Source organism: Myxococcus virescens (assembly GCF_900101905.1).
Taxonomy (GTDB): domain Bacteria; phylum Myxococcota; class Myxococcia; order Myxococcales; family Myxococcaceae; genus Myxococcus; species Myxococcus virescens.
Map to the genome: position 1 here is coordinate 228,091 of NZ_FNAJ01000007.1, position 56,361 is coordinate 284,451.

Below are 56,361 nucleotides of genomic sequence, written 5' to 3' on the forward strand. Positions count from 1 at the left end.
TGGTGGTGTGGCTGTCGCTGGGCTATCACGGGCTGCTGCACGGCCTGTTCGGTGGCACGGGCCTCCGCGTGGATCGGTTCTTCGAACCGGTCCGTTGAGGCGTTCGCTGCAAGCAGGCAGGCCGCCGCGCCGCGCACGACGCTTGACGTGCCGCACGCCCCGGGGTACGCGGCGCCCCCGGCCATGAGACACCTGCTTGGAATCGAAGGCTGGCGCCGGGACGAGCTGGAGTCACTGCTCGACCGAGCGAAGGCACACCTCCCTGGCGGTCCCGACACCACCCACCTGCTTCGCGGCAAGGTGGTGGCGAATCTCTTCTTCGAGGACTCCACCCGGACGCGAACGTCGTTCCACATGGCGGCGAAGGGGCTGGGGGCCAGTGTGCTCAACTGGACTCACACCGGCTCCTCGGTGTCCAAGGGTGAGACGCTGCTCGACACCGCCCGCAACATCGAAGCGACGGGGCCGGTGGCCATCGTCATGCGTCACCGCTCCTCCGGAGCGCCGCACCTGGTGGCGAAGCACGTGAAGTGCGCCGTCATCAACGCGGGTGATGGCACCCACGAGCACCCCTCGCAGGCGCTGCTGGACGCCTTCACGCTGCGCCAGCGCTGGGGCTCACTGGACGGGCGCACGGTGCTCATCGTGGGCGACGTGCTGCACAGCCGCGTGGCTCGCTCCAACCTGCACTGCCTCAAGGCGCTGGGCGCCCAGGTGGTGATGTGCGGCCCGCCCACGCTGATGCCGCCGGGGCTGGAGGCGCTGGGCGCGGAGGTGACGCACAACCTGGACGCTGTGCTCCCTCGCGCGGACGCGGTGATGTGCCTGCGCGTCCAACTGGAGCGGCAGGAGCAGGCGTTCCTGCCGTCCACGCGTGAATATGCACGGCTGTTCGGCCTCAACGCGGCCCGCGAGGAGCGGATGAAGGCGGGCGCGGTGGTGATGCATCCAGGCCCCGTCAACCGGGGCGTGGAGCTGGCACCGGCGGTGGCGGATGGCGCCCGCAGCGTCATCCTGGAGCAGGTGTCCAACGGCGTCGCCGTGCGGCGGGCCATCCTGGAGGTGTGTACGGCATGAGCTCCACGGTGCTCTTCAGACGGGGGCGTGTCATCGACCCTCGCAACGGCGTGGACGGCGTCCGCGATGTGCTGGTCCGTGACGGCAAGGTGGTGGAGGTGTCGGAGTCCCTGCTGCCAGTGCCCTCCAGCGCCGAGGTGGTGGATGCCACCGGCAAGTGGGTGCTGCCGGGCTTCATCGACCTGCACGTCCACCTGCGCGAGCCAGGCGAGGAGGGCAAGGAGACGGTCCTCACCGGCTGCCGCGCCGCCGTGGCGGGTGGCTTCACCGCCGTGGTGGCCATGCCCAACACCAAGGTGGTCAACGACAACGCCATGGTGACGGAGCTGGTGCTGAACCGCGCCCGCGCCGCGGGCCTGTGCCATGTCTATCCCGCCGGGGCCATCACCAAGGGCCTCAAGGGCGAGGAGCTGGCGGAGATGGGCGAGCTGGTGTTCGCCGGCTGCGTGGCCATCACCGACGACGGCCGCCCGGTGATGAACGCGTCGCTGATGCGGCGCACGCTCCAATACGCCACCCAGTTCGACGTGCCCGTCATGGTCCACGAGGAGGACCTGACGCTGTCCGCGGGCGGGGCCATGCATGAAGGCACCACGTCCACGCGGCTGGGCCTGCGCGGCATCCCCGCTTCCGCGGAGGTGGCCATGGTGGCGCGAGACCTGGTGCTGCTGGAGGAGACGAAGGGCCGGCTGCACGTGGCGCACGTGTCCTGCGAGGGCAGCGTGCGGCTCATCCGCGAGGCCAAGCGCAGCGGGCTGCGCGTCACCTGCGAGGTGGCGCCACACCACTTCATCCTGGATGACCGCGCGGTGGGGGACTATGACACCCACGCGAAGATGGCCCCGCCGCTGCGCGCGGACACCGACGTGCAGGCCCTGCGCGAGGCGCTGGTGGACGGGACGGTGGACGCCATCGCCACGGACCATGCGCCGCACGGGGTGTTGGACAAGCAGGTGGAGTTCGAGAAGGGCATCAACGGCATCGTGGGGCTGGAGACGGCCCTGGGGCTGACGCTGGAGCTGGTGCATGCGGGCGTGCTCACCGCGAACCGCGCGGTGGAGCTGCTGACGCACGGGCCCGCGAAGGCGTTCGGCCTGCCGGGCGGTCACCTGGCGCCTGGTGCGCCAGCGGACGTCACGGTGGTGGACCCGGACGCGGAGTGGACGGTGGACGCCCACCAGTTCCATTCCCGCAGCCGGAATACACCGTTCCACGGTCGGAAGCAGAAGGGGCGCGTTATCCAGACGTGGGTCGCGGGCCACAAGGTATTCGACAAGGGCCAGGTCGGCCAGAGCAAGGAGTCGCGGTGATGACGAAGCGGGCAGTGCTCGCCCTGGCGGATGGCACCACGTTCGAAGGCCGTGCGTTTGGCGCGGTGGGCGAAACGGTGGGTGAAGTGGTGTTCAACACGACCATGTACGGTTATCAGGAGGTCCTCACGGACCCCTCGTACGTGGGCCAGATTGTCACCATGTCGTACCCGGAGATTGGCAACGTCGGCGCCAACCCGGAGGACGAGGAGGGCGCCCGGGTGCACGCGGTGGGCATGGTGGTGCGCGCCCTCAGCGCGCAGCCGTCCAACTGGCGCGCGAAGGAGTCGCTGGACGCGTACCTGAAGCGCAACGGCGTCGCCGGCATCGAGGGCATCGACACCCGCCGCCTGGTGCGCCACCTGCGCACGCACGGCGCGCAGATGGGCGTCATCTCCAGCGAGGGCCTGTCCCCCGAGGCCCTGGTGGAGCGTGCCCGCTCCGCGCGCGGCATGGAGGGCCTGGACCTGGCCACGGGCGTGTCCACGAAGGAGGCCTACACCTTCACCCAGCCCTCGCCGGACGTCTTCACCGGCCTGGGAGAGGTGCGGGTGCCGGCCGAGCCCCGCTTCGACGTGGTGGCCTACGACTACGGCCTGAAGAAGTCGATGCTGCACTTCCTGGTGGACGTGGGCTGCCGCGTGACGGTGGTGCCGGCCACCACCACGGCGGAAGAGGTGCTGGCGCGCAAGCCGAACGGCGTCTTCCTGGCCAACGGCCCTGGAGATCCGGCGGCGGTGAAGGGCGCGGACCGCACCGTGGCGGCGCTGCTGGGCAAGGTGCCGGTGTTCGGCATCTGCCTGGGGCATCAAATCATGGCGCTGGCCCTGGGCGGCCGGACGTACAAGATGAAGTTTGGCCACCGGGGCGGAAACCAGCCGGTGAAGGACCTCACGACGGGCAAGGTGGAAATCACCGCGCAGAACCACGGCTTCGCCGTGGATGACGCCAGCCTCAAGGGCCTGGCCGTCGTGACGCACATCAACCTCAACGACGGCACGGTGGAGGGCCTGGCCGTCCCGGACGCGCGGGCCTTCAGCGTGCAGTACCATCCCGAGGCCTCGCCGGGCCCCCATGACGCGCGCTATCTCTTCGACAGGTTCGCGAAGCTGATGGCGGGGTAGGATGGCACCACCGAATATGACCTCGTCGCTGTCACCGCTCTCCTATCAGCCGTATCTGGATCAGCTCATCGCCTTTGGCAGTGCCGAGTCGCGCAAGGAGGACCTGCTCCAGGCCAAGGCGGAGTACTTCCGTCTGACGGGCGAGGTCTTCGAGGACGACAAGCTCTTCGAACTGCGGATGGCGTCCTTCCTGGACTTCTACCTCTATGACCGCGTCTCGCCGCTGACGAACAAGACGCCGGCCACGGAGTTCTACGAGCAGCGCCTGGCCGGTTCCGCGCCCGAAGAGGCCAACGCCTTCCGGAGCTTCACGGAGACGGTCCATGGCCTCTTCGAGGTCCGCAAGCTGGGCAAGGGCGAGGTCCGTCTGCGCGAGCTGTACTCGGGCAAGGACTTCGACGTGACGGAGCGCCGCCACGTCGCGGGCCTGGAGACGGGGGACATCATCGAGGCGCGCCTCATCCCCTTCGGTGGGCACCTGCTGTTCTCCTCCGCGTTCTGCTACCACCCCCGCATGGCCGTGAAGGCCATCAAGGCGGAGGTGAAGCGCCGAAAGAAGAAGGAGCCGGACCGCACGCCCAACGAGCTGGTGTGGGAGTGTGCCCGCCGTGCGCTCAACATGGAGCGCTACCGGCAGCTCGCCGTCGAGAAGATCTACGACTTCGAGCAGAAGGTCCTCTGAGCCCGCTGGCCGCGGCGCCCCGGTGACGGCATGTCCCGGGGCCCCCGCTGGCCCGCTCAGATGCGGTGGATGCTCATCAGGTTGGTGTTGCCCGGGACGTTGAGCGGGACACCGGCCACCACCACGACGGGCGTGCCGGGCGCGCAGAGCTTCTCCTTCCGGCACAGCTGACGCACCTGGGTGAGCATGGCGTCCGTGGTGGAGACGCGCGCCACCTGCATGCCCGTCACGCCCCAGTAGAGCGCCATGCGATTCACCGCCATCTCGCTCGGTGTGAGGGCGATGATGCGCGCGTGGGGCCGGAACTCGGAGATGAGGCGCGCGGTGTGGCCGCTCTCCGTGTAGGCGACGATCGTGCCAATGCCCAGCTGCGTCGCCGCCGCCACGGCCGCCGCGGCCACGCCGGTGCCCAGGTCCTCGGAGCGCTCGAAGGGGGAGTGGTGCTGGTGCTTCACCACACCGCGCTCCGTCTCCTCCACGATGCACGCCATGGTGGACGCCGCTTCGATGGGGTACTTGCCCGCGGCCGTCTCGCCCGACAGCATGACGGCGTCCGCGCCGTCGAGGATGGCGTTGGCCACGTCGGACACCTCGGCGCGGGTGGGGCGCGCGTTGGCCACCATGCTCTCCAGCATCTCCGTGGCGACGATGACGAGCCCGCCCATGCGGTTCACCGCGCTCACCATGTGCTTCTGGATGGCCGGCAGGCGCTCCAGGGGCATCTCCACGCCCAGGTCGCCACGCGCCACCATGATGCCGTCCGCCACGGCGGCAATCTCTTCCACGCGCTCCACCGCCTGGGGCTTTTCAATCTTCGCGATGAGCGGCGTCTTCAGCTTCGCCACGTGCGCGCGCGCCTTCTTGATGTCCTCGGGCGTGCGGACGAAGGACAGCGCCACGTAGTCCACGCCCACCTCCTGGCCGAAGGCCAGGTCCACCGCGTCCTTGCGGGTAATCGTGGGCACCGACATGGGCGAGCCGGGCAGGTTGAGGCCCTTGTGATTCTTCAGCACGCCGCCCACCTCCACGCGGCACTGCACGTCCTGCCCTTGGACGCGCAGCACCCGCAGCCGCACGCGCCCGTCATCCAGGAGGATTTCGTGGCCCTTGGCCACGTCCTTCACCAGCGTCTTGATGGGGGTGGGGATGACGCCGTCCTGGCCCAGGACGTTGCGCGTCGTCACCGTGACGGACTGGCCCGGCTTCACCAGCAGTTGTCCCCCCTCGAAGCGGCCCAGGCGGATCTTCGGTCCCTGGATGTCCTGGAGGATGGCCACCGGCGTGCCCAGTCGCTTCGCGACCTTGCGGATGGTTTCCACCCGGCGGCGGTGCTCCTCGTGCGTGCCGTGCGAGAAGTTCAGCCGCGCCATGTTCATGCCCGCGCGGATGAGCCCTTCGATGACCTCGGGCGAGTCCGAAGCGGGGCCCAGGGTGCAGATGATTTTCGCCTTGCGCATAGGGCTGCGCATCCTAGGCGCCTGGGGGCCCGGCTTGACAGCCTTGCGCCCGCGGGACTAACTCTTCTGCCGACGCGGGCCTCTCACCAGGCGCCGCGGAGCCTTTGCGCTCTCGATGGCAGAGAGAGAAAGCCCGGCATCCCTGGGAGGGGGGGCCGGGCTTTCTTGCAAGGGCCTCTCATCAGGCCCTAGAGCTCGATTTCCTTGCCCGTGCCCAGCGGTGCCTTGGGCATCGAGTGGCCCGGCGGCAGGCCTTCCATGTCCATGTCGATGGGCGGCTCGCTCGGGGCGCCCGGGGCAGGGAAGCCGGGCGCGTCCAGCGGCCCGCTGCCGCCCACGCCGGGGCCTTCCTGCTGGAGGCCCTCGATCTCCTCACGGGTGATGCCGGCCAGCGTCAGCACCTTGCGGGTGACGCGGATGCGGGCATGGCTGGTGAGCGCCATGGCGATGGAGTCCGACGGCCGGGCATCCAGCGTCATCTTCTTCTTGCCCTGCTCCAGGAAGACACGGCCCGAGTAGACGTTGTCACGCAGGTCGTCGATGCGGACCTCCGTCACCTTGGCGCCCAGCTCCGTCACCACGTCGTCCAGGAGGTCCTGTGCGAGCGGCTGGGGTGGCTGGCGCTCCGCCAGCCGGAAGGCGATGGAGATGGCCGAGGCCTCGTCCACGAACACCGGGAGGACGATGCCCTTGTCCTTGGTGGCCAGGACCACGGCGTGGGCCTGGGCCTCCTCCAGCGGGACGACATCCTGCACCTCGAGCTCGACGAGCTCGGAGCAGGCCTTGGGGTCGTCTTCACCTTCGGTGATGCAGGGCTGACCCTGAGCCTTACCCAGGGCCGCCAGCGCTACGGGTGGAGTGAAGGCGGGAAACATCAGCAGCCCTCCGAGCGCCAGAAGCACGGCCGAGAGAGGTGCGACGAACAAAGTGGCGCGGTTGGGCGTTTTCACGCCTTTAAGCTACGCACCCGGCCATCTGTCGGGAGGGTTGCGCTCCAGGCCCGGTTACCCCCTGCTGCGTGGGGTGCTCCCCGGGCTGGAGGGCAGGCGGACAGGCTCAACGACGGTCGTCGTCGTCCTCGTCCTCGTCGTAGTCCTCTTCGTCGTCGACGTCCTCGTCCTCGTCCTCATCGAGGTCGTCGTCCTCCGAATCGTCCTCGTCGTCTTCCTCGTCGTCGTCGTCGAGCATGTCCTCCAGGTCCTCGGACTCCAACGTCATGGACACGGCGAACCGCTTGTCGAGCGCGGCGATCTGCGCGCGCATCTCCGTGAGCGCTGCGACGAAGTCCTCCGTGAGGTTGGCGGGCGCCTTGGCGTCGCAATGCGGGCAGACGATTTTTTCAGTCCCTTCGATGAGGTCCTGAGCGTCCAGCTCGAAGCTCGCCTCGCACTTCTGGCAGGTGAAGTCGATGCTCATGGTCGGGCGCGGCATACAAAGCACTCCAACCAGCTGTCAACGTCCGAGACGGGGGGACATTGGTAGGGGGCCTTGCTTCCGCTAGCGTTCGGGGCATGGACCTTCCCAAGTCGGTGGTGCATGCGCTCCATGACCGGGCCGCACAGCAGGAGCAGCGCCCAGCCCTGTGGACGCGCCGTGGGGGCGCCTATGCGCCCACCTCGTGGTTTGAATATGCGCAACGGGTGCGGCGCTTCGCCCTGGGGTTGCACGCGCTGGGGGTGGGTGCGGGCCAGCCGGTGGGCATCCTGAGCTTCAACCGCGAGGAGTGGCACGTCGCCGATCTGGCGGCCATCGCCATGGGGGGCGTCCCTGTCGGTCTCTACACCACCAGCGCCCCGGAGCAGCTGGAGTACATCCTGGGGCACTGCGAGGCCACGCTCCTGGTCGTGGAGAACGAGAAGCACCTGCGTACCGCCCTGGCCCTGCGCGAGCGGCTGCCCAAGCTGCGCCACGTGGTCGTCATCGAGGCGCCCACGGTGCTCCCGGAGGGCGTGCTGCGCTACGCGGACGTCATGGCCCTGGGCACCGGCGCGGACGAGAAGCCCTACTGGGACAGCATCCACGCCTTGAAACCGGAGGCCATGGGCACGCTCATCTACACCTCCGGCACCACCGGACACCCCAAGGGGGTGATGCTCAGCCACCACAACCTGGTGTGGACGGCGAATCAGCTCACGGACTCGGTGACGTTCGGCCAGCCCGCCGCGTCCTCGCTCGTGTCGTATCTGCCGCTGTCGCACATCGCCGAGCAGATCATCTCCCTCTACAGCCCCTTGCTGAACGGGGTGCAGGTGTACTTCGCGGCATCGGTGGACACGATGCCGCAGAGCCTGCGGGAGGTGCGTCCCTCGTTCTTCTTCGGCGTGCCGCGCGTGTGGGAGAAGTTCAAGGCGAAGGCGGAGGAAGGGCTGGCCTCGCAGCCGCCCTCGAAGCGCCGGGTGGTGGCCTGGGCGCGCCGGGTGGCCTCGGAGCGGCATGAGCGGGTGATGCGCCACCAGAGCGTCCCGATGGCGCTGGAGGCCCAGTATCAGCTCGCCAGGCGGCTCGTGTTCGCCCCGCTGAAGGAGCGCATCGGCATGGAGCGGGTGTCCTTCTTCGCCACGGCGGCGGCGCCCGTCGGCCGGGAGGTGCTGGACTTCTTCGCCTCCATCGACATGGTCATCCACGAGGTGTGGGGCATGACGGAGGTGACGGGCCCTGGCACGGTGAACACCGAGTCCCACACGCGGCTGGGCTCGGTGGGCCGGGCGATGATGGGGGTGGAGCTGCGCATCGCGGACGACGGCGAGCTGCTGGTGCGCGGCGGCAACGTCTGCATGGGGTACTACAAGAACCCGGAGGCCACCGCCGAGCTGCTGGCGGACGGGTGGCTGCACTCCGGTGACGTGGGCCAGCTGGACGCGGACGGCTACGTCCAGATCACCGGCCGCAAGAAGGACATCATCGTCACCTCGGGCGGGAAGAAGACGTCTCCCTCCAACATCGAGGAGCTGCTGAAGGCCCTGCCCGGTGTGGGGCATGCGGTGGTGCTGGGCGATCGCCGCAACTTCCTGGTGGCCTTGCTGACGTTGGACGCGGAGAAGGCGCGGGCCCTGGCCAGGACTCAGGGGTGGCCGGAGGACGCGGCTCGGCTCGCGGAGGATGCCCGCCTGCGCCAGCTCCTCCAGGAGCGCGTGGAGCGCGATGTGAACCCGAAGCTGTCCCGCTTCGAGACCATCAAGCGCTTCGTGGTGCTGCCGAAGGACTTCTCCGTGGAGGGCGGTGAGCTGACGCCGAAGCTGAGCGTGCGCCGCAACGTGGTGGCGGAGAAGTACGCCAGCCTCGTGGAGTCGCTCTACGACGAGTCCCCGCACGGCGGTTCCCAGACGGGCTGAGCGCGCCGGCGCCGCGGGAAAGCGAAAGGGGCGGGGAACCTCGCGGTTCCTCGCCCCTTCGTGCTTCTGGCCCACGCGAGAAGCGCGGGCCGTGTGTCACAGCCTACTTGGCGGCGCGCTTGTTCATGGGGACGTAGTCGCGGCGCGGGGCGCCCGTGAACACCTGGCGCGGACGGGCGATCTTCTGCTCGTTGTCCGTCACCATCTCCTCCCACTGCGCGCACCAGCCCACCGTGCGGGGGATGGCGAAGAGCACCGGGAACATCTCGACCTGGAAGCCCATCGCCTCGTAGATGAGGCCCGAGTAGAAGTCGACGTTCGGGTACAGCTTCCGCTTCACGAAGTACTCGTCCTCGAGCGCGATGCGCTCCAGCTCGACGGCGATCTCCAGCAGCGGGTTCTTGCCCGTCACCTCGAAGACCTCGTCGGCCACGCGCTTGATGACCTTGGCGCGCGGATCGTAGGACTTGTAGACGCGGTGACCGAAGCCCATCAGCTTCTTCTCACCCTCGCCGCTCTTCACCGACTTGATGAACTCCGGGATCTTGGAGACGTGGCCGATGTCGCGGAGCATGCGGAGCACCGCCTCGTTGGCGCCGCCGTGCAGCGGGCCGTAGAGGGCGCCGATGCCCGCGCTGACCGCCGAGTACGGATCCACCTCGGACGAGCCCACCGTGCGCACGGACGTGGTGGAGCAGTTCTGCTCGTGGTCCGCGTGCAGGATGAAGAGGATGTCGAGCGCGCGCTCGAGCACCGGGTGGACCTTGTAGGTCGACGTGCCGATGCGCTTGATCATCGCCAGGAAGTTGGCGACGTAGGACAGGTCGTTGTCCGGGTAGATGTACGGCAGGCCCATCGTGTGCCGGTAGGAGAACGCGGCGATGGTGGGCATCTTCGCGATGAGCCGCGTGATCTGGATGCGGCGGCTCAGCGGGTCCTTGATGTTCTTCGCGTCGGGGTAGAAGCTGGACAGCGCCGCCACCGTGGAGCTCACCATGGACATGGGGTGCGCGTCGTAGCGGAACCCGTCCATGAAGCTCTTCACGTTCTCGTGCACGTAGGTGTGGTGCGTGACGAGGTGGTTGAACTGCTGCAGCTCCTTCTCCGAGGGCAGCTCACCGTTCAGCAGGAGGTAGGCGACCTCGAGGAAGCTCGACTTCTCCGCGAGCTGCTCGATGGGGTAGCCCCGGTACTCGAGGATGCCCTTGTCGCCGTCGATGAAGGTGATGGCGCTCTTGCAGTTGGCGGTATTGAGGAACGCCGGATCGTAGCCCATCAACCCAAAGTCATCGTCGCCCGTTTTGATCTGGCGGAGAGCATTGGTGCGAATACAGCCGTTCTCGATCGGGACCTCGTAGGTCTTCCCGGTCCGATTGTCGGTGATCGTCAGCGTGTCCTTGGCCATGGGGCGGAGATTTCACAGGGGGGAGAGTGCTTTCAACAAAAAAGAACGATAAGTCTGCTGGACGGACACTGAGGGTCTCATCCTGCATCAGTTATCCGAACACCCACCCTGGACAACTGGCGCCAGAACCCAGGAAAGCTCTTTTCCACGCACTCTGGACCGGTGAGTGTCAGCGGCGTGCCGGACAGGACACACAGTGTCGCAGCGGTCATCGCGAGACGATGGTCTCCCTCGCTGCTCATCTCGAAGCCCGAAGGTGGCGTGCGGGGTGGCTGGATCAGCAGCCTTTCTCCTTGGAGCTCCGTGTTTCCGCCGAACGCCTTCACGAGCGTCCGGATGCCTTCGAGACGGTCGCTCTCCTTGACGCGGAGGATGCCCACCTCCGTGAGCGTGGAGGGCGCCGGAAGCACGCAGGCGAGCGCGGCCAGCGTGGGGAGCAGGTCCGGACATTCCTCGCCGGAGGCGCGAAGGCCCCCTGAAAGCTGGCCTTCCACCTTGAGCGTGAAGGGAGCGTCCGCGGGCACCGCGCGCAGGCCCACCTGCTCAATCAACCGGACAATGGCGTCGTCCGGGTGGGCACTGCCCGTGTCCGCGCGCACCACGGTGCCGCCCGTCTTCCACGCCACCAGCAGCAGGTAGCCCAGGGACGACCAATCCCCCGGGAGCGTGGGGACGGCCGGGGGCGCCGCATACCCGGCCACCGTGTAGCTCGACGGGGAGCGCTGGACGTCGAAGCCGAAGCGGCTCAGCCACGTGAGGGTCAGCTCCAGGTAGCCCGCACTGGTGAGGGGCCCGTCAATCTCCACGCGCCAGGGGCGGCGCTCGCGCAGGTACAGCGCCGCGCAGCCCAGCAGCAGGCTGGAGGCGTACTGGCTGCTCTGGGCGCCCGGCACGCGGAACACGGGAGAGACGTTCGACGTGTCACGGGGCGCGCGCAGCTCCACCGGCCAGGGCGTGCCCTCAGTGAGCGTGAGGCCCGCGGGACCCAGGGCCTCGCGCAGGGACGTGAAGAGCGGGCCGTGGGGCCGCTCGCCCAGGCGGGGCGTGCCAGTGAAACGCGCCTGTGCGCCGGGCGTCACCGCCGCCTGGGTGGCCAGGATGCGGAAGGGCGCGCCGCCGTCCGCGCAGTCGATGTCGCGCACGGCATCCGGAGGCAGACGCAGGGCCTCGACGCCCTGGCGCAGCACGCGCACGTCGGCGGGGAGGTCCTCGTCCGCCTCGGCCTGCACCGAGGGCAGCGGCCACGAGCCCGTGAGGTGCCCTAGCACCAGCGTCCGCTGCGCGTCCGACTTGGACACCGGCGGGGTGAGGGGCGCGGCGTGCAGCGCGGAGGGGTCCACCACGATACGGGAAGCCTTCGCCGTGCTCATGGTCGCACCCCCTTCGTCCACGCGGGCCACAAGGCACGCCAGCCGGGTTCGTCCACGTCGCGTACCTCGGTGGCGCCAATGGCCGTCAGCAGCACCATGCGCAGCTCGCCCTTGGCGCCGGCCTTCTTGTCGGCGGTGAGCAGCGCCAGCACGTCCTTCATCGGCGCGCGGCGGAGCAGGGCGGCGGCGCGCTCGCGGCCCTGCACGCCGGGGCCATTGGCCAGGGCGGCTTCGACCTCGGCGGCCACGGGCTCCGGGGTCACGCCCAGGTGACGGCCCACGTCCAGGGCCAGCAGCATGCCCAGACCCACGCCGTCACCGTGGGACAGCTTGAAGCGGGACACGCTCTCCAGCACGTGGCCGAAGGTGTGGCCGAAGTTGAGCACCCGGCGCAGCCCCGTGTGCTCGTACGGGTCCTGCGCGCAGATGCGCTCCTTGAGGGCGCGGGCGTCCTTCACGAGCTTCGCGAGCGCGGGCGGCTTGCGCACGTAGCGGCGGAAGCGCGGCGCGTCGAGGCTGACCACCATCTTCCAGGCCTCCAGCGCGCCCTCGCGGCGCTGCGCATCGGAGAGCGTGTCGAAGAACTCGGGGCACACCCAGCCTTCGTCCGCGTAGTGGAAGACGCCGGCCGGGTTCTTCACCACGCGCCCGCGCACCGTCATGTCGACAGCGCCCTTGCCGCCGACGCTGCTGTCTACCGCCGCCAGCAGCGTGGTGGGGACCTGCACCAGGCGCACGCCGCGCTTGAGGACATGCGCGGCCACGGTGGAGACGTCACCGATGGTGCCGCCGCCCACGGCCACGAGCGTGCCGGAGCGCGGAAGGGCCAGGCCGTTGGCCAGGACCTTCTCCAGCGCGGTGAACGTCTTGGCGCTCTCGCCGCCGGTGAGCTGGATGATGGCGCGGGGGCTGCGCGCCTCCAGGGTGGGGATGAGGGTGGGGTGGAGCTTCGCGACGGTCCGGTCCACCACCGCCACGCTGCCCTCGGGCAGGTTCCTGGCGAGGCGGGCGAAGGTGCCCCAGCGGTCGGACGGCGGACGGTAGGCCCCGGGGGGAAGAGCACTCATGGCGCGTGGGGCCTCGCGTTGAGGTGGAGGACGAGGTCGGCGATGACGAGCGACACCATGGCCTCCAGCACCGGGACGGCCCGGGGCATGATGCACGGGTCGTGACGGCCACCCTTCGCGTGCTCCTGCAGTGTCGCGGGCGGCTTGAAGAAGGTGCGGATCTGCATCGGCTCACCGTTGGCGAGCCCGCCCTGGATGCCGCCGTACGCGTCCTTCACGGCGTGGAACTGGATGCCGGGCTGGCCAATGCGCTCGAGCAGGTCCGGCGGACCCCAGACGACGCCCGTGACGGCGCCGATGCTGCCCAGGGCCTGCGCGATGCGCGCCTTGAGCTTGCCGAAGATGGGCTCGCCCAGACCCACGGGCAGGCCCTCCACGCGTACGTCAATGGCGCCGCCCAGGCTGTCGCCCGCCTCCTTCGCGGTGAGGATGCGCTGGGACATCTCGTCGCGGATGGCGGCGTCCGGGCAGCGCGTGGCGTGGGCGTCCACCTGCGCGCGGGTGAGTCCCGGCGCGGGCACCGCGGCCACCAGATTGCCCACCTGGGACACGTAGGCGACGGTGCGGATGGAAGGCACGTCCCGGGCGAGGTACGCCTCGGCGATGGCGCCGCCGATGACGCGGCAGAGCGTCTCGCGCCCGCTGGTGCGCCCGCCTCCGCGGTGGTCACGGTGCTTGAAGCGCTCGCGCCACACTGCGTCCGCGTGGCCGGGCCGGTCCTCGGCCTTCAGCTTCTCGTAGTCCACCGAGCGCTGGTTGGTGTTGCGCACGATGGCGGCGATGGGCGTCCCCAGCGTCTTGTCCTCGAAGACGCCGGACAGGATTTCCACCTGGTCCGGTTCGCTGCGCGCGGTGGTGATGGTGGACTGGCCGGGACGCCGACGGTCCAGCGCGACTTGAATCTGCTCGCGCGTCAGGGGCACGCCGGCGGGGCAGCCATCCAGGATGGCGCCGAGCGCGGGCCCGTGGCTCTCTCCAAACGTCGTCAGGCGAAACAGTTCGCCGAAGGTATTCATGTCGCGGACTCCCAGAGTTGGCGCTGACGCCGGGCTTGCGCGATGAACCACGCCGCACCCAGCAGGACCGGAGTACCGCCGCGTCGGACAATCTCCGCGGCGATGCGCCGACCCGGGGCTCCGTAGGCGATGACCGCCACACGGGCCCCGTCGAAGCGCAGGTCGTCAGGAGCGGGCACCCTATCGGGCCAGGTCCAGACGCCCGCCCCTGTGAGAGGCGCCTGGATGTCGGCGCGTCGCAAGACGCGCAAGTCGCAGCTCAGCTCCGCCGCCACGGACCGGAGCGCCGAGGTGGCGCCACCGTCCCCCAGGACGAAGACTTCGCGAGCCCCGAGCCGCTCGAGCACCGTGCGGGCCCCGAACGTGTCGGTATTGAAGGCTTCCCACCGGCCGCCCCGGCGGACCAGTGTGTTGATGGCGTCCAGCGAGGACCCCGTGTGCTTCGCCAGCCGCAGCTTGAAGGGGCTGGTGACGGCGAAGCCTCCGTAGTGAGGCAGGAGCGCGTCCACTACGGCCTCCACCGGCCCGTCCTCCGGAAGGTCGATGCGGTCGAAGGGCTGACGGTGGATGCGGGGCGAGCGCGAGTGGACGATGGACGTCCCCAGGATTCCCAGCCGCAGCGGCGGCGCCACCGTGGACCGGTCCGCGCCGCGCAGCGCTCGCACGGCGTCGTCCAGCAGCCGCTGGCCGGGCGCCGCGACCCAGGCGCCTCCCGCCGCGACGTAGTCCAACACGTTGTTCTGGGCGAGCAGCGCCCGCGTGGGCAACGCCACCGCGCCCATGCCCAGCACCGTGACACGCGTGGCACCGAAGCGCTCCACCATCCGCCGCTGCGTCTCCAGCAGTGTGACGAGGTGGGCCGGGTCCGTCATCGGCTCCACGTGCTTCACCAGGGCGTCGGCGGGCAGCTCACGCTCCCACAACTGGAGCGCCTCCTCCGTGGAGAGCTGCCGGCTCGCGTGGTGCGACGCGAGCAGCTTTCCCGGAGGTGCCGCCAGCGAGGCCTGCTGCCCCGACGCGTCCATCAAATCCCTGTCCACGCGCCAGGCCGCGGCCACCCAGGTCGCGGGCAGCGGCTTGCCCCGCTCGGAGACGAGCAGCGGCAGCACCGCCGCCAGCGCCTCGGGCGAGATGGCGTCAGGGGCGTGCAGGTCCGTGCGGATTTCCAGGACGTCCGCCCCACGGCGCTGGCCGTCACGCGCGAAGCGGACAGCGTCTTCGCCGAGCAGGGTGGGGGGCAGGGTGACGACGCGCCGGGCGGGCGTCACAGGGGCACCTCGGGGGCAAGGCAGCCGCGGAGGAAGTCCTCCAGGGCCACGGTGGGGACGCGGGCGTGCAGCACCTCGCGCTCATGGAACACCGCGGACAATTCTTCTTCGAGCGACACGTCGGCGCGCAGCCGCGGGCGCGTCCGGTCCGTGAGCAGCCGTGCACGGTAGGTGTCGAAACAGATGGGGACGACCAGGGTGAAGTGCCCGGTCAGCGCGTCGGGGTGGTGCGACAGGAAACCGCCTCCCACGGCCACCAGCCCTCCGGCCGGCAGTTCTTGCAGGGCGCGGCGTTCAGCGGCCCGGAACTCCTGCGGCGCTTCCGCCACCCATCTGCGCAGCGGGCGCCCGTGCAGGCGTTCCAGGTGCGCGTCCAGGTCCAGACCGGGGCGCGCGAGCATGCGGGCCACGATGGGCAAGAGGCGCGACTTGCCCGCGCTCCGGTGGCCGGCGAGCACCACCGTCTGTCCGGAGCCGGGGAGCGGGGAGGGGCCCGGGCGGGCTACCGCCTCCCTCAGGCCCGGCGCGAGCCGGGGATCCACCGAGGCGAGAATCTGTTCAACGAGGTGTCGCCGCTCCTCAGCGGACGGTGCCGACATAGACGTAGGCGGTGCCGAACGTGAGCGCATGCGCGGACTTTGCCGCGTAGGCCCCGGACTGGTCCATCAACTCCAGGAACTTGTCACCGGCTGGGAAGGCGGCGGACGTCTTGGGCAGGTACTGGTACGCGGCGCGGTTGCCCGTCAGCAGCCCTCCAATCGTGGGCATCACCGTCTTGCTGTAGAAGCGGAACAAGGCCCCGAAGGCACCCGTGGGCTGGCCGAACTCCAGCACCACGACGTGGCCACCGGGCCGGACCACCCGAGCCATCTCCTTCAGGCACTTCACCGGGTCATCCACGTTGCGGATGCCGAACGAGATGGAGGCCACGTCGAAGCTGTCGGCCGCGAAGGGCAGGTCCATCGCGTCGGCCACCTGGAAGTCCACCTGGAGGCCCTCCTTCTCCGCCTTGGCGGGGGCACTCTCCAGCATCTCCGGGCAGAAATCCGTGCCCACGACACGGCCGGACACGCCCACCTTGCGCTTGAAGGCCAGGGCCAGATCGCCAGTGCCCGAAGCGCAGTCGAGGACGCGGTCTCCTTCCTTCGCGGTGCTGAGCCGGACGGCCTTCCGGCGCCACAGCCGGTGGATGCCGAACGAGAGGACCTCATTCGTCACGTCGTACTTCGTGGCGATGGAAGAGAACATCTCACGGACTTCAGTGCTCATCGCGCCCTCACGACCTGGGCCGGGCTTTCCGGCCGCCAAAGGTGTCGGTCCACCGCGTCTAGCACGGCTGGCAGCCGTCGCATCAACGTCTCGAAGCGTTCAGGCGTCAGGGCCTGGTGCCCATCGCACATGGCCTGCTCGGGCTTCGGGTGGACTTCAATCAACAATCCGTCCGCCCCCGCGGCCGCGGCCGCCAGCGACATGGGGAGGATGAGCGCCGGGTCGCCCGTCGCATGGGACGGGTCGACGATGACGGGCAGGTGGGAGCGCTGCTTCGCCCAGGCCACCGCCGCCAGGTCCAGCGTGTTGCGCAGCTCCGTCTCGAAGGTGCGGATGCCGCGCTCGCACAGCATCACCTTTTCGTTGCCGCCGTCGAGGATGTACTCGGCGGCCAGCAGCCACTCCTGCAACGTGGCTGACAGGCCTCGTTTGAGCAGCACGGGCTTGCGCACCTTCCCCAGTGCCCGCAGCAGCGAGTAGTTCTGCATGTTGCGAGCACCCACCTGGAGGATGTCCGTGGACTCCTCCATGAGGGGAATCTGCGCCGACTCCATCACCTCACTGATGATGGGCATGCCGTGGCGGCGCCCGGCCTCCGCCAGGACGTGCAGGCCCGGCTCGCCCATGCCCTGGAATGCGTAGGGACTGGTGCGAGGCTTGAATACGCCACCGCGCAGGACATGGGCACCCGCGGCGGCCACCACCGAGGCGGCGTGCTGCACCTGCTCCGCGCCTTCCACCGCGCAGGGGCCAGCCATGACGACGAACCCGGGGCCTCCGACTTCCACGGGGCCCACTCGCACGCGAGTGCCTTCGGGCCGCTCCACGCGAAGCACCCGCAGCGCGCCCGGGGCCCGTCCGGACCCGGCTGGTTCGTCTGGCCGCTTGCCTCCCACGGACCCTCCCATTCATGGAGTTCAAGAGGTTTTGAACTCCTTGGTGCATGTATAGCCGAGATGGCTTAGAAGACAACCGAAGGTGATTGCGACGCAATTGCCGATGAGGAACGCTGATGAAGACGCACACTCCCGTTGAGAGCCAGCGCTGGGTGGCCGGAATGACGCCCCTTGCGGTGGTGGATCCGCTCGCGGGTGCGGACGTATTGGGCGTTCCGACCGTCTACTGGGAGCGTCCGCTGGCGCAGGACGCAGCGGCGGGGTGGGGTGAGGCGGCGGTGGTGGAGGCGCAGGACGCCTCCGACATTCCTGACGTGCTGGCCTCGCTGGGCCGCACGCAGGTGCGCTGGCTGGGCGAAGCCCCGGAGTCGATGCCGGGCCCCTGGTTTGGCGGCATCCGTTTCGGTGACTCGGGCACGGTGGACACGGCGTGGGCGTCGCACGGTGTGACGCGCTGGACGCTGCCCGAAGTGCTGGTGTTCCGCACGGCGCGCGGCGCGTGCGTGGTGGCGTTCGCGCAGGAAGGCCGCGGGGGTGAGGACCTGGTGCGCTCGCGGCTGGAGCGCGTCCGTGCCTGCTTCCCGGAGTCGTACCGGCATGCGCGCGGCGAGCCCGTGGAATTGGAGTTGCGCGCGTCGCGGCCGGACTTCGAGGTGCGGGTGCAGCGCGCGCTGGACGCGATTGCGTCCGGGCACCTCCAGAAGGTGGTGCTGGCGCGCCCGCTGGATGCGGAAGGACCCGTGCCCTTTGACGTGGTGGACGTGCTGGCGCGGCTGCGCGAGCAGAATCCCCGCTGCGCCACCTTCCTGTTCCGCGCGCCGGATGACACGTGCTTCCTGGGCGCGACGCCGGAGACGCTGTGCCGGGTGGACGGTCAGGTGCTGGAGACGGAGGCCCTGGCGGGCACGGCCGCGCCCGGCCAGGCGGACGGGCTGCGGGGCCATGACAAGAACGTGCGCGAGCACGCGTCCGTGGTGCGCTACCTCGTCACCGCGTTGACGCCGCTGGCGGAGCAGGTGTCGTCGGACGCGGAGCCCGCGCTGCTGGCCTTGAAGAACGTCGTGCACCTGCGGACGGGGTTTCGCGCCGAGCTGCGGCCGGGGGTGACGCCGGCGCAGGTGGTGGAGGCGCTGCATCCCACGCCGGCCGTGGGCGGTACGCCCCGTGAGCGCGCACTGTCGTTCCTGGTGGAGCACGAAGGCCTGGACCGTGGGTGGTACGCGGGGCCGGTGGGCTGGGTGGGGCCTGGGCGGGCGCACCTGATGGTGGCGCTGCGCTCGGCGCGCGTGAAGGGCGCGAAGGCCCGGCTGTTCGTCGGCGTGGGGCTGGTGGCTGGCTCCAACGCGGACTCGGAGTGGCGGGAGACGGAGATGAAGAGCCTGGCCATGTTGCGGGCCTTGGGAGGCGGGGATGTCGTCCGACGCTAACCTCAACGTGCTGTGGGCGCGCGCGTTGCTGGAAGAGCTCGTGCGCGGTGGGGTTCGTCACGCGGTGGTGTGTCCGGGGTCCCGGTCATCGCCCCTGGCCCTGGCCTGCGCCGGGACGGAGGGGCTGCGCACGTGGTCCGTCATCGACGAGCGCAGCGCGGGCTTCTTCGCCCTGGGGCTCGCGAAGCAGTCGCGCGCGCCGGCCGTGGTGGTGGCGACCAGCGGCACCGCGGGCGCGCACTTCTACCCGGCGGTCATCGAGGCCGCGCTGTCTCACGTGCCCCTGGTGGTGCTGACGGCGGACCGGCCCCTGGAGCTTCAGGGCTGGGGCGCGCCGCAGACCGTGCCACAGGCGCGCTTCTTCGGAGAGCACTCGCGCTTCTACGCGGACCTCGGTCAGCCCGAGGCGCATGACGCGGCGTTGATTCACATGCGTGCCACCGTTGCCCGCGCGGTCGTCAGCGCGTGGCGCGCGCCGCGGGGCGCCGTGCAGCTCAACGTCCCGTTCCGCGAGCCGCTGGCCCCCATCGCCGAGCCCTTTCCCGAGGCCGCCCTGAGCGCGCTCGCGAAGTCGGGCCGCGCCGGCGCGCCGCTGACGCGCATCGTCCCGCCCGAGCCGGTACCAGACGCGGCCACCTTGGACGAGGTGCGCCGCCGGATTGCCGCGACCACTCGCGGCGTCATCGTGTGTGGCCCGCGCGATGAGATGGATGGATTCGCGGCGGCCATCAGCGCGCTGTCGCAGGCCACGGGCTATCCCGTGCTGGCCGAGTCCACCTCGCAGGCCCGCTATGGCGGCGGCCCGCTCACGCTGTCCTATTACGACGCGATGTTGCGGCACGCGCCGTTCGCGAAGGCGCACCGTCCGGAGCTGGTGTTGCGCTTCGGGGGCGCGCTCACGCCGAAGGTGCCTCAGCAGTGGCTGGACGGCTCGGGCGCGGACATCGTCCTCTTCAGTGACGGCGGCGGGTTGTTCGACCCGGCGCACCGCGCGTCCACGGTCGTGGAGGGCTCGGCGGTGGCGGCCTGTGAGGCCCTGACGCGAGGACTCGCGCGCGGCGCGGGGCCGTGGGCACGAGGCTTCCTGGCCGCGGAGCAACGGGTGCGCACGGCGCTGGAGGCCGCGTTCGCGGAGCAGCCCGACGTGCTCTCCGAGCCGCGTATCGCTCGCGAGGTGGTGGCGGCGCTTCCCGCGGGCGCGCCGCTCTTCGTATCCAGCAGCATGCCCATCCGCGACCTGGATGCCTTCGCTCCGGCGGGCACGGTGCCGCTGCGGGTGCTGGCCAATCGAGGGGCCAACGGAATCGACGGCATTGTCTCCAGCGCGCTCGGCATGGCGGCCGCGGCGGGCCGGCCCGCGGTGCTGCTCACGGGGGACCTGGCGTTGCTGCATGACGTGGGAGCCTTCGTCACCGCGTCGCGCACGCGAGTGCCGCTCACGGTGGTGGCGGTGAACAACGATGGGGGCGGCATCTTCTCGTTCCTCCCCATCGCCCAGGTCGCGCCGCGGGACACGTTCGAGACGCTCTTCGGTACGCCGCACGGGGTGGACCTGTCCCACGCGGCGGCGCTGGGCGGCGCCCGGCTCCACCGACCGGAGACGCCCGTTGCGCTCAGGTCGGCCGTGCGCGAGGGCCTGGAGGGCGGGCTCCACCTGGTGGAAGTGCGCGTGGACCGCAACGCGAATGTGGATGAGCACCGGCGGCTGTTCGCTCGAATGGCGGCCTCACTGGGAGAAGGACCATGGGCGTGAAGCTGGCTTACGAGACGTGGGGTGAGGGCTCCCGTCCGCTCGTGTTGCTGCACGGCTTCACCGGCAGCCGCAGGGCCTTCGACGGGCTGCGTCCGCTCCTGGGCCGCGATGTGCGCGCGGTGGCGGTGGACCTCCCCGGTCATGGGGCCACGCCGCTGCCGGACCAGCGGGGGCGTGAGGCCTTCGTGGAAACGGTGGACGCGCTCGTCGCGCTGGTGGACTCGCTGGGACAGGGACCCGTGGACCTGCTGGGCTATTCGCAGGGGGCACGCGTGGCGCTGGCGGCGGCCGTGCGCGCGCCGGACCGCTTTGGTCGGCTCATCATGGAGAGCGGCTCGCCAGGGCTGCATCGGCGCCAGGAGCGCGCGGCCCGGCGTGAGGCGGACGGACAGCTGGCGGCCTTCATCCGTTCGCGAGGCGTGGACGCCTTCGTGGACCGCTGGGAGCAATTGCCGCTGTTCGACGGCCTGCGCCAGCTCCCGCAGGAGCGCAAGGACGCGCTGCGCTCACAGCGCCGCGCCTGCACGGCGGAGGGGCTCGCGGGCGCGCTGGAGTGTCTGGGGCTGGGCGTCCAGCCGGATTTCTGGCCGGAGCTGCATGCCCAGCGGCTGCCCACGCTGCTGCTGACGGGCGCTTTGGATTCGAAGTTCACCCAGATTGCCCGCCGCATGGCCACGGAGCTGCCGGTGGTCTGGCGCCACGCCTTCGAAGGCTGTGGCCACGCGCCGCACCTGGAGGCGCCGGAGGCCTATGCCCGTGAAGTCCTCGGGTTCCTCCAGACGCCCTGGTACGAGGCCCCGCAGTTCGACAGTCCCATGACCGCGCGCGAGGGAAGGGTGACGTCGTGAGCACGTCGATTCCGGCGCATGGCCCGCTGTCGGTGAAGCCCCGTCCCGGGGTGAAGCACTGGGTGATGGCGGCGCGTCCCAAGACGCTGACGGCGGCGTTGGTGCCGGTGTTGGTGGGCACGGGGCTCGCGTTCGGCTCGGGCGTGGGGCGCCTGCTGCCCGCGTTGGCGGCGCTGCTGGGCGCGGTGCTCATCCAGATTGGCACCAACTTCATCAACGACTACTACGACTTCAAGAAGGGCGCCGACACGCACGAACGGCTGGGCCCTCAGCGCGTGACGCAGAGTGGCCTCATCGCGCCGGGCACCGTGCTGGCAGGCGCGGGCGTGTGCTTCGCGCTGGCCACGGCCGTGGGCCTGTACCTGGTGGTGGTGGGCGGCTGGCCCATCATCGCCATCGGCCTGGCGTCGCTGCTGTGCGGCTACGCATACACGGGCGGCCCCTTTCCCCTGGGCTACAATGGCCTGGGTGACGTGTTCGTCTTCATCTTCTTCGGCCTGGTGGCGGTGACGGGGACCTACTACGTGCAGGCGGGGACGGTAGACCCCGCGGCGTGGTGGGCGGCGGTGCCCGTGGGCGCAAGCGGCACCATGCTCATCGTCGTCAACAACCTGCGCGACGTGACGACGGACGTGAAGGCTGGCAAGCGCACCCTGGCGGTCCGCTTCGGCACGGGCGTGGGGAAGGCGGAGTACCTCCTCCTGCTGGTGATGTCGTACGCCACGCCCTTCGCGATGTACGCGCTGAAGCTGGCCAGCCCCTGGGTGTTCCTGTCCCTGCTGAGCCTGCCCCTGGCGGTTCCCCCGTTGCGGCAGGTGTTGAAGCAGGAGGGGGCCGCGCTGAACCCGGCGCTGGGGTCCACGGCCAGACTGCAGCTCGTGTTTGGAGTGCTGTTCGCGTTGGGCCTCTACCTGCGATGATGTGAGGCCATGCGGATTGCCCAGGTTTCGCTCATTCCCCTCCGGTTGGAGCTGCGCCAGCCCCTGAAGACGTCTCACGGGGTGCACGCGGTGCGAGAAGGCTTCCTCGTCCGCGTCGTCGACGAGGAGGGGCGCGAAGGTCTGGGCGAGGCGATGCCGCTGCCCGCGTTCGGCACCGAGTCGCTCGAAGACTGTGGCGTGACGCTGAACGCCTGGCTGTCCGAGCTGAAAGGCCAGTTCCTGGGCGACTCGGTACGGGCCATCGAGGACACGTTGTCGCCGTTCCCCCCTGCCGTGGCGCGAGGCGACGGCGTGCGCATCCGTGCACGTCAGGTGACGCCAGCGGGCGCCATGCCGGCCGCGGAACACGCGCTGGAGCTGGCGCTGCTGGACCTGCTCGCGCAACGCCAGGGTGTACCGCTGTGCTGGCTGCTGGCGGAGGAGGCGCGGACGGAAGTGGCGGTGAACGCGCTGCTGGGCGCCGACACCCCAGAGGCCCTGGCGGAAGAGGCCCGGCAGGCCGTGGCCGAGGGCTTCGGCACGTTGAAGCTGAAAGTCGCCGGCCGGCCGCTGGACGCCGACGAGGCGCGAGTGAAGGCCGTGCGCGACGCGGTAGGGCCGGACGTGAAGCTCCGGCTGGATGCGAACGGCGGCTGGTCCGAGCCCGACGCGAAGCGCGCCCTGGACCGGCTGGGCTGGTACGGCCTGGAGTTGGTGGAGCAGCCCACGCCGCCGGAGGACCTCGCGGCGCTCTGGCGCGTTCAGCGCCGCGCACCCTGCACGGTGGCGGCGGACGAGTCCCTGGCTTCTCCCGATGCGCTCCGGGCGCTGCTGACGGTGGACCCGTTGCTGGGCGGTGGCCCGGCGGTGGGCGCGGTGGTGCTGAAGCCCATGGTGCTGGGCGGACTGTTGCCGTGCCTCGTGGTCGCGATGCGCGCGGCTCGGCTCGGAATGCAGGCCTATGTCACCAGCTCCATGGATGGCGTGGTAGCGCGGGCTGGCGCGGCACACCTCGCGGCGGCACTGCCATCCGGAGCGCTGGCCTCCGGGCTCGCGGTGGGGCGCTTGCTGGCGAAGGAGCCGGAAGGTCATCCGTACCATCCGCAGCGAGGCATCATTCGCCTGTCGAGCACCCCGGGGCTCGGACTGAGCTCCCAGTCACTGGTGTGACGGCTCGACGCATGGGAGCCCACGGATTGGCCTCCGTTAATGAAGCCTCAAGGTGACGGAATGTCGGTCCTGCTGTGTCCCATTCGAGTAGGCGCTCGTCATCAGCCCCAGGCGGAGGCCCTGACGTTCGCGGGCCGCTCCTGGTCCTACGAAGCCCTGGATGCGGAAGTCTCCCGATGGGTTGCCGCACTCGAGGCGGAGGGCGTCGGCGCTTCGGACAGGGTGGCGTCGCTCGCGACGAACCACGTCGCCTCCGTGTGCCTCTTCTGGGCGCTGGGCCGGCTGGGCGCGGTGTTGGCGCCGCTCAATGCCCGGCTCACGTCCGCGGAGCTGGCGCCCATGGTGGAGGACATCCAGCCCCGTTTGAGCCTGGCGCTGGGCTCCCTGGTGGAGCGGCTCCCTGGAGCCCGGCCACTCGAGTCCTTCGCGGAGGCCGTCTCCACGGGGGCTTCCACGTGCCAGCCCCTGGAGGCGTCATCGCCCCGGGTCGTGCTCTTCACCAGCGGGACAACGGGCCGGCCCAAGGGCGCGGTCCTCACCGAAGGCAACTTCCGGGCGTCTTCACGAGCGTCGGCGGCCAACCTGGGGGCGCATCCAGCCCCGCGTTGGCTGGGCACATTGCCGCTCTTCCACGTGGGGGGCATCGCGATGCTCACTCGCACTGCCTACGAGGGAGGTTGCCTCGTCCTGCACGAACGCTTCGACGCCGATGCGGCCAACCGGGCCATCGACGGGGAGGGCGTGTCCCACGCGAGCCTCGTGGCGACGACGCTGGAGCGAATGCTGGACGCTCGAGGTGACCGGCGCATGCCGGACTCCTTCGCATGGGCGCTGATAGGCGGAGGTCCGGTGCCCGTGCCCCTCCTCGCACGAGCGAGGGCCGCGGGCCTGCGAGCCCTTCAGACGTACGGCCTGACGGAGGCCTGCTCACAAGTCACGACTGAGCGCCCGGACAATGCGGACGGCCGCACCGCTGGCGTCCCGTTGCCGGGAGTCGAGGTGCGCATCGTCGGCGTAGGCGGTGAAGTCCTCGGCGCAGGGGCGGAGGGCGACATCGAGGTGCGCGCGCCCACGGTGATGGCCGGGTACTGGCAGCGTCCAGAGGCCACCCATGAGGCGGTTCGTGACGGCTGGCTGCGCACGAAGGACGTCGGCGTGCTGGATGGTGGGGGGCGGCTCACAGTGCTGTCACGCCGCACGGACCTCATCGTCCGAGGTGGGGAGAACATCTACCCGGCGGAGGTGGAAGCGGTGCTCCTCAATCACCCCGCGGTGCAGGAAGCCGCCGTGGTGGGCTTCCCGGACGACCGCTGGGGCGAACGGCCCGTGGCCTTCGTCGCGCCGCGCCCGGGGCAGGCGCACCCCGGGGAAGAGGCACTGGCGGCGTGGTGCCGTCAGTCCCTGGCGGGCTTCAAGACGCCCGCGCGTTTCGTGTGGGTGGACGCGCTGCCTCGCAACGCCATGGGGAAGGTCGAGCGCACCGTCCTGAGACGGCACGCCCTCCGCTGACCCACGGGGGTGGGGCGGGCGCCCTGTCTCAGCACTCCGAGATCGGGTGGCCCCAGGGATTGGTCCGCGGGAACTGCCGCAGGACGGTGCTCAGCCGGCAGGTGGCCGACACGGTGGTGGCAGCCGCGGACCGACGGGAGGCCTGCGGGCCCCGGTGCTCGAAGGTGCCCAGTCGGGCCGCCTGCATCGCCAGCTGCTTTTCGACCTCCGGGGACCAACGGGAGAACTCAAGCCATTCCATGTGCGTGCTCCTTCGCGCCGCAGTGTTCGGGCACATCCGACCTCTTCAAGTCGTGAAAATCACGACGCCACGCGTTGAAGCTGGCAGTCAGTGGCGATTTCCCGACAAGGGTCGCCGTCTCAACCCGCGGACGTGGTCGCCATCTTTCAAAAGCCACTCCGGGATGTCGTGTTCCCGCGCGGCCGCCTGCCCTCCGAGGAGGGGCCTGCATTTCCTGCGCGGACCTGGGACACGTGGACATTCTTGCGTCGCCCGCGCCGTGCCCCCGGCGTGATTGCTGATACGGCTGCAACCTTTCACTCCCAAGGTCAAAACTCAAACATGCAAGGATTTCCACACCCGACGTTGAAGAGTTGAAGAGACAACGCAGGGGGAGGGTAGGGAATGACGCCGGCTTCCGAGTGAAAACAGGACATTCCAGGTCGTGGCTGATTTTGATATCGAAATGACTCAAAGGCAGCTCAGCACGCGTACTCGCAACGGGAGGGAGAGATGGCTCCGGAGTCCGTTGATGTCATCATCGTGGGCAGTGGTCCGGTGGGAGCGATGGCGGCGAACCTCCTGGGGCAGCAGGGGATTCGGACGCTGGTGGTGGAGCGTGAAGTCACGCCTCATGGCCAGTCCCGCGCCATCAGCGTGGATGACGAGGGCCAGCGCATCTTCCAGTCCGCGGGGCTGGTGGGCGACCTGGGCGCGGGCTTCTATCCGTGCAAGCGGCTGCAGTACCTGAATGACTCGCTGCGCTCGCTGGCGGAGGTGGACTTCACCCGGTTGGACCGGCCGTTCGGCTACGTGCCCGCGGCCTTCTTCCAGCAGCCGCGCATGGAGGCGGTGCTTCGGCAGGGCCTGAAGCGCTTCCCGCACGTGGACCTGTGGCTGGGCCACGAGGTGGAGTCCTTCGTCCAGGACGAAGACGGCGTCACCGCCCGCGTGAAGGAGGTCGCGGGGGAGCGTGCGGTCAACGTGCGCGCGCGCTTCCTGCTCGCGTGCGACGGCTCGCACAGCTCCATCCGCCGGCGGCTGGGCCTGAAGCTCGTGGGGACGACGGCGCTGGAGCACTCGCTGGCCATCACCGTGAAGACGTCCTCACCCGAGCCCGACTTCACCAGCTACCTGTGCGGCCCCGTGCGCCGGGGATTCATCGCGCGCACCGCGCCGAACGAGATTCGCTTCGACATCATCCTGGAGCCAGACGCGGACCTGAAGGCGGCGCGCTCGCCCGAGAACGTGCGGCGGCTGATCGGCTACTACCTGGACCCGGATTCGGTGGAGCTCGACTCCGTCAAGATCTTCTCGTACCACAGCCGCATGTCCGAGCAGTGGCGGGTGGGCCGCGTGTTCCTCCTGGGCGACGCGGCGCACCTGATGCCGCCCTTCCTGGGGCAGGGGCTCTGCGCGGGCCTCCGGGACGCGGCGAACCTGACCTGGAAGCTGGGGCTGGTGCTCGCGGGCGCGGCGGATGCGTCGCTGCTCGACACCTACGAGGAGGAGCGGCGTGGCCACGTGTCGGAGGTGATTCGCGGCTCGGACGCCATGGGCCGGGTGATGATGTCGGGCGGGCGGGTGATGGCTCGCGTCCGCAACGCGCTCATCCAGGTGATGTACCGGCTGCCGGTGACGGGCGACTTCATCCGCGACTACAAGGTGAAGCCGCAGATGCCGCTGCGCCGGGGCTTCATGCACGGCGCCCAACGCGCGAAGGGGGACGTGCCGGAAGGCTCCTACTTCCCGCAGCCGCGCGTGGAGCGGCCCGACGGAGAGACGGCGCTGCTGGATGACTGCCTGGGTGAGGGTTTCGTGGTGCTGACGCGTCCAGGCGCCTCCCAGGAGGCCCAGCGCGAGGCACGGGCCCTGGCGGACGAACTCGGAGCACGCTGGTGGCAGCTGGCCGCGGCGGACCGCGCGGGAAATGGCGGGCCGGACACGCTGGTGGACCTGGACGGCCGGCTGGGCGCCTGGTTCGTGCAGTACGCGGCCGACCTCGTGGTGCTCCGGCCGGACCGCTACGTGTTCGGCATCGCAGGGGGTGGCAAGCGGGGCCACCTCCTGGGCTCGCTCAAGGGCCGCGTCCGCCCTCACTCGCGTCCGAATGGCGCGGAGGTCCGGCGGGCGGGCTGAAAGGCGGGGAACGGAAAAACAACAGGCGCCCGGGCCGGGGCGCCCTACGACCGCGAAGTGGGGCTGCGGGGAGGCTCAGGCCGCGGCGGCGGACTGGACCAGCTTCCCGGCGCGCTCCACGCAGTCGCCCATGAAGCGCAGGTAGATGTCGAGCGCGCTGGCACCCGTCTTGGCGATGATGGGCGCCTTGTCCGGCACCTGCGACAGGAGCTTGTTGAGCATCACCTCGTTGAGCGCGGTGTGACCCACGTCAATCTCCGTGTGCTCCTTGAGGAAGGACATGCCCTGGAGGATGTCCTCGCCACAGACGCGCTTGGCCTGCTCGAGAATCACGGGGCCGAGCACCGTCGACAGGCCCTCGATTTCGTACTCGATGGCCACCTGCGCGGCGGGCATCTCACCGGTGATGGTGTTCTCGTGAATCTCCCGGTACTCCTTCATCGCCTGCGTGGGCGGCTGGGCGATGAGCTCCTCGGCGTTCAGCTTGGGGTTGCGGCGCTCGTTCCACCGGGCCACCAGGTGCTTGGTGTCCTCGACCATCATCAGATGGTGGCCGGCCTCGTGCTTGGCGTGGGCGATGAGCTTCTGGCCCACGTCGTCCAGGCCCACCTTCACGGTGGCCTCACCGGCGCGGCGAATCCACCCGTCCACCGGCTCCGTCATGTAGACGCCCAGCGAGTTCCAGGTGATGAGGAAGGCCTCGAAGAGCGCGGGGTCCGCCTTGTCGTCCAGCAGCACCTTCAGCCGGGGATCCGTCTTGATGCGCTCACGGGTGGCAGTCAGGTTCGGTGTGTACAGCTCCTCCACGAGTTGCTTGCTCATGTTCATTACCCCTGGCGAGAGTTGGGAGCGCTTCGGCGCCCGATGGAGACTTCACTGATGTGTTCGAGATAGTCGGGGATCAACTTCGCGGAGATGATCCACATGTACGGGTCCGGACCTGCGTGAATCCCGGCTTCCTGTACGTACTGCCCACCGTCGTCCTCACAGAGATAGTGGAACGAACGGCGGTGGCGGGCGGCGTACCAACGGCGTGCCGCGTCCACCAGGGCGACGTAGGTGGAAGGCCCCGCGTCGCTCAGGGGGAACAGCCGTGCCATGTCGAGCAGGCTGTAGAGGTTGGTGCCCTGCTGGCCCAGCTCCAGGACGGCGGCGGCCACGGCCACGCCGTTGCGGCGCGCGATGAGGACCTCGCGCTCGCGCTCCAGGCCAAAGGTGTTCCACTGTCCCTGCACCGCGCGCATGTCGATGCGGTCGCGCGTGAAGTCGAGCGCCTCCACGTAGCAGGAGGGACGCGAGTGGGCGATGTGGTCCGTCAGCAGCGTCAGCTCGGCGGACGTGGCGGGGCTGATGGTGATGCCCTCGTGCAGCCGGCCCGTCATCTCGGCCGTGTAGACGTCCATCATGTGGACCTTGCGCGTGAAGGCCAGCTCCGGGTTCGCCGCCATGTGGCGCTCGCCGTAGCGGACGTGCGCGCGCGCGATCCACGGGTTGAGGCCCTCCACGTAGGCCACGGCCCAGCGGAAGTCGGCGTCGCTCTGCGGGTGCTCGAAGCAGCGCACGTACAGGTCGTGCATGATGCGGCCCGGCTCCAGCCCCTTGATGGCGGGCTTGCCCGGGCGCTTCGCCACCTGGTGTCCCATCCAGGTGTGCCGGTACGACTTCATGATGGACAGCGTCGCCTCGGGGCCGCGCTCGGACGGCCAGACGGCCTGGCAGAAGAGCTGCGGAACTTCCGCGGCGCGCTTGGCCATGTGGCTGAAGGCTTGCTTCAGCGCGTCAAATTCCTGAGAGGACTTGTTCGCCAGGCTGAAGAAGCCAGACAGCGTGAAGACATCCCAGAGCCCCTCTTCCTGCACGTCACTGGTGCAAGTGTTGGGATTGGTCGTCTGGGAGACGAAGCGCACCCAGCGCGCCTCGTCGGAAGAGTAGGGCGACACGTTCAGGCCACACAGCACGGTGCCGTCAGCGCGCGCGCTGGTGACGTAGCGGATTTCACCGCGCAGGCTGATGGACTGGCCGTCCGGCGTGTGGAGCTCGAGCAGGGGCGGCAGCAGGCCCGGGAACAGCAGGTCCTCCGGGCGGCAGCGGATGCACATGCCGGAGAAGGACAGGTCCACCACCGCGCGCTCCATCTCCCCCTGCTCGCGCCACAGCGGGTGGTGGAAGGTGACGCGCACGCCCTCGGGCGCGGGCGAGCGGCGGTGCCAGCGGTGACGGATGCGGAAGAGGACGTCGGGCAGCGGCGACGTGAAGCGCTGGCCGTCCGGCGTTCCCGCCTCCAGGCGCATGCGGTACGCGCTGTTGTGGCCGATGACGTCGATGTCGTAGGGCGCCTCGCCCCAGTCGGTCACCGGGTCCTCGGCGTGCCACTCCAGTTGCTCCGTCTCCGCGTTGTAGCGCTCCAACACCAGGCGGACGGTGCGGCCCATGCGGCGCAGCACACCCTTGTTGCCCGCGGTGCTGATGGCCAGGAGGATGGCGCGGATGCGCTCGGCCTCGTCGATGGTGTCCTGCACCGGAAGGGCAGACGCGGCCGGCTCCGCGACGCCACGCTTCAGCGCGTCCGCCAGCAGTGCCAGGATTTGACGGCCCTGCTCCAGGGAGACGTTCGCCAGCTGCAGCCCCACCGGGGATCCGGCCGTCTCCGCGTCCGTGCGGATGAAGGCGCCCCGGATGGGGCCCAGCGTCACGCCACAGCCGGACAGATAGACGGGCAGGCCGCGCGCGTCGGAGGTGTCCACCTCACCCTTGGGCATCACCCACACCACGGTGGGGCTCAGCCGCGTCACCACGCCAATGGCGCCATCCAGCGTTCCCACGGAGCAGGTGATGGCATCCGCGCCCGTCCCGTGCAGGGAGTAGCCCGAATCATCCAGCGCGGCCTCGGCGGGCGGCAGCGGAATCACGTTGAACAGCGCGTCACGGCTGCGGAACTCGACCGACCGACGGTCGGAGAGCGGGTTTCCCCCTTCCATAATCAGGCGCCCCCTTCTCCGGTGCTGAGGAACCCCTGATGCAGTCGTCGAAATTGCAAGCACGGTTGTTCCTCCCTGCTCCAGCGGTGCTGCGTTAGGCGGCGAATCGCTATAGGTCCGTATCATACGGATTTCCGAGGAACAGTCAAATCGGATTTGTGCAGTCAGGCTGTTTTCTGGCTGGCGGAATGGACGTCCGTGGGTCGTAGGTGACAGCAGTCCACTTCCAAGTCTTACGAAGCGATTCGCCGCGACGGCACACTCATACGGCCAAGATGCTGCGCGGCTGTAATGTCATAAGTCTGGCAGGCTGTGCGTACTTTCTCGCAGTGAAATGGCGTTCGTCAGACCCGCTCGTTAGAGTTCCCTCAGTCCAGCGAGCGGGAGGTGTGAGGGATGAGTGCTGTCGTGAGCGCTGTGGGAGGAACGCAGGCGTTGGAGCAACTCCAAGCGCCTGTTCACGGCCGCGCCGCGGGCCTGACGCCGGTGGACTCGCCAGACGTACTCCGGGTGGATGTCGCGGAGGTCGTTGGCGGCGCGGTGGAGCTCCTCTCAGTCACGCGCCGCTTGCGAGGAGTGCGGGTTTCCCTGGAGCTTCCCGAGGATCCGGTCCCCGCTAATGTTAGTCACCGGCGGCTGCAGCAGGTGCTGCTGCTGTTGTTGGCGCACGCGGCGGATGCGTCGAACGGGCAGGGCGTTCGTGTGATGGTGGATTCCGCTGACGACTTCGGGGACGTGCCGCCCCGCTTCCAGGTCCAGGTCGCGGGGGCGTCGCTGTCCTCGCGGGAGCTCCAGGCTGTCTTCCTGTCGCCCATGTTGGTGGGGCCGCTGCACCGCAAGCTGGCCCGGGCCCGGGAGCTGACGGAGTCCATGGGTGGCACCTTGGAGGTGGCCAGCAGCGCGGCCGCCGGCATCACCGTGACGGTGGAGTTGCCCGCGCCGGGGATGTCCAGCTGGTAGTCCGGGCGGGCCGCCATGCCCGCCGCTGATCCACGACTTGAAGAGGAAGAGGAGGGCGGGCCGCCAGTGCCTGGCCCTCCTTTTTCGTTGGGTCGCCGGGGAGGCCGGCCGCATCGTTTCGTGCTCGCGCGGAGGCCGGCCGTTATTCCGCGCCCGGCCATTGGCTCCGATAAGTCGTTCCGCGTGCGCCCGTGGCCAAACTCCTTGACGTCGCGGGGCGGGTTCTCGACTATCCCCCGCCGATTCTTACACGGTCACACCTTCTCAGGAGCACATCCATGGCGCCCCCGTCATCCGGAGAAAAGATCTCCCTGCAGAGCGGCAAGCTGTCCGTCCCGGACAACCCGATCATCCCCTACATCGAGGGCGACGGCACCGGCCGCGACATCTGGCGTGCGTCCCAGGCGGTGTTCGATGCCGCGGTGGAGAAGGCCTACAAGGGCAAGAAGAAGATCGCCTGGTACGAAGTCCTGGCCGGCGAGAAGTCCTTCAAGGCGGTCAGCAACTGGCTGCCCGATGAGACGGTCGAAGCGTTCCGCACCTATCTGGTGGGCATCAAGGGCCCCCTGACGACGCCGGTGGGCGGCGGCATCCGGTCGCTGAACGTGGCCCTGCGGCAGATGCTGGACCTGTACGTCTGCCTGCGCCCCGTGCGCTACTTCAAGGGCGTGCCCAGCCCGGTGAAGACGCCGGACAAGGTCGACATGACCATCTTCCGTGAGAACACGGAAGACATCTACGCGGGCATCGAGTTCGAGGCCGGCACGGCCGCCGCGGAGAAGTTCCTGGGCCTGCTGAAGCAGGAGTTCCCGAAGGAGTTCGGGAAGATCCGCTTCCCGTCCGACGTGGGCCTGGGCATCAAGCCGGTGTCCCACGAGGGCAGCGACCGGCTGATCCGCGCCGCCATCCAGTACGCCGTGGACCACAAGCGCAAGAGCGTCACGCTGGTCCACAAGGGCAACATCATGAAGTTCACCGAGGGCGCCTTCCGCAAGTGGGGCTACGAGCTGGCCGCCCGGGAGTTCGGTGACAAGGTCTACACCTGGGACCAGTGGGAGGCCACCAAGGCCGCCAAGGGCGAGGAGGCCGCCAACGCGGAGCAGAAGGCCGCGCTGGCCGCCGGGAAGATCCTGATCAAGGACTCCATCGCGGACATCACCCTGCAGCAGGTCCTCACCCGTCCGGATGAGTTCGACGTCATCGCCACGCTGAACCTCAACGGTGACTACCTGTCGGACGCGCTGGCGGCGCAGGTGGGCGGCATCGGCATCGCGCCGGGCGGCAACATCAACTACGTCACGGGCCACGCGGTGTTCGAGGCCACGCACGGCACGGCGCCCAAGTACGCCGACCAGGACAAGGTGAACCCGGGCTCGGTCATCCTCTCCGGTGAGATGATGTTCCGGCACCTGGGCTGGCACGAGGCGGCCGACCTGATGATCCAAGGCATGGACCGCGCCATCGCCAGCAAGACGGTGACCTACGACTTCGCCCGCCTGATGAAGCAGGAAGGGCAGAGCGGCGTTTCCGAGGTCAAGTGCTCCGAGTTCGGGCAGGCCATCATCAAGAACATGTAGTCCCCGGTCGGGGATCTGGAAGAGGCGAATCCATGGCTCAGAATGGCAAGAAGAAGATCGGCCTCATCGGCGGCGGTCAGATCGGCGGCAACCTGGCGCTGCTCGCCGTGCAGAAGTCGCTCGGTGACGTGGTGCTGTACGACATCCCGGCCGCCGAGGGTCTGGTCAAGGGCAAGGCGCTGGACATCAACCAGCTGGCCGCGGTCGACGGCTACGACTGCCGCGTGAAGGGCACCACGGACTGGAAGGACGTGGCCGGCTCGGACGTGATCATCATCACGGCCGGCATGCCCCGCAAGCCGGGCATGTCCCGCGAGGACCTGCTCGAGATCAACCTGAAGATCATGACGGACGTGGCGGGCAACATCAAGCAGCACGCCCCCAACGCCTTCGTCATCAACGTGGCCAACCCGCTGGACGCGATGGTGTTCGCGCTCCACAAGATCGCCGGCCTGCCCAAGCACATGGTCGCGGGCATGGCGGGCGTGCTGGACACCAGCCGCTTCAAGTGCTTCGTCGCCGAGGCGCTCGGCTGCTCCATCCGCGACGTGGAGGCCCTGGTGCTGGGCGGCCACGGCGACGACATGGTCCCGCTCGTCCGCCACAGCACGGTGGGCGGCGTGCCCCTGACGGAGCTGATCGCCAAGGACAAGCTGGACGCCATCATCAAGCGCACCCGTGAGGGTGGCGCGGAGCTGGTCGGCCTGTACAAGACGGGCAGCGCCTACTTCGGCCCCGCGGCGTCCGCCATCGCCATGGCGGAGAGCTTCCTGCTGGACCGCAAGCGCGTGCTGCCGGCCGCCGCCCTCCTGGAGGGCCAGTACGGCATCAACGGTTACTTCTTCGGCGTCCCCGTGCAGATCGGCGCGGGCGGCGTGGAGAAGATCCACACCGTCGAGCTGAACGACGGTGAGAAGGCCGAGCTGGAGAAGTCCTTCCAGTCGGTCAAGAAGACGGTCGACTCGGTCAAGCTGTAGTCGCTGGACAGTCACGTGCGGCCCGCTGGGGAAACCCGGCGGGCCCTGTGCCTGATGCTGTGGATGACGCGGGCTAATTGCCCCGGACGCCATCGTTGCAGCGCGTTTTCACCAAGTTAACTAGCCTGTAGAACTCGCACGGGACGTCCGGGCCCTGGCGCGCCACCTGGCGGGCCGGCTCAACCGAGCAGTGTCCGACGTCCGGCAGTCAAGGAGATGATGATGGCACCAGCAGCGCGGTTCACGGTGGTGGGCGGCGGCCTCGCCGGGCTGATGACGACGATCAAGCTCGCGGAGGCGGGCCACCAGGTGGATGTGCTCTCGCTCGTCCCGGTGAAGCGTTCCCACTCCGTTTGTGCCCAGGGCGGCATCAACGGCGCGGTGAACACCAAGGGCGAAGGCGACCACCCGGACATCCACGTGAAGGACACGCTGCGCGGCGGCGACTTCCTCGCGGAGCAGGTTTCGGTGAAGGGCATGTGTCATGCCGCGCCCGGCATCATCTACCTGTTGGATCGCATGGGCGTGACGTTCAACCGCACGCCGGAAGGTCTGCTGGACTTCCGCCGCTTCGGCGGCACGCTGCACCACCGCACGGCCTTCGCCGGCGCCACCACCGGCCAGCAGCTGCTCTACGCGCTGGACGAGCAGGTCCGCCGCTATGAGGCCGAGGGCAAGGTCACCAAGTACGAGTACTGGGAGTGGCTCGGCACGGTGAAGGACGACAACGGGCGCTGCATCGGCAGCGTGGCCGTCGACCTGCGCACCATGGAGATCCGCACCTTCCCGGCCGAGGCCGTCTGCCTGGCCACGGGCGGCCCGGGCATCGTCTTCGGACGCTCCACCAACTCCATCATCAACACCGGCACCGCCGCGGGCCGCGCCTACATGGAGGGCGCGCACTACGCCAACGGTGAGTTCATCCAGGTGCACCCGACGTCGATTCCGGGCGAGGACAAGCTCCGCCTGATGAGCGAGTCGGTGCGTGGCGAGGGCGGCCGGGTCTGGGTGCCCCGCAAGAAGGGCGACACGCGGGCGCCTCAGCAGATCCCCGAGGCGGAGCGCTGGTACTTCCTGGAAGAGAAGTACCCCAAGTACAAGAACCTGGTGCCGCGCGACGTGGCCACCCGCGAGATCTTCATGGTCTGCCGCGAGCTGGGCATGGGCATCAACGGCCGGGACGGCGTGTACCTGGACGTCACGCACATCCCCGCGCCGGTGCTGGACGCCAAGATCAAGGGCGTCATGGAGATCTACGAGAAGTTCGTCGGTGACGACCCGCGCAAGGTGCCCATGGTCATCTTCCCGGGTATGCACTACTCCATGGGCGGCCTGTACGTGAACTTCGAGGCCGACCCGAAGACGCAGACGCCGGCCGAGGGCAGCCCCAAGAACCAGTCCACCACCATCCCTGGCCTCTACGCCGCGGGCGAGGCGGACTACGCCTTCCACGGCGCGAACCGCCTGGGCGCCAACTCGCTGCTGTCGTGCATCTACTCCGGCATGATCGGCGGCCCGGCCATGGTGTCCTTCGCCAAGAGCCAGGGCACCAGCGCCGCGGCGATGCCGGAGAAGCACTTCCAGGCCGCCAGGCAGTACTGGCAGGACCGCTTCGCCACCATGCTCAAGATGAGCGGCCCGGAGAATCCGTACGGGCTCGCCAAGGAGCTGGGCGACACCATGACGGAGAACTGCACCGTCGTGCGCTACAACGACCGTCTGAAGAAGACGATCGAGAAGATCCGCGAGCTCAAGGAGCGCTGGAAGAACGTCAACGTGCTGGACACGGGCAACGTGGCCAACCGCGCGCTGTCGTACACCAACCAGCTGTGGAACATGTTCGAGCTGGGTGAGGTCATCGCGACCAGCGCGCTGCTCCGCGACGAGAGCCGCGGCGCCCACTACAAGCCGGACTTCTCGCTGCCCGAACCGAAGACGAAGGACCCGACGCAGGACCCGGAGTGGATGAGCCTGTGGCGTGCGCGCCACGAGAAGTGGGCGAAGACGACCATCGCGACGTACAGCGAGGCCGGCCCGAAGATCCACTACGAGGACATCCCCACGCCCGTGCTTGACCCCGAGCCGCGCTGGTACGCCTGAGACGGGAACCACTCAACCGATTTGGAAGTGAAGGGTCGAGCCACATGGACACTGCACAAGCATCCGCTGTCACCACCAAGACCATCACCTTCCGCATCTGGCGGCAGGATGATCCCGCGAAGCCAGGTCACTTCGATGAGTTCAAGGTTCCCTATGTGAAGGGCGCCAACGTCATCTCGTGCCTGATGGAGATCCAGCGCAACCCCGTCACCGTGGAGGGCAAGCGCGTGGCCCCGGTGATCTGGGACGCCGCATGTCTGGAGGAGGTCTGTGGCAGCTGCGCCATGAACATCAACGGCCGCGTGCGCATGGCCTGCTCGGCGCTGATCGACAAGCTGGAGCAGCCGATCACGCTGGAGCCCATGAGCAAGTTCCCCGTGGTGCGTGACCTCACGGTGAACCGCGACCGCATGTTCGACGCGCTCAAGCGCATCAAGGGCTGGGTGCCCATCGACGGCACGCACAACCTGGGGCCGGGTCCGCGCCAGGCGCCCGTGGACCAGTCGGTGATGTACGTGCTGTCCACGTGCATCACCTGCGGCAGCTGCCTGGAGGCGTGCCCCCAGGTGACGCAGGAGAACGACTTCGTGGGCGCGGCGGCCATCAGCCAGGCCCGCCTGTTCAACATGAACCCCACGGGCAAGATGAACTCCGAGGAGCGCGTGCGTTCGCTCATGGGGCCCGGCGGCATCCAGGACTGCGGCAAGGCGCAGAACTGCGTGAAGGTCTGCCCGAAGGAGATTCCGCTCGTCACCTCCATCGCGGTGATGAACCGCGAGGTGACCAAGCTCACCATCAAGGACATCTTCTTCCAGGACGAGGCCCCCAAGGGCCACGGCAGCGGTCCGGGGTAGGGCGCTCGCCAGCGACTTCCCGGCGTTCTCTGGCTTCAAGCGGCCCCGGGCTGGCGTCCATTCGAGACGCCGGGCGGGGCCGCCGCTGTTTGGGTGTCCGTGGAAAACCCTGCGGTGAAGGCAGGCTCATCTTCGCGGACATCCCTGATTATCTGCCGTGCACCCTGTCGGACGATGCATGTGTACCGGGGTCAAACGGTCTTGCACTCCGTCCTTTTCTGCGCAATGAGGGCCCGGCGCTGACGCCTCTGTTCAGGCTGTCTCCCTCGTCTCCACCGGAGCCTCGATGAAGATCCACGAGTACCAGGGCAAGGAAATCTTCCGGAAGTACGGCGTGCCCACGCCGAAGGGCATCCTCGCCGTTTCCGCCAACGACGCGGAGGCCGCCGCGAAGGAGCTCGGCACCTCTGTGGTCGTCGTGAAGGCCCAGATCCACGCGGGTGGCCGCGGCAAGGGCGGCGGCGTGAAGCTGGCCAAGAGCCCCGCGGAAGCCAAGGAGCTGGCCAAGCAGATGCTTGGCATGAAGCTCAAGACCATCCAGACCGGGCCGGAAGGCCAGACGGTCCACAAGGTCTACATCGAAGAAGGTCTCGCCATTGGCCAGGAGCTGTACCTGGGCGTGACGCTGGACCGCGCCACCAGCCGCATCACCTTCATGGCCTCCCGCGAGGGCGGCGTGGAGATTGAAGAGGTGGCGGAGAAGCACCCGGAGAAGATCCTCCGCGAGTCGGTGGACCCGGCCGTGGGCTTCCAGGACTTCCAGGGCCGCAAGCTGGCCTTCGGGCTGGGCCTGACGGGCCCCACGGTGAACAAGTTCACCCACTTCTGCTCGGCGCTGTACCGGATGTTCATCGACACGGACGCCTCGCTCGTGGAGATCAACCCGCTGGTCATCCTGAAGGATGGCGGCGTGGTGGCGCTCGACGCGAAGGTGACCTTCGACGAGAACGCGCTCTACCGGCACAAGGACCTGCTGGAGTACCGCGACCTGGCCGAAGAGGAGCCCCGTGAGATCCAGGCCAAGGAGTGGGACCTGGCCTACATCGCGCTGGATGGCAACATCGGCTGCATGGTGAACGGCGCCGGCCTGGCGATGGCCACCATGGACACCATCAAGCTGGTGGGCGGCAGCCCGGCCAACTTCCTGGACGTGGGCGGCGGCGCCAACAAGGAGAAGGTCACCGCGGCCTTCAAGCTCATCCTGGCGGACCCGGCCGTGAAGGCGGTGCTGGTCAACATCTTCGGCGGCATCATGAAGTGCGACGTCATCGCCGAGGGCATCATCGCCGCGGCGAAGGAGGTCCAGCTCAAGGTTCCGCTCGTGGTGCGGCTGGAAGGCACCAACGTCGAGAAGGGCAAGGAGCTGCTGAGCAACTCCGGCCTCGCCATCACCCCGGCGGACAACCTGCGTCAGGCGGCGGAGAAGGCCGTCGCTGCGGTGAAGTAATCCCGCGCACTCTTTCCTGAAAGAACGCCATGGCCATCCTCGTCAACGAAAACACGAAGGTCCTCTGCCAGGGCATCACCGGCTCGGCGGGTTCGTTCCACGCGAAGCAGATGCTCGAGTACGGCACGAAGCTCGTTGCCGGTGTGACTCCGGGCAAGGGCGGCACCACGTTCGAAGGCAAGGTCCCCGTGTTCAACACGGTGGCCGAGGCGGTGAAGGCGACGGGCGCGAACACGTCCGTGGTCTTCGTGCCGCCCCCCTTCGCCGCTGACTCCATCATGGAGGCCGCGGACGCGGGCGTCGCCCTCATCATCGTCATCACCGAGGGCATCCCGGTCAACGACATGGTGCGCGCCAAGCGCTACCTGCAGGACAAGCCGGGCATCCGGCTGGTCGGTCCCAACTGTCCGGGCGTCATCACCCCGGGCGCGCTGTGCAAGATCGGCATCATGCCGGGCCACATCCACAAGCCGGGCCGCATCGGCGTGGTGTCCCGCTCCGGCACGCTGACCTACGAGGCCGTGCACCAGCTCACCCAGTTGGGCCTGGGCCAGTCCACCGCCGTGGGCATCGGCGGTGACCCGGTCAACGGCACGGACTTCGTGGACGTGCTGAAGCTCTTCAACGCGGACCCGGACACCGACGCCGTCATCATGATTGGCGAAATCGGCGGTGACGCCGAGGAGCGCGGCGCCGAGTACGTGGCGCGCGAGTTCACCAAGCCCATCGCCGGGTTCATCGCGGGCCAGTCCGCGCCCCCGGGCAAGCGCATGGGCCACGCCGGCGCCATCATCTCCGGCGGCAAGGGCACGGCGACCGAGAAGATCAAGGCCATGGAGGCCGCGGGCATCCTGATGGCCGCCAGCCCCGCCGAGCTGGGCACCACCCTTCAGGAGGCCCTCAAGCGGGGCGCTCCGAAGAAGCGCTAAACCCCAACGGAAACACGACAAGGAGCCAGTCACATGGCTATCGAGCGTACGCTGTCCATCATCAAGCCGGACGGCCTGGAGAAGGGCGTCATCGGGAAGATCATCAGCCGCTTCGAGGAGAAGGGGCTGAAGCCGGTCGCCATCCGCCTGCAGCACCTGTCCCAGGCGCAGGCCGAGGGCTTCTACGCGGTCCACAAGGCCCGGCCCTTCTTCAAGGACCTGGTGCAGTTCATGATCTCCGGCCCGGTGGTCCTGATGGTGCTGGAAGGTGAGAACGCGGTCCTGGCCAACCGGGACATCATGGGTGCCACCAACCCCGCGCAGGCGGCCGAGGGCACCATCCGCAAGGACTTCGCCACCAGCATCGACAAGAACACGGTGCACGGCTCCGACAGCCTGGAGAACGCGAAGATCGAGATCGCGTACTTCTTCCGGGAGACGGAGATCCACTCCTACCCGTACCAGAAGTAGCCGGCCGGCCCCTTATGGGGCCGCCGTTCCAGGCCCGGTGTCCGCGCTCTCAGAAGGCGTGGGCCCGGGCCGCTGTTCTTCCAGGAGACACTACCGGGTAGTGTCCATGAGGCGGGCAGGGGAGCATGGGCTCCTTTGACTTGCCGTGCCCAGGTGTGGGAAGGGACGCCCCTGGGCCCACCGTTAAGCGCAACGACGATGTCAGAGACCTCCGCCACCTCCCTGCCAGTCACCGAGCCATTGCCGGCTCCCGCGCCCGCCAAGCTGGTGGACGTGGCCAGCCTGTCGTTGGAGGCGCTGTCGCGCTTCGTCACCGAGGAACTGGGTGAGCGCGCCTTCCGTGCCCCGCAGATCTACCGCTGGCTGCACCAGCGCGGCGCCACCTCGTTCGACGAGATGACGGACCTCTCCAAGGTCCTGCGCGAGAAGCTCAGGACGCGGGCGGAGATCGTCCCCCTGGTGAAGGACTGCGAGCTGCGCAGCATCGACGGCACCATCAAGTACCGGTGGAAGACGCGGGACGGGCGCTACATCGAATCCGTCTACATGCCCACCGAGGACCGCAGGACGTTGTGCGTGTCCACGCAGGTGGGCTGCGCCATGGCCTGCGGCTTCTGCATGACGGGCACCATGGGGCTCAAGCGCAACCTGACCCCCAGCGAGATTGTGGCCCAGGTCCACGCGGTGAACCGCGAGGTCCGCAAGAACGAGGGGCACGAGACGCTCCGCCCGCTCTCCAACCTGGTGTTCATGGGGATGGGGGAGCCGCTCCACAACTTCGAGAACCTCAAGACGGCGCTCTCCATCCTCCAGTCCGAGGACGGGCCGAACTTCAGCCACCGGCACATCACCGTCTCCACCGTGGGGCTGGTGCCGATGATTGAGCGTTTCGGCAAGGAGACGGACGTCAAGCTGGCCATCTCCCTCAACGCCAGCACGGACGAGCAGCGCAGCAAGACGATGCCCGTCAACCGCAAGTGGAACATCGCGGCCTTGCTGGACGCCTGCCGGAAGTTCCCGCTGCGTCAGGGCCGCCGAATCACCTTCGAGTACGTCCTCATCAAGGGCTTCAACGACGCGGATGAGGACGCGCACCGCCTCATCGAGCTGCTCAAGGGCATCCCGGTGAAGGTGAACCTGATCCCCTACAACGAGAATCCCGGCCTGGGGTTCCACACCACCGGCGAGGAGCGGGCGGAGGAGTTCCGCGCCATCCTCGCGGACGGCCACGTCGCCGCCTACATCCGCAGGAACCGGGGCCGGGACATCGCCGGCGCCTGCGGGCAGCTCGCCAATCGCGGCGAGACACAAGCCGGGGCCGATAGTACGACATAAGTTCCCGAACTTCCTTGACAATCCAACGGGAGCGGCGTTAAGAGCGCCACCCCTTTCCTAAGACGTTTCCTGTTTGTTGGAGAGCATTCAATGGCCGTTGTCCTCCGTCTTGCCCGCGCGGGCGTCAAGAAGAAGCCGTACTACCACGTGGTCGCCACCGATTCCCGCAACCCCCGGGACGGCAAGTTCATCGAGGCCGTGGGCGCGTACGATCCGAACCAGGAGCCGCCGAAGGTGGAGTTCAACGAGGAGCGCCTCAACTACTGGCTGAAGACGGGCGCGACGCCGTCTGAGACCGTTGCGGACCTGATCAAGGTCGCCGGTAAGGCCAAGCCCGCTCCCGCGGTCTGAGCCACGCCCGAGTGGACGTGGAGCAGCTTCTCAACTATTTGGCGCGGGCCCTGGTCGATCATCCTGACCAGGTCAGCCTGCGCATTTCCGAGGTGGAAGGGGCCCGGCTCTTCGAGCTGAAGGTCTCCGCCGAGGACGTCGGCAAGGTCATCGGCCGTGACGGGCGCACCGTGAATGCCCTCCGGACGCTGCTCAATGCCGCCGCACAGAAGTCCGGGCAGAAGGTCCGCCTGGAGATTCTCGACGACCGGCGCAATGCAGCAGGCGCTCCGGTCGCGCCGGACTCCGCGCAGTGACGGCCACCAGTCCCTATCTGGAGTTGGGATACGTCGCGCGTGCTCACGGGCTGCGTGGCGAGGTCGCCATTCGCGCATTGGATCCGGCGTCGGAGACGCTCGACACCGTCGATCGCATCTGGGTGCGGACGCGCGCCGGTGTGGAGCGGGAAATGCGGCTGGAGGCGCTCCGGCCCACGCCCAAGGAGGACATCGTGGTCCTCGAAGGCGTGGAGTCGCGGAACGACGCGGAGGCGCTCGTGGGCGCCAAGGTGTTCGTCTTCCGCGAGGATCTGGAGCCGCCCGCGGAGGGCGAGTTCTTCCAGGGTGACCTGGTGGGGCTCGAGGCCGTGGACGCCAACGGGAACGCGTTGGGCCGGGTGGAGGAGATCTGGACCACCGGCGAGGTGCCCAACCTGGTCATTCGCGCTTCCGGGCGCGAGGAGCTGGTGGTGCCCTTCGCCGACGAGTTCGTCCCCACCGTGGACCTCGAGGCGCGGCGCATCGTCATCCATCCGCCTGAGTACGTGGATGCGGGACGCAAGGGCGCCGAGTCAGGTGGAGGCCCGGAGGACGCGGAATGAGCCCACCGTATCCGGTGGAGATCCTCACGTTGTTCCCCGGCATGGTGACCGGTTACCTGGGGGCCAGCATCCTCGGGAAGGCTCAGGAGAAGGGCCTGCTGGCCACCACCATCACCGATATCCGCGAGTACGCCGAGGGCAAGCACCGCGTCACCGACGACGCGCCCTACGGCGGTGGCGCCGGCATGGTCATGAAGCCGGAGCCGCTGGTCGCCGCGATTGAGGCGGCCAAAGCGCGGCATCCGGGCGCACGGGTGCTGCTCATGAGCCCCCGAGGGCCCACCTTCACCCAGGCCACTGCGCGTGAGCTGGTCCGTCACGAGGCGGGCCTCATCCTGGTCTGCGGCCGCTACGAGGGCGTGGACGAGCGGGTGATGGCGCACCTCGACGGGGAGCTGTCCCTGGGGGACTTCGTTCTCACGGGCGGCGAGCTGGCGGCCATGACGGTGGTGGACGCGGTGGCGCGGCTGGTGCCCGGGGTGCTGGGCAACGTGGACTCGTCCGTCACGGAGAGCTTCGAGGAAGGCCTGCTGGAGCATCCCCAGTACACCCGCCCGCCTGTCTTCCGGGGCGTCGAGGTGCCGGCCGCCCTGCAGTCCGGCGACCATGCCCGGATTGCCCGCTGGCGGCGCTGGAAGTCGTTGGTGCTCACCCACGAGCGCCGCCCGGACCTGTATGCCCGCGTGGTGCTGTCGAAGGCCGACCAGAAACTTCTGGCCCGCCGGGAGGAAGAGCTGTAACCCTGAGCGTTGCTAGCGGGTTGGATCATCAGGGCTTGTCCGACACCGCTCTCTCTGTTAGTACGGCCCGCTCTTCACGCGACCATCGCGTCAGTTCAAGTTTTCCGGAGTTTGTCATGCGCAACGCCGCCATTCAGCACATCGAGGCCAAGTTCCTGCGCCAGGATGTCACCGTGTTCAATACCGGTGATTCCGTGCGCGTCCACTGGAAGGTCAAGGAGGGCGAGAAGGAGCGCGTGCAGGCGTTCGAGGGCATCGTCATCCGGAAGACCAAGGGCAACCACCGCGCTACGTTCACGGTGCGCAAGCTCTCCTTCGGCGTCGGCGTGGAGCGCGTGTTCCCGCTGCACAGCCCCCGCTACGAGAAGATCGAGGTCCTGTCGCGCGGTGCCGTGAACCGCAAGCGCCTGTTCTACCTCCGCGACCTCAAGGGCAAGGCGGCGCGCGTCGACGTCATCGAAGAGCCGAAGCCGTCCAAGAAGGCCGCCTCGGCCTCCTGAGCGCTTCCAGCGCCTGTGCAGTGAAAAGGAGCGTCCGATCCCGGACGCTCCTTTTTTCATTCGCGCTAACATGCGCGAGCCATGCAATTCGCCGAAGTCGCCGTCCAGAACGTCCGCGGTTTCTCCCCCGCGGGGCGCTTTGCCCTGAAGGCGGGATACCTCGTCCTCAAACCGCCCTCGGCGGAGTCGAGCCCCCTGGCGGGCCTCTCCCTCGCGCTGCTCTTCGCGGATGGGCGCGGCACTGACGCCAGCTTCATCGCCGCCGGTGCGAAGTCGGGCAAGGCGGCCCTGACGTTCGTCGGAGTGGATGGGGTGACGTACCGCGTCCTGCGCGACCTCGGCGGCTCCGGGACGTTGCACCGGATGAATCCCACGACGCAGCAGCCGGAGCTCGTCTCGTCGGATGCGTCGGAGATCAGCCAGTTCCTTCGCGGTCAGGCGGGACTTCCACCGAAGACCACGTTCGAGCAGGTGTACTGCCTTCAGTCCGCGCAGCTTCCCTCACGACGCCCGAGGAAGTCCGCTGCCGCCGCGGCGAAGGTGGACCCCAAGACGTCCGGCAGGTACCCATCATTGGCGTCTGCCTCCACGGTGCTGCCCGCGGAGGACATCCCCGCCGCCGAGGCGAAGCTGCGCGCGCTGGAGCAGGAACTGGCTGCCTCCACGGAGGTGGACAGCCTTCAGTTCAAGGCGGATGGCGTTGCCTCGCAGATCTTCGACGCCGAGCAGAGGCTGAAGGGGACCGAGGGGCTCAAGGTGGCCATCTCGGAGGCCGAGGCCGCCTGGCGCGCGGCGCCGACGCCCGAGTCCCTGGGGCTGCCTCAGGACATCGTGAACCGCCTGAAGCGCCACCCCAAGGTGATTGCCCGTCGTGACGAGGCCCTGGCGCGCCTCAACGCGGACCGGGAGAACGAAGCGGAGGCACGTCCCACCTCGGTGCCGCCCCTGACGCAGAACATGGGGTTCTGGGCCGGCCTGGGCGTTGGCGTGTTGTTCCTGGCGCTGGCCGTGGGCCTGGGATTTGGAGTGGACCGGACCTTCCGCTACCTGGCGCTGCTGGACATCCCGGCCTTCGGTGTCGCCGCCTTCCTGGCGCTTCGCTACGTGGATGACCTGCAGAAGGCCACGCGGCATGGCAGCAAGGAGAACCGCTTCGACATCCGGGAGAAGAAGATCCTCGAGGAGTACGAGGCGGAAGCCGCGCCGCTGCGCATGGCTCAGAAGGCGCTCGACGTGGAAGATCTGGACGGCATCGCCCCGGCCCTGGAGCGCAAGGAGCTGCTGGCCGCGCGAGTCGCCGAGCTGCGGGACCAGCTTCACACCATGGAGTCGGATCCGGACTACCTCGCGGCGGCCGCTCAGGTTCAGTCGCTGAAGGCGGAGGCGGAAGCGCTCAACGACGAGCTGACGCAGAAGGGTACGTACGTCCGCGACGTACGCGAGGTGGAGCGTGAGATGGGCCGGCTGAAGGAGTCCATTGCCCTGGCCAAGGCGCCTCCGCCGCCGGCCGCGCCGGGCCCGGATGGAGCCGTGCCTGTGGAGACGCTGGAGGATCCGTCGCCCATGCTGCTGTCCCAGGCGGCGGACGTGTTCACCACGGACATCTTGTCCGTGCAGGCGATGCTGAAGGAGCGCTGCGTCCAATACCTCACCGCGCTCACGGACCGGCGGTACCAGGGCATCGAGTGGGACCGCGAGGGCAAGGCCTTCGCCCTGGCCTCTGGCCGGCGGGTGCCGGTGGGCGAGCTCCCCGCGAAGGACTTGGACCTGTACTACCTGGCCCTGCGGATGACGGTGGTGGAGAAGGCGAGCGCCCGCGTGAAGCGTCCCTTCCTGCTGGAGGACGTCTTCACGGGGATGGAGGAGGTGAAGCTGCCCCTCATCGCTCGGATGCTGAAGCACCTGGGCACGCTGACGCAGGTGCTGCACGTCACCTCGCACCCGGGCTTCGCGCAGATGTCGGACGGCCCCGTTAACGTCTGAGGCGACGTGGCGGGTTGCCTCCAGGGGGAGGTCCGCAGGGGGAGGGGTGGATGCGACGGGCGGCGCCGGCTGAGCGGCGGGAGTACGGGAAGGCGGGGGAGGAGGCGGCGGTGCGCTTCCTGGAGGCGCAGGGGTGGCGGGTGCGGGATCGCAACTGGACCTGCCGCTTCGGGGAACTGGACGTGGTCGCCGAACGTGACGACCTGGTGTGCTTCGTGGAAGTGCGGATGCGCTCCACGGCCACCTGGGGCGACCCCTCCCACAGTGTGTCTTTCGCCAAGCAGCGCCGGGTGGTGAAGGCGGCGCTTCGGTACCTGTTCGCGCATGACTTGCGTGGACGGATGTTCCGTTTCGACGTGATTTCGGTGGTGGGACGCGGGGAGCTCGCCACCGTGGAGCACATCCCTGGCGCCTTCGACGCGGGGATGTGAGAGGACGACGCCATGGCTGGAACGCTCTATCTGGTGGCGACGCCCATCGGGAACCTGGGGGATGTCACGTCGCGCGCGTTGGAGACCCTGCGCGCGGTGCGCTTCATCGCGTGTGAGGACACGCGGCACTCGCGGGTGCTGCTCGACCACTTCGGCATTGGCGGGAAGGACCTGGTGAGCCTGCCCGCCTTCGCGGAAGGGCAGCGAGCCGGACGCATCCTGGACCGGATTGGGGAAGGAGAGGACTGTGCGCTGGTGACTGACGCGGGCAGCCCCGCCATCAGTGATCCGGGCGAGAAGCTGGTGGCCGAGGCGCTGGAGCGCGGATTGACGGTGGTGCCGGTACCAGGCCCCACGGCCCTGGTCGCGGCGCTGAGCGCCTCTGGATTACCCACGGGGCGCTTCCACTTCCTGGGCTTCCTCCCGCGCAAGGGCGCCGAGCGCCGGGCGATGCTGGAGGAGGTGGCGCAGCTGTCCGCCACCCTGGTGCTTTATGAGTCCCCACGCCGCCTGTCGGAGACGTTGCCGGACCTGCTCGACGCCTGGGGCGACCGGCGCGCGTGCGTGGCGCGGGAGCTGACGAAGCTGCACGAGGAGTTCGCCCGGGGCACCTTGTCCGAACTGGCCGCGCGCTACGCGGCGGAAGAGCCCCGCGGCGAGGTGGTGGTGTTGGTGGAGGGCCGCACCGGCGAGACACGCTGGTCCGAGGAGGAATTGCGTCGGGCCCTGGAGGAGGGGCTGTCGCGCGGCGAGAAGCTCAAGGCGCTGAGCACCGAGCTAGCCCGCCGCGCGGGCTGGGCCGGTCAGGACGTCTATCGACTGGGGCTCTCGCTGAAGCGCTGAGTCCCCAGGTGGGCGCCGTCATCGGCGCCCACCGGGCCACGCTAGAAGCTGAACGTGGCGCTCAGGTCGAAGCGGAACGTGGTGCTCTCCACCGCGAGGAAGCGGCGAGACACCAGGTCATAGCGCCAGTCGAAGTTGGGGTTGAGGTCGGGCGAGCCGGGCTGCGTGTCCACGCCGCCGTCGTTGTTCGCGTCACGCCCCGGAGCCTCGGCGGTGAGGGCGTGGTTGGTGTTGTAGAGGAACATGCCGGACGCGCGAATCTGGAAGGCCTGCGACGCGTTCGCCGTGACGCCCAGCATGCCACCCACCTGGAAGTAGTCCTCGGAGGTGAGCAGCTTGCGCAGGGCGGCGCTCAGCTCGTTGTAGTAGCGGCCGCTGCCCACGTAGTTGCCGATACCCCGGACATCGAGGGCGAAGCGCTGCGACTTCGCCGGCCGGTTGAAGGGCACCAGTTCCACGCCGAAGAGCATGCCCGCGGTGTGGGGGGCGTTGATGCCCGTTTCCTTGCGGTTCCACGGGCCCGTGAAGCAGTTGTCCGGGGCGCCCAGGTTGTCCGGGTTGGAATCCTTCTGGACGCAATTGGAGTAGGCGCCCGGGCCGCGCACGGGGATGGTGTAGTGCGCCTTGAAGTACGGCTCGGCCGCGCCGATGCGGCGCGAGAAGGCCGTGTAGAGCTGGTACTTGTGGACGCGGTCGCCAATGTTGCCGCGGCTGTCCGAGTTGGTGGTGTCCGCGGCCGCGTCACGCAGCTTCGCGGTGGGGGCCTCGTACTCCAGGCCGACAATCCAGGTGGGCTTCGTCTCGTCCTTCTCCTGGTTGAAGAAGGCGTAGGCCAGACCGAAGCGCATGTTGCCCAGGCCGCCGCGGAAGCTCTCCTGCGGTACGTCGAACAGGGCGCTGCCCGGTGCCGAGCCCTCCAGGCAGCCCGGGATGACGGAGCCGTTGGCGTTCAGGCAGTTGTTGGTGATGGTGGACGTCTCGGGAGACGAGTTGGACGTGAAGTCCCAACGCTCGTTCTGCGAGAAGACGACGGGCAGGGCGAAGGAGAACTCCAGGTCCCTGTAGAGGCCGACGGACAGCTCCAGGTTGAGCCGGGCGTCCACGCCCTTGTACCAGAGCTCCGATGCATCCCGGCGGCCCGCCGGTTGCCCGGCGGGGGCCAACTGCTCGCGGATGATCTTCGCGCGGTTCTGTGTGCGCTCGAAGCCGACGTCGATGAAGAGGTCGAACGGGTCGTCCTCCTCGAGCGACGACGCAATCCGGGTGATGTCCGCCGCGGTGGCGGCGAACGGCGCGCCCAGCGTCAGCGCGGCAAGTACGACGCGAAGCCTGTGCATCCGACCTCCGACGGCAAATCTCCCTGGCCTACCGGCAAGCCCGGGGGGCTTCCAGCTAGCCGTGCCGTCGAAGGAGTGTCAAGAAACGGGTGGCTTTTACTTGCCGGCCACCACGGACGCGCTCAGCAACCCGTCCATCCGGCGCACCTCCGCCTCGAAACCCGACCGGTGCTGCGCGGCCAGTGAGCGGCGGTAGGTCTTGTGCTGGTCGTAGGGGTCCAGCACCCGGTCGTCCTGCGTCATGAGCTGGTAATGGAGGTGGGGGGCGAAGCTGCGGCCCGTGTTGCCGCTCTTGGCGATGACCTGCCCCACGGAGAACCGGGTGCCCGGCTTGACGCTCTTGTCCACCTCGTCCAGGTGGAGGAAGAGCGCGCGGCGCCCCTTACCGCCCGACTCCACCAGCTCGATGCAGTTGCCGTTGCTGCTGAAGTTCCAGTTCTTCCGCTTCACCACCCCGTTGAAGGGGGCCTTGATGGGCGTGCCGACCGGGGTGCGGAAGTCCACGCCCTTGTGCTTGCGGCCGTCGCGAAGCAGGGACGTCACCTGCTCGTAGTCGTCGATGGGGGAGCGCTCCAGCCTCAGCTCCAACTCGTCGCCGCCGGACAGGTAGTACCGGGCATTGGGCTCGCCGTTGGCCTGGTAGCGGTACGCGCTCAGCGTCTTGCCCAGCTTGGCGCTGGTGAAGCGCACCGCGTGCACCAGGGGCTCCTCGTTGGTTCGGCGCTGGTAGAGCACCTCCAGCGTGTCACCGCGGAGAATCTCCCCGGGCACGGAGACCCACCACACCAAGGTGCGCGTCACCACCTGCGCCAGCGCCGGACCCACGTCCGAGCCAGCGGCGTTGACGAGCGCGGTCTCCAGGGGGCCGTTGATGCTGACCGATACGCGCTCCAGGCCCGCGGCCTTCACCGGGTCCGTGGCCACGGGCGCTGGCGTGGGCGCCTCGGCGACGGCGCCCGCGTCGGGGACTGCGTTGGGCATCTGAGCCGCGGCCTCTTCCGTCGCCTGAACCATCCGCTGCTTCCACCACCACACGCCGCCGGCGGCACCGCCGAGGATGAGTGACACGGCGACCACCGTGCCGAAGGGACTGCGCTTCGGAGGGGCACCGAGTGTGGGAAGGTTCGGCCGCATACAAGCTCCCTGAGTTGGAATGGGTGGGCGGGCCCGGAACCGACGCGCGCGAAGCGGAATTCCGCTTCCTCGCGGTCTATTCGTCCGGACCGTCTTCCTGCCCGTCTGGTGTGGTGTCGCGCAAGCCAAACTCCTTCATCTTCGTCTGGAGTGACTTGCGGCTGATTTGAAGCAACCGGGCGGCCCGGGTGACGTTGCCACCCGTCTCCTCGAGCTTCTTCACGATGAGGTCCCGCTCGAGCTCGGCGGCCTTCATCCGGACGATGTCCTTCAGGCCGACTTCCCCCGTGGGGACGTCGATGGAGGCCACCGCGCTGGCCAGGTTGGTGCTCGCCTGGACGCTCGTGCCCTGGCGGACCGGCTCCGGCAGGTCGCGGGCGGTGATGAGAGGCCCGTCCGCGAACAGGAGCACGCGCTCGATGAGGTTCTCCAGCTCGCGGATGTTGCCCGGCCACGCGTAGCCCTGGAGCAGGGCCATGGCGTCGTCGGCGATGCCTTCAATCTTCTTGTTGAGGCGCCGGTTGTACTTCTCCACGAAGTGCCGGGCGAGCATGGGGATGTCGCTGCGGCGCTCGCGCAGGGCGGGCAGGGAGATGGGGACCACCGCCAGGCGGTAGTAGAGGTCCTTGCGGAAGCGGCCGGCTTCAATCTCCGCCTGGAGGTCGCGGTTGGTGGCGGCCACGAGCCGCACGTCCACGCGCGTCGTCTTGATGCCGCCCACGCGCTCGAACTCGCCCTCCTGGATCGCACGCAGCAGCTTCACCTGCATCTCCACTGGAATCTCGCCGATCTCGTCCAGGAAGAGGGTGCCCTCGTCGGCCAGCTCGAAGCGGCCGGGCTTGGACGTGACGGCGCCGGTGAAGGCCCCGCGCTCGTAGCCGAAGAGCTCGCTCTCCAGCAGCGTGTGGGGAATGGCGGCGCAGTTGATCTTGATGAACGGCTTGTCGCGGCGGCTGGAGGCGCCGTGCAGCGCGGTGGCGATCAGCTCCTTGCCGGTGCCGCTTTCCCCGGTGATGAGCACCGTGGACGGCGTGTCCGCCACCTTGTCGATGATCTTGTAGACCTCTTGAATCGTCGACGAGTCGCCGATGATGGCCGCGCGCGCCTTCACGTCCGGGCGCACGGAGCGGCGGGCGCTCTCGTTCGTCTTCGCGGCCTTGGCGACGACGGAGGACAGCTCCGCCTGATCGAAGGGCTTGGTGATGTAGTCGAACGCGCCCGCCTTGATGGCGTCCACGGCGGAGTCCACCGTGCCATGCGCGGTGATGATGATGACGGGGACGTCCGGGTTGGCGGTGCGGATGGTGCCGAGCACCTCCATGCCGCCCACCTTGGGCATCACCAGGTCCGTGACCACGATGTCCGCGCCGTTCTTGTGGAACTCGGCGAGCCCTTGCTCGCCGTTCTCCGCCACGGTGACGTCAAAGCCGTCCCGGCGCAGCATCGCGGCGAGCACCTTGCGGAGGTTCGCCTCGTCGTCGATGACCAGGACCTTGGCCATGGTGGAAGTCGTGACCGCGGGCGACCGGAACTAGCGACGTTCCGTGGCGCCGGCGCCCTCCAGGGTGCAGATGGCGTCCGGGTGCTTGATGCGCAGCAGCAGCGCCTCCAGAACGCGGAACGGGTGGTTCATCCGCGACGCGCCCAGGTACGCCGCCACCATGTCCATGGACACCGCGAGGTCCATGTTCTCCCGGCCGGTGGACACCACCACGCCGGAGTCCCCTCGCAGGCGGTTGGACTGGTAGACGCCGTCCGACGCGAGTTGGCGGATGGTCTCAATCTCCAGGACGCCCGTCTTCTCGTAGATGCGGTGCAGCTGCGAGTACAGCCGCGGCGACAGGACGACGGCGTAGGGGCCGAAGTGGCCCTGCTCGTTGAGCTTGCGCGTGGCCTCGACGATGGCCTGGAAACCGCCACCCGGCGACGTCCAGTCACCCAGCGGCACCGTGAGCCGGCCGTTGGCCGTCATCAGGCCTTCGTAGCCCAGGCGCACGTCACCGTAGAAGATGAGTTCGTCTTCCTGCTGCGCGCACAGCGCGGCGGCACCGGCGGCGGCCGACACGTCCAGCGGCATGTTGTGCGTGCGCGCGGCCTCGATGTCGCGCCAGTGCAGCAGGAAGTCCTTGTAGATGATGGGGATGGTCTTGAACTTGCGAGCATCGGTGAAGACCATCGCGGTCTCCTGCTCGCCGACGATGTCCACGGCGCCGGGTGAGACGCCCTGGAACTCGTCGTAGGGAACCGTCTGCACCCCGGCGCCCAGCGGCCCGTAGATGTCCAGGATGCGCCGACCCACCAGCGAACGCCGGGCGACCTGGATGACAGTCTCGTTCAGACGCGCCCACTCCTCTTCGCGGAGCGGGTTCTCGGCATGTCCAAGGAAGTCAGGCATGAAATGTGGCTCCAGAGGCATCGACTAGAAGAGAAGGGGAAGAAAGCTTCAGCGACCGCTGCCGGAACCACCGCCACCCCGGCGCAGTGAACCCACGGTGAGCGGGTGCGACTCCACGGCGGGCGGCGGCGCAGGCAGGCCATACAGCAGCCGCTGGGGCGGCAGGGACGTTGGCGGCTCGGAGGGGAGCCGGCCGTTGCGGCCGTTGACGGAGAAAGCCGGGCCATCCGGTGCGGGCACATGGACGGTGGCGGGGGCGGGGGCCTCTGCGGCCTGGAAATGACCGGGGACGAAGGGCTTGGCGAAGTGGTCGTTCTGACCACTGTCCAACATGCGAAGCATGTGGACGGCCTCGGAGACGTGCTCCTTCTCCTCGGCGGCCAGGTGCTGGAAGAACGCGCGGACCTCGGGGTTCGAGGAGGCACGAGCGTAGGCTTCGTACTCGTTGATCGTCTCCAGCTCACGTGCCAGCACGAGGCGGATGCGCGCCACGTCGTCCAAGTCACTGTCGGGAGAGCCGGCCATTGGAACGGACCCTTGCAATCCAGGGGGTTCGGCGTCAAGCGAAACAGGGGGACGGGGTTTCGGGCTTCATGACACCGAACGGCCCGCGTAGAGTCCGCCGCTCTCGTGACCACGTCTTCGCCCGAGTCTCCACCCCCGCCGATTGCGCCGGTTGCGCCTCCTCGTCCCGAGCGCTCAGGAGGGGGGGCCGCGCTGGTGGCGGCCGGCATCCTTGCTTCCCGGCTGATGGGCCTGGTGCGCGAGCGCGTCTTCGCCCACTACCTGGGTAATACGGAGGTCGCGGCCGTCTTCAAGGCGGCGCTGCGCATTCCCAACTTCCTGCAGAATCTGTTTGGCGAGGGCGTCCTCTCCGGCTCCTTCATCCCCGTCTACGCGCAGCTCTTGGGCCGCAAGGACACGGAGACGGCGGACCGGGTCGCGGGCGCCGTCTTCGGCATCCTGTCCCTGGTCACTGCGGTGGTGGTGGCGCTGGGCATGGTGTTCACCCCGCTGCTGGTGGATGCCATCGCGCCCGGCTTCCAGGGGCAGGAGCGGGAACTGGCCATCCACCTGGTGCGCATCCTCTTCCCCGGCACAGGGATGCTGGTGCTGAGCGCCTGGTGCCTGGGCATCCTCAACAGCCACCGGCGCTTCCTCCTTTCGTACCTGGCGCCCGTCGTCTGGAACCTGGTCATCATCGCCGCGTTGGTGGCCGCGGGAGGCCGCTACGAGGAAGAGGCGTTGGTTTCGGTGCTGGCCTACGCCGTGGTGCTGGGCAGCTTCCTCCAGTTCGCGGTGCAGGTGCCCTCCGTCCTCAAGTTGATGGGCCGCTTCCGCCCGACGCTGTCGCTGGCGGCGGAGCCTGTGCGGCAGGTGTTGAAGAACTTCGGGCCGGTCGTGTTGGGGCGCGGCGTGGTCCAGTTCAGCGCCTGGGTGGACACGGCCTTCGCGTCACTCATCTCCAATCGCGCGCTGTCCTCGTTGCTCTACGCTCAGACCATCTACCTCATCCCGGTGAGCCTCTTTGGGATGGCGGTGTCCGCGGCGGAGCTGCCGGAGATGTCGCGCGCCACGGGGGAGGGCGCGGACGTGGCCGCCAGGTTGCGCCAACGCATCGACGGAGGCGCACGCCGCATCTGCTTCTGGGTCGTCCCGTCGGCGGCGGCCTTCCTCTTCCTGGGGGACATGGTGGCGGCGGCGTTGCTGCAGACAGGGCGCTTCGACGCGGCGGACTCGCGCTACCTCTGGTACCTGCTCATGGGGGCGGCGCTGGGGTTGGTGGCGTCCACGGTGGGGCGCCTCTATGCCTCCGCCTTCTATGCGCTGAAGGATCCGAAGACGCCGCTGCGCTTCGCGGTGGTGCGCGTGCTGGTGGGCACCCTGGGCGCATGGGTGCTGGGCCTGCGGCTACCAGGATGGCTTGGCGTGCCGCAGCACCTGGGCGCGTTGGGCCTCACCCTGGCCAGCGGCCTGGTGGCCTGGCTGGAGGCGGGACTGCTGCGCCGCAAGCTGGTGAAGCAGCTCGGGCCGGTTGGCGTCCCGTCTGGACTGCTGCCTCGCTTGTGGGGCGCCGCGGTGGTGGCTGGCCTGGTGGCGGTGGGCATCAAGGTGGGGCTCACCTCGCTGCTCGGGCCGATGCCCGGTGTGACGGCGGAGTGGGGGGGGGGCTTCCTGATGCCGCCGCGCCTGCACCCTGTTCTGGGCTTCGCAGCGGTGGCGCTCCCGTTCGGTGCTGTTTATTTCGGGATGTCAGCGGCCCTGGGCATCCCGGAGGCGGGAACGGTGTTGCGCAAGGTGGGGCGGAAGCTGCGTCTGGTGCGCTAACCACCTGGGATTGCTTGGCTCCCTGCCTGCCGAACGGCCGCTATTTGGCGTTGCAAGCATCGGGTCCGGGATGCTCTGACGGGGTGCCTCCGTTATGGACGGAGCGTTGGCGTCAACGGCATGTGCGTCATCTGGCTTCCTCCGGACATGGCGCGCGTGTAGAGTGCGCCGCCTTTTTCACCGGGGCCCGGCTTCTCGGGAAGCCAGGGTCGAATTCGCTTCAGGAAGGTCTCGCAGTGAGCGACGAGAAGAACGGTTCCAATTCTGGCGGGATGGGTCCCAAGAAGCCGAAGGCCACCTTCGGTGACGTGATGCTCGGCATCCCTTCCGGGGGAGCTCGCAGCGAGGGCGGTCGGGGCGAACAGCGTGGCGGTGGCCGAGGCGGCGAGCGCAGCGGCGGTGGCCGTGGTGAGCGCGACGCCCAGCCGCGTCCGGCGGGTGGTGCGCCGCGCGACGAGCGGGGGCCCCGTGGCGGGAGCGAGCGCCGTGGCGGAGGCGATCGCCGTCCGTCGGGCCCCATGGTCGTCGTGAAGCGGGCGTCGGGTGCCATCGAGACGCGCGGCCCGGTGGGGGATGCTCCCGCCGAGGCGACCGCGACGGCCGAGGAGACGACCGCCGCCGCCGAATCCTCCGCCGCGCCGCCGGCCCCCACGCCGCGTCCGGTCACGCCGACGCCGGCGCCGACCAGCGCGCTGTATGAGGAAGTTCCCGAGTCCCAGTCCTTCGCCGAGATGTTCGAGGCGCAGGCCAAGGAGGGTGGAACGCCCAGCCGCAAGGGCCTGCGCGTGGGCGAGAAGGTCCGTGGCACCATCTTCCAGCTCGGCGCGGACACCGCGTTCGTGTCCGTGGAAGGCGCGGCCAAGAGCGAGGCGATGATCGAGCTTCGCGAGCTGAAGGACGACGAGGGCATCCTGCGTTTCGGCGTGGGTGACACCATCGACGCGCACGTGGTGGAGGTGGGGGCCAAGGGCATCCTGCTCAGCCGCGCGCTGGCCAAGGGCAGCGCGAACCTGGCCCTGCTGGCCGAGGCCCGCGCTTCCGGCATGCCCGTCGAAGGCCTGGTGCTGAGCGTGAACAAGGGCGGTGTGGAGGTCGCCATCGGCGACATCCGCGCGTTCTGCCCCATCAGCCAGCTGGACCTGCGCTATGTGGAGAAGCCGGACCAGTTCATCGGCGAGAAGCTCCAGTTCCGCGTGAGCGAGGTCCGCGAGCGCAACGTGGTGCTGTCGCGCCGCTCGCTGCTGGAGGACGAGCAGCGGCAGCTGGCCGCGGAGACGCGCAAGAACCTGGCCCAGGGCAAGATCGTCAAGGGCAAGGTCACCGGCGTGCGCGACTTCGGCGTGTTCGTGGACCTGGGCGGCGTGGAGGGCATGATTCCCGTCTCCGAGCTTTCGTACACCCGCGTCGGTCACCCGAGCGACGTGGTGAAGGTCGGCGATGACGTCGAGGTCGAGATCCTCCGCATGGAGGCCGGCCAGCCCAACTCGCCGGACAAGTCCAAGCAGAAGGAGCGCATCACGTTGTCCATGCGCTCGCGCCAGGAGGATCCGTTCCAGAAGGCGCTGTCCGAAATCAAGGAAGGCGACCGCCTCCAGGGCAAGGTCGTCCGCCTGCAGCAGTTCGGCGCCTTCGTGGAGCTGCGTCCGGGCGTGGATGGTCTGGTCCACATCTCCGCGCTCAGCGACCGCCGCATCGCGCACCCGCGCGACGTGGTGAAGGAAGGGGAGACCATCTGGGTGTCGGTGGAGAAGATCGACACGCAGGAGAAGCGCATCGGCCTGCGCCGCATCTCCGAGGAAGAGGCGCAGCGTCCTCCCGAGGAGCGCACGGCGCCCGCCGCGGAAGCCGCCGCTCCGGCGCAGCCCGCCGCGCCCCGTCCCAAGGTGGGCCAGGTCGTCGTGGGCAAGGTGGATCGCATCGAGCCGTACGGCGTGTTCCTTGCGTTCCCGGGCGGCAAGGGCTTGCTGCCCGCGAGCGAGACGGGCACCGAGCGTGGCACCGACCTGCGCAAGCACTACTCGCTGGGCCAGGAGGTGAAGGTGGCCATCCTGGACATCGACGCGTCCGGGAAGATCCGCCTGTCCGTCACCGCCGCCATCCGCGCGGAGGAGCGCGCCGAGGTGGAGGCCTGGCAGAAGACGCAGCAGCCGCAGGGCGCGGGCAAGAAGGGCTTCGGCACCTTCGCGGATCTGCTCAGCAAGGCGCGCAAGTAATTCCCTGTCTCCAGCGCTGATTTCGTTGATGTGGTCAGCGCTGGAGAAAGGTGTTGACGGTCCAGGCGAGGGACGGTACTTACCGCCTCGCCTCTCTCTGCCGCGGGGTGGAGCAGCCTGGTAGCTCGTCGGGCTCATAACCCGAAGGTCGCAGGTTCAAATCCTGCCCCCGCAACTCGTTGTTTTTCGAAACGTGATTGGAATCGCAGTCGGGTTTCGAGTAGTTGAGCCTCAAGACATGTCGCGGGGTGGAGCAGCCTGGTAGCTCGTCGGGCTCATAACCCGAAGGTCGCAGGTTCAAATCCTGCCCCCGCAACTCAAGTCGGCCCGGTCATTCTCATGGAATGGCCGGGCCGATTC

At 68.7% G+C, this 56,361-nt stretch carries 51 protein-coding genes and 2 tRNA genes (1 of these 53 only partly in view); 34 read left to right on the forward strand and 19 right to left on the reverse strand.

The features are described 5' to 3' along the window. From lepB to BLU09_RS21735, 5 genes are all read left to right on the forward strand, one after another. Positions 1-98 carry the final stretch of a signal peptidase I gene (gene lepB / locus BLU09_RS21715; protein ID WP_090491429.1) on the forward strand. The gene continues 1,159 nt to the left of window position 1, outside the view, so the window shows 98 of its 1,257 coding nt (coding positions 1,160-1,257); the start codon falls outside the window, past its left edge; it ends in the stop codon at positions 96-98. A gap of 85 nt (positions 99-183) precedes the next feature. After that, positions 184-1,077 (forward strand): aspartate carbamoyltransferase catalytic subunit, encoded by an 894-nt coding sequence (locus BLU09_RS21720; RefSeq protein WP_090491430.1) that lies wholly within the window; start codon positions 184-186, stop codon positions 1,075-1,077. Continuing rightward, positions 1,074-2,387, forward strand: a complete 1,314-nt coding sequence (locus BLU09_RS21725; RefSeq protein ID WP_090491431.1) for a dihydroorotase — start codon at positions 1,074-1,076, stop codon at positions 2,385-2,387. Before BLU09_RS21720 ends, BLU09_RS21725 begins: the two co-directional genes overlap by 4 nt. Beyond that, positions 2,387-3,511 (forward strand): glutamine-hydrolyzing carbamoyl-phosphate synthase small subunit, encoded by a 1,125-nt coding sequence (carA, locus tag BLU09_RS21730; protein WP_090491432.1) that lies wholly within the window; start codon positions 2,387-2,389, stop codon positions 3,509-3,511. The genes BLU09_RS21725 and carA overlap by 1 nt, the downstream gene beginning before the upstream one ends. 16 nt (positions 3,512-3,527) lie before the next feature. Continuing rightward, on the forward strand, positions 3,528-4,193 hold the full coding sequence (locus BLU09_RS21735) for a DUF7986 domain-containing protein (protein ID WP_090491433.1): 666 nt from the start codon (positions 3,528-3,530) through the stop codon (positions 4,191-4,193). Between the two features lie 56 nt (positions 4,194-4,249). Here BLU09_RS21735 and pyk read toward each other — a convergent pair whose 3' ends face one another. From pyk to BLU09_RS21750, 3 genes are all read right to left on the reverse strand, one after another. Beyond that, positions 4,250-5,650, reverse strand: coding sequence for a pyruvate kinase (gene pyk, locus BLU09_RS21740; protein ID WP_090491434.1), 1,401 nt, complete (start codon positions 5,648-5,650; stop codon positions 4,250-4,252). Positions 5,651-5,838: 188 nt separating this feature from the next. Continuing rightward, on the reverse strand, positions 5,839-6,525 hold the full coding sequence (locus tag BLU09_RS21745; protein WP_090491535.1) for a bifunctional nuclease family protein: 687 nt from the start codon (positions 6,523-6,525) through the stop codon (positions 5,839-5,841). Positions 6,526-6,706: 181 nt separating this feature from the next. Continuing rightward, complete coding sequence (locus BLU09_RS21750; RefSeq protein WP_174257006.1) at positions 6,707-7,081, reverse strand: hypothetical protein; 375 nt, start codon at positions 7,079-7,081, stop codon at positions 6,707-6,709. An 80-nt stretch (positions 7,082-7,161) separates the two neighbouring features. Here BLU09_RS21750 and BLU09_RS21755 point away from each other — a divergent pair, with 80 nt between their 5' ends. After that, positions 7,162-8,982: an AMP-dependent synthetase/ligase gene (locus BLU09_RS21755; RefSeq protein ID WP_186817654.1), complete on the forward strand. Its 1,821-nt coding sequence runs from the start codon at positions 7,162-7,164 to the stop codon at positions 8,980-8,982. A 103-nt stretch (positions 8,983-9,085) separates the two neighbouring features. Here the strand turns inward: BLU09_RS21755 and BLU09_RS21760 are convergent, their stop codons facing one another. The 8 genes from BLU09_RS21760 to aroF all read right to left on the reverse strand — a co-directional run bounded on the left by BLU09_RS21760 (position 9,086) and on the right by aroF (position 17,285). Beyond that, positions 9,086-10,387, reverse strand: a complete 1,302-nt coding sequence (locus BLU09_RS21760; protein ID WP_090491437.1) for a citrate synthase — start codon at positions 10,385-10,387, stop codon at positions 9,086-9,088. Between the two features lie 77 nt (positions 10,388-10,464). Next, complete coding sequence (locus tag BLU09_RS21765; protein ID WP_186817653.1) at positions 10,465-11,757, reverse strand: 3-phosphoshikimate 1-carboxyvinyltransferase; 1,293 nt, start codon at positions 11,755-11,757, stop codon at positions 10,465-10,467. Continuing rightward, complete coding sequence (locus tag BLU09_RS21770) at positions 11,754-12,824, reverse strand: 3-dehydroquinate synthase (protein WP_090491439.1); 1,071 nt, start codon at positions 12,822-12,824, stop codon at positions 11,754-11,756. Before BLU09_RS21770 ends, BLU09_RS21765 begins: the two co-directional genes overlap by 4 nt. Further along, on the reverse strand, positions 12,821-13,840 hold the full coding sequence (aroC, locus tag BLU09_RS21775) for a chorismate synthase (protein ID WP_090491440.1): 1,020 nt from the start codon (positions 13,838-13,840) through the stop codon (positions 12,821-12,823). The genes BLU09_RS21770 and aroC overlap by 4 nt, the downstream gene beginning before the upstream one ends. Further along, the gene (locus BLU09_RS21780; protein WP_090491441.1) at positions 13,837-15,108 is read right to left on the reverse strand and encodes a shikimate dehydrogenase; all 1,272 of its coding nucleotides are present in this window, start codon (positions 15,106-15,108) and stop codon (positions 13,837-13,839) included. Before BLU09_RS21780 ends, aroC begins: the two co-directional genes overlap by 4 nt. Next, positions 15,105-15,650: a shikimate kinase gene (locus tag BLU09_RS21785; protein ID WP_244171932.1), complete on the reverse strand. Its 546-nt coding sequence runs from the start codon at positions 15,648-15,650 to the stop codon at positions 15,105-15,107. Before BLU09_RS21785 ends, BLU09_RS21780 begins: the two co-directional genes overlap by 4 nt. A gap of 37 nt (positions 15,651-15,687) precedes the next feature. Further along, on the reverse strand, positions 15,688-16,377 hold the full coding sequence (gene ubiE / locus BLU09_RS21790; protein ID WP_090491443.1) for a bifunctional demethylmenaquinone methyltransferase/2-methoxy-6-polyprenyl-1,4-benzoquinol methylase UbiE: 690 nt from the start codon (positions 16,375-16,377) through the stop codon (positions 15,688-15,690). Beyond that, entirely contained in the window at positions 16,374-17,285 is a 912-nt protein-coding gene (aroF, locus tag BLU09_RS21795) for a 3-deoxy-7-phosphoheptulonate synthase (protein WP_090491444.1), read from the reverse strand. Before aroF ends, ubiE begins: the two co-directional genes overlap by 4 nt. Positions 17,286-17,389: 104 nt before the next feature. Between aroF and BLU09_RS21800 the strand changes: the two genes are divergently transcribed. Genes BLU09_RS21800 through menE form a run of 6 tightly spaced genes read left to right on the forward strand, consistent with a single transcriptional unit; the run spans position 17,390 to position 24,900 of the window. Continuing rightward, entirely contained in the window at positions 17,390-18,700 is a 1,311-nt protein-coding gene (locus BLU09_RS21800) for an isochorismate synthase (protein ID WP_090491445.1), read from the forward strand. Then, the gene (gene menD, locus BLU09_RS21805; protein WP_090491446.1) at positions 18,684-20,453 is read left to right on the forward strand and encodes a 2-succinyl-5-enolpyruvyl-6-hydroxy-3-cyclohexene-1-carboxylic-acid synthase; all 1,770 of its coding nucleotides are present in this window, start codon (positions 18,684-18,686) and stop codon (positions 20,451-20,453) included. Before BLU09_RS21800 ends, menD begins: the two co-directional genes overlap by 17 nt. Continuing rightward, positions 20,444-21,301 carry a 2-succinyl-6-hydroxy-2,4-cyclohexadiene-1-carboxylate synthase gene (menH, locus tag BLU09_RS21810; RefSeq protein ID WP_090491447.1) on the forward strand — a complete coding sequence of 286 codons (858 nt, stop codon included), beginning with the start codon at positions 20,444-20,446 and terminating at the stop codon, positions 21,299-21,301. Before menD ends, menH begins: the two co-directional genes overlap by 10 nt. Beyond that, complete coding sequence (locus tag BLU09_RS21815; RefSeq protein WP_090491448.1) at positions 21,298-22,221, forward strand: 1,4-dihydroxy-2-naphthoate polyprenyltransferase; 924 nt, start codon at positions 21,298-21,300, stop codon at positions 22,219-22,221. Before menH ends, BLU09_RS21815 begins: the two co-directional genes overlap by 4 nt. 9 nt (positions 22,222-22,230) lie before the next feature. Beyond that, positions 22,231-23,391: an o-succinylbenzoate synthase gene (gene menC, locus BLU09_RS21820; RefSeq protein WP_090491449.1), complete on the forward strand. Its 1,161-nt coding sequence runs from the start codon at positions 22,231-22,233 to the stop codon at positions 23,389-23,391. A 60-nt stretch (positions 23,392-23,451) separates the two neighbouring features. Next, positions 23,452-24,900, forward strand: a complete 1,449-nt coding sequence (menE, locus tag BLU09_RS21825) for an o-succinylbenzoate--CoA ligase (RefSeq protein WP_090491450.1) — start codon at positions 23,452-23,454, stop codon at positions 24,898-24,900. Positions 24,901-24,928: 28 nt separating this feature from the next. Here menE and BLU09_RS21830 read toward each other — a convergent pair whose 3' ends face one another. Then, positions 24,929-25,141, reverse strand: coding sequence for a hypothetical protein (locus tag BLU09_RS21830; protein ID WP_090491451.1), 213 nt, complete (start codon positions 25,139-25,141; stop codon positions 24,929-24,931). A gap of 492 nt (positions 25,142-25,633) precedes the next feature. On the opposite strand from BLU09_RS21830, the gene BLU09_RS21835 reads away from it, so the two are divergent. Then, positions 25,634-27,259, forward strand: a complete 1,626-nt coding sequence (locus tag BLU09_RS21835) for a bifunctional 3-(3-hydroxy-phenyl)propionate/3-hydroxycinnamic acid hydroxylase (protein ID WP_090491452.1) — start codon at positions 25,634-25,636, stop codon at positions 27,257-27,259. A 75-nt stretch (positions 27,260-27,334) separates the two neighbouring features. Here BLU09_RS21835 and BLU09_RS21840 read toward each other — a convergent pair whose 3' ends face one another. Both BLU09_RS21840 and BLU09_RS21845 read right to left on the reverse strand, forming a co-directional pair. Further along, entirely contained in the window at positions 27,335-28,081 is a 747-nt protein-coding gene (locus BLU09_RS21840) for a hypothetical protein (RefSeq protein WP_244171933.1), read from the reverse strand. A 5-nt stretch (positions 28,082-28,086) separates the two neighbouring features. Beyond that, positions 28,087-30,237, reverse strand: coding sequence for a hypothetical protein (locus tag BLU09_RS21845; RefSeq protein ID WP_244171934.1), 2,151 nt, complete (start codon positions 30,235-30,237; stop codon positions 28,087-28,089). 408 nt (positions 30,238-30,645) lie between these two features. Between BLU09_RS21845 and BLU09_RS21850 the strand changes: the two genes are divergently transcribed. The 17 genes from BLU09_RS21850 (at position 30,646) to rsmI (ending at position 46,594) form a co-directional block, all read left to right on the forward strand. Beyond that, entirely contained in the window at positions 30,646-31,197 is a 552-nt protein-coding gene (locus BLU09_RS21850) for an ATP-binding protein (RefSeq protein ID WP_090491536.1), read from the forward strand. A gap of 278 nt (positions 31,198-31,475) precedes the next feature. Continuing rightward, complete coding sequence (gene icd, locus BLU09_RS21855) at positions 31,476-32,774, forward strand: NADP-dependent isocitrate dehydrogenase (RefSeq protein WP_090491455.1); 1,299 nt, start codon at positions 31,476-31,478, stop codon at positions 32,772-32,774. 32 nt (positions 32,775-32,806) lie between these two features. After that, the gene (gene mdh / locus BLU09_RS21860) at positions 32,807-33,751 is read left to right on the forward strand and encodes a malate dehydrogenase (protein WP_090491456.1); all 945 of its coding nucleotides are present in this window, start codon (positions 32,807-32,809) and stop codon (positions 33,749-33,751) included. A 222-nt stretch (positions 33,752-33,973) separates the two neighbouring features. Next, entirely contained in the window at positions 33,974-35,851 is a 1,878-nt protein-coding gene (sdhA, locus tag BLU09_RS21865; RefSeq protein WP_090491457.1) for a succinate dehydrogenase flavoprotein subunit, read from the forward strand. Between the two features lie 44 nt (positions 35,852-35,895). Then, positions 35,896-36,705, forward strand: a complete 810-nt coding sequence (gene sdhB, locus BLU09_RS21870; RefSeq protein ID WP_090491458.1) for a succinate dehydrogenase iron-sulfur subunit — start codon at positions 35,896-35,898, stop codon at positions 36,703-36,705. 286 nt (positions 36,706-36,991) lie between these two features. Continuing rightward, on the forward strand, positions 36,992-38,152 hold the full coding sequence (gene sucC / locus BLU09_RS21875; RefSeq protein WP_090491459.1) for an ADP-forming succinate--CoA ligase subunit beta: 1,161 nt from the start codon (positions 36,992-36,994) through the stop codon (positions 38,150-38,152). A 29-nt stretch (positions 38,153-38,181) separates the two neighbouring features. Then, positions 38,182-39,081 carry a succinate--CoA ligase subunit alpha gene (sucD, locus tag BLU09_RS21880; protein ID WP_090491460.1) on the forward strand — a complete coding sequence of 300 codons (900 nt, stop codon included), beginning with the start codon at positions 38,182-38,184 and terminating at the stop codon, positions 39,079-39,081. A 33-nt stretch (positions 39,082-39,114) separates the two neighbouring features. Next, a complete protein-coding gene (ndk, locus tag BLU09_RS21885) occupies positions 39,115-39,552 on the forward strand; it encodes a nucleoside-diphosphate kinase (protein WP_011553572.1) in 438 nt (145 codons plus the stop codon). Between the two features lie 198 nt (positions 39,553-39,750). Next, positions 39,751-40,887 carry a dual-specificity RNA methyltransferase RlmN gene (gene rlmN, locus BLU09_RS21890; RefSeq protein WP_090491461.1) on the forward strand — a complete coding sequence of 379 codons (1,137 nt, stop codon included), beginning with the start codon at positions 39,751-39,753 and terminating at the stop codon, positions 40,885-40,887. 90 nt (positions 40,888-40,977) lie between these two features. Continuing rightward, positions 40,978-41,238, forward strand: coding sequence for a 30S ribosomal protein S16 (gene rpsP, locus BLU09_RS21895; RefSeq protein ID WP_011553574.1), 261 nt, complete (start codon positions 40,978-40,980; stop codon positions 41,236-41,238). An 11-nt stretch (positions 41,239-41,249) separates the two neighbouring features. Then, entirely contained in the window at positions 41,250-41,534 is a 285-nt protein-coding gene (locus BLU09_RS21900) for a KH domain-containing protein (RefSeq protein WP_186817652.1), read from the forward strand. Next, positions 41,531-42,097, forward strand: coding sequence for a ribosome maturation factor RimM (gene rimM / locus BLU09_RS21905; RefSeq protein ID WP_090491462.1), 567 nt, complete (start codon positions 41,531-41,533; stop codon positions 42,095-42,097). Before BLU09_RS21900 ends, rimM begins: the two co-directional genes overlap by 4 nt. Continuing rightward, on the forward strand, positions 42,094-42,837 hold the full coding sequence (trmD, locus tag BLU09_RS21910) for a tRNA (guanosine(37)-N1)-methyltransferase TrmD (RefSeq protein WP_011553577.1): 744 nt from the start codon (positions 42,094-42,096) through the stop codon (positions 42,835-42,837). Before rimM ends, trmD begins: the two co-directional genes overlap by 4 nt. A 116-nt stretch (positions 42,838-42,953) precedes the next feature. Continuing rightward, positions 42,954-43,337, forward strand: coding sequence for a 50S ribosomal protein L19 (gene rplS / locus BLU09_RS21915; protein ID WP_090491463.1), 384 nt, complete (start codon positions 42,954-42,956; stop codon positions 43,335-43,337). Positions 43,338-43,418: 81 nt separating this feature from the next. Continuing rightward, a complete protein-coding gene (locus BLU09_RS21920) occupies positions 43,419-45,320 on the forward strand; it encodes an ATP-binding protein (protein ID WP_090491464.1) in 1,902 nt (633 codons plus the stop codon). A gap of 50 nt (positions 45,321-45,370) precedes the next feature. After that, positions 45,371-45,751, forward strand: coding sequence for a YraN family protein (locus tag BLU09_RS21925; protein ID WP_090491465.1), 381 nt, complete (start codon positions 45,371-45,373; stop codon positions 45,749-45,751). A gap of 12 nt (positions 45,752-45,763) precedes the next feature. Next, entirely contained in the window at positions 45,764-46,594 is an 831-nt protein-coding gene (gene rsmI, locus BLU09_RS21930; RefSeq protein ID WP_011553581.1) for a 16S rRNA (cytidine(1402)-2'-O)-methyltransferase, read from the forward strand. Positions 46,595-46,635: 41 nt separating this feature from the next. Here rsmI and BLU09_RS21935 read toward each other — a convergent pair whose 3' ends face one another. From BLU09_RS21935 to encB, 5 genes are all read right to left on the reverse strand, one after another. Beyond that, positions 46,636-47,931 (reverse strand): hypothetical protein, encoded by a 1,296-nt coding sequence (locus BLU09_RS21935; RefSeq protein WP_090491466.1) that lies wholly within the window; start codon positions 47,929-47,931, stop codon positions 46,636-46,638. A gap of 96 nt (positions 47,932-48,027) precedes the next feature. Beyond that, positions 48,028-49,194, reverse strand: a complete 1,167-nt coding sequence (locus BLU09_RS21940) for a peptidoglycan DD-metalloendopeptidase family protein (protein ID WP_090491467.1) — start codon at positions 49,192-49,194, stop codon at positions 48,028-48,030. Then, positions 49,142-50,566: a sigma-54-dependent transcriptional regulator gene (locus BLU09_RS21945; protein ID WP_090491468.1), complete on the reverse strand. Its 1,425-nt coding sequence runs from the start codon at positions 50,564-50,566 to the stop codon at positions 49,142-49,144. The genes BLU09_RS21940 and BLU09_RS21945 overlap by 53 nt, the downstream gene beginning before the upstream one ends. Before the next feature lie 30 nt (positions 50,567-50,596). Further along, entirely contained in the window at positions 50,597-51,460 is an 864-nt protein-coding gene (encA, locus tag BLU09_RS21950; RefSeq protein WP_090491469.1) for an encapsulin nanocompartment shell protein EncA, read from the reverse strand. A 48-nt stretch (positions 51,461-51,508) separates the two neighbouring features. Beyond that, complete coding sequence (gene encB / locus BLU09_RS21955) at positions 51,509-51,985, reverse strand: encapsulin nanocompartment cargo protein EncB (protein WP_167371126.1); 477 nt, start codon at positions 51,983-51,985, stop codon at positions 51,509-51,511. A 105-nt stretch (positions 51,986-52,090) separates the two neighbouring features. On the opposite strand from encB, the gene murJ reads away from it, so the two are divergent. From murJ to BLU09_RS21975, 4 genes are all read left to right on the forward strand, one after another. Then, complete coding sequence (gene murJ, locus BLU09_RS21960) at positions 52,091-53,788, forward strand: murein biosynthesis integral membrane protein MurJ (protein WP_090491471.1); 1,698 nt, start codon at positions 52,091-52,093, stop codon at positions 53,786-53,788. Between the two features lie 272 nt (positions 53,789-54,060). Next, positions 54,061-56,001 (forward strand): S1 RNA-binding domain-containing protein, encoded by a 1,941-nt coding sequence (locus BLU09_RS21965; RefSeq protein WP_090491538.1) that lies wholly within the window; start codon positions 54,061-54,063, stop codon positions 55,999-56,001. Between the two features lie 101 nt (positions 56,002-56,102). Then, positions 56,103-56,176 (forward strand) — tRNA-Met (locus tag BLU09_RS21970). A gap of 67 nt (positions 56,177-56,243) precedes the next feature. Then, a tRNA-Met gene (locus BLU09_RS21975) sits at positions 56,244-56,317 on the forward strand. The last annotated feature ends 44 nt before the right edge of the window (positions 56,318-56,361 follow it).

What these genes read in the sequence shown, in the direction of transcription:
- BLU09_RS21720 (WP_090491430.1), top strand. Translation starts at nt 184, where the DNA reads ATGAGACACCTGCTTGGAATCGAAGGCTGGCGCCGGGACGAGCTGGAG.
- BLU09_RS21725 (WP_090491431.1), top strand. Translation starts at nt 1,074, where the DNA reads ATGAGCTCCACGGTGCTCTTCAGACGGGGGCGTGTCATCGACCCTCGC.
- carA (WP_090491432.1), top strand. Translation starts at nt 2,387, where the DNA reads ATGACGAAGCGGGCAGTGCTCGCCCTGGCGGATGGCACCACGTTCGAA.
- BLU09_RS21735 (WP_090491433.1), top strand. Translation starts at nt 3,528, where the DNA reads ATGACCTCGTCGCTGTCACCGCTCTCCTATCAGCCGTATCTGGATCAG.
- pyk (WP_090491434.1), bottom strand. Translation starts at nt 5,650, where the DNA reads ATGCGCAAGGCGAAAATCATCTGCACCCTGGGCCCCGCTTCGGACTCG.
- BLU09_RS21745 (WP_090491535.1), bottom strand. Translation starts at nt 6,525, where the DNA reads ATGTTTCCCGCCTTCACTCCACCCGTAGCGCTGGCGGCCCTGGGTAAG.
- BLU09_RS21750 (WP_174257006.1), bottom strand. Translation starts at nt 7,081, where the DNA reads ATGCCGCGCCCGACCATGAGCATCGACTTCACCTGCCAGAAGTGCGAG.
- BLU09_RS21755 (WP_186817654.1), top strand. Translation starts at nt 7,162, where the DNA reads ATGGACCTTCCCAAGTCGGTGGTGCATGCGCTCCATGACCGGGCCGCA.
- BLU09_RS21760 (WP_090491437.1), bottom strand. Translation starts at nt 10,387, where the DNA reads ATGGCCAAGGACACGCTGACGATCACCGACAATCGGACCGGGAAGACC.
- BLU09_RS21765 (WP_186817653.1), bottom strand. Translation starts at nt 11,757, where the DNA reads ATGAGCACGGCGAAGGCTTCCCGTATCGTGGTGGACCCCTCCGCGCTG.
- BLU09_RS21770 (WP_090491439.1), bottom strand. Translation starts at nt 12,824, where the DNA reads ATGAGTGCTCTTCCCCCCGGGGCCTACCGTCCGCCGTCCGACCGCTGG.
- aroC (WP_090491440.1), bottom strand. Translation starts at nt 13,840, where the DNA reads ATGAATACCTTCGGCGAACTGTTTCGCCTGACGACGTTTGGAGAGAGC.
- ubiE (WP_090491443.1), bottom strand. Translation starts at nt 16,377, where the DNA reads ATGAGCACTGAAGTCCGTGAGATGTTCTCTTCCATCGCCACGAAGTAC.
- aroF (WP_090491444.1), bottom strand. Translation starts at nt 17,285, where the DNA reads ATGGGAGGGTCCGTGGGAGGCAAGCGGCCAGACGAACCAGCCGGGTCC.
- BLU09_RS21800 (WP_090491445.1), top strand. Translation starts at nt 17,390, where the DNA reads ATGAAGACGCACACTCCCGTTGAGAGCCAGCGCTGGGTGGCCGGAATG.
- menD (WP_090491446.1), top strand. Translation starts at nt 18,684, where the DNA reads ATGTCGTCCGACGCTAACCTCAACGTGCTGTGGGCGCGCGCGTTGCTG.
- menH (WP_090491447.1), top strand. Translation starts at nt 20,444, where the DNA reads ATGGGCGTGAAGCTGGCTTACGAGACGTGGGGTGAGGGCTCCCGTCCG.
- menC (WP_090491449.1), top strand. Translation starts at nt 22,231, where the DNA reads ATGCGGATTGCCCAGGTTTCGCTCATTCCCCTCCGGTTGGAGCTGCGC.
- menE (WP_090491450.1), top strand. Translation starts at nt 23,452, where the DNA reads ATGTCGGTCCTGCTGTGTCCCATTCGAGTAGGCGCTCGTCATCAGCCC.
- BLU09_RS21830 (WP_090491451.1), bottom strand. Translation starts at nt 25,141, where the DNA reads ATGGAATGGCTTGAGTTCTCCCGTTGGTCCCCGGAGGTCGAAAAGCAG.
- BLU09_RS21835 (WP_090491452.1), top strand. Translation starts at nt 25,634, where the DNA reads ATGGCTCCGGAGTCCGTTGATGTCATCATCGTGGGCAGTGGTCCGGTG.
- BLU09_RS21840 (WP_244171933.1), bottom strand. Translation starts at nt 28,081, where the DNA reads ATGAGCAAGCAACTCGTGGAGGAGCTGTACACACCGAACCTGACTGCC.
- BLU09_RS21845 (WP_244171934.1), bottom strand. Translation starts at nt 30,237, where the DNA reads ATGGAAGGGGGAAACCCGCTCTCCGACCGTCGGTCGGTCGAGTTCCGC.
- icd (WP_090491455.1), top strand. Translation starts at nt 31,476, where the DNA reads ATGGCGCCCCCGTCATCCGGAGAAAAGATCTCCCTGCAGAGCGGCAAG.
- mdh (WP_090491456.1), top strand. Translation starts at nt 32,807, where the DNA reads ATGGCTCAGAATGGCAAGAAGAAGATCGGCCTCATCGGCGGCGGTCAG.
- sdhA (WP_090491457.1), top strand. Translation starts at nt 33,974, where the DNA reads ATGGCACCAGCAGCGCGGTTCACGGTGGTGGGCGGCGGCCTCGCCGGG.
- sdhB (WP_090491458.1), top strand. Translation starts at nt 35,896, where the DNA reads ATGGACACTGCACAAGCATCCGCTGTCACCACCAAGACCATCACCTTC.
- sucC (WP_090491459.1), top strand. Translation starts at nt 36,992, where the DNA reads ATGAAGATCCACGAGTACCAGGGCAAGGAAATCTTCCGGAAGTACGGC.
- sucD (WP_090491460.1), top strand. Translation starts at nt 38,182, where the DNA reads ATGGCCATCCTCGTCAACGAAAACACGAAGGTCCTCTGCCAGGGCATC.
- ndk (WP_011553572.1), top strand. Translation starts at nt 39,115, where the DNA reads ATGGCTATCGAGCGTACGCTGTCCATCATCAAGCCGGACGGCCTGGAG.
- rlmN (WP_090491461.1), top strand. Translation starts at nt 39,751, where the DNA reads ATGTCAGAGACCTCCGCCACCTCCCTGCCAGTCACCGAGCCATTGCCG.
- rpsP (WP_011553574.1), top strand. Translation starts at nt 40,978, where the DNA reads ATGGCCGTTGTCCTCCGTCTTGCCCGCGCGGGCGTCAAGAAGAAGCCG.
- trmD (WP_011553577.1), top strand. Translation starts at nt 42,094, where the DNA reads ATGAGCCCACCGTATCCGGTGGAGATCCTCACGTTGTTCCCCGGCATG.
- rplS (WP_090491463.1), top strand. Translation starts at nt 42,954, where the DNA reads ATGCGCAACGCCGCCATTCAGCACATCGAGGCCAAGTTCCTGCGCCAG.
- BLU09_RS21920 (WP_090491464.1), top strand. Translation starts at nt 43,419, where the DNA reads ATGCAATTCGCCGAAGTCGCCGTCCAGAACGTCCGCGGTTTCTCCCCC.
- BLU09_RS21925 (WP_090491465.1), top strand. Translation starts at nt 45,371, where the DNA reads ATGCGACGGGCGGCGCCGGCTGAGCGGCGGGAGTACGGGAAGGCGGGG.
- rsmI (WP_011553581.1), top strand. Translation starts at nt 45,764, where the DNA reads ATGGCTGGAACGCTCTATCTGGTGGCGACGCCCATCGGGAACCTGGGG.
- BLU09_RS21935 (WP_090491466.1), bottom strand. Translation starts at nt 47,931, where the DNA reads ATGCACAGGCTTCGCGTCGTACTTGCCGCGCTGACGCTGGGCGCGCCG.
- BLU09_RS21945 (WP_090491468.1), bottom strand. Translation starts at nt 50,566, where the DNA reads ATGGCCAAGGTCCTGGTCATCGACGACGAGGCGAACCTCCGCAAGGTG.
- encA (WP_090491469.1), bottom strand. Translation starts at nt 51,460, where the DNA reads ATGCCTGACTTCCTTGGACATGCCGAGAACCCGCTCCGCGAAGAGGAG.
- encB (WP_167371126.1), bottom strand. Translation starts at nt 51,985, where the DNA reads ATGGCCGGCTCTCCCGACAGTGACTTGGACGACGTGGCGCGCATCCGC.
- BLU09_RS21965 (WP_090491538.1), top strand. Translation starts at nt 54,061, where the DNA reads ATGGGTCCCAAGAAGCCGAAGGCCACCTTCGGTGACGTGATGCTCGGC.